Annotated in this window: 37 protein-coding genes (1 of these 37 running past the window's edge); 25 read left to right on the top strand and 12 right to left on the bottom strand. The window is 67.9% G+C overall.

Annotated elements, in window-relative coordinates; genetic code table 11:
- Positions 1–70: 70 nt before the first annotated feature.
- Positions 71–2,449, bottom strand: a complete 2,379-nt coding sequence (locus KY501_RS49480; protein ID WP_224372472.1) for a metallophosphoesterase — start codon at positions 2,447–2,449, stop codon at positions 71–73.
- 777 nt (positions 2,450–3,226) lie between these two features.
- Between KY501_RS49480 and KY501_RS49485 the strand changes: the two genes are divergently transcribed.
- Both KY501_RS49485 and KY501_RS49490 read left to right on the top strand, forming a co-directional pair.
- The gene (locus tag KY501_RS49485; protein ID WP_224372474.1) at positions 3,227–4,756 is read left to right on the top strand and encodes an AAA family ATPase; all 1,530 of its coding nucleotides are present in this window, start codon (positions 3,227–3,229) and stop codon (positions 4,754–4,756) included.
- Between the two features lie 69 nt (positions 4,757–4,825).
- Complete coding sequence (locus KY501_RS49490; protein WP_224372476.1) at positions 4,826–5,620, top strand: HNH endonuclease; 795 nt, start codon at positions 4,826–4,828, stop codon at positions 5,618–5,620.
- 7 nt (positions 5,621–5,627) lie between these two features.
- Here KY501_RS49490 and KY501_RS49495 read toward each other — a convergent pair whose 3' ends face one another.
- Positions 5,628–6,545 (bottom strand): IS66 family transposase, encoded by a 918-nt coding sequence (locus KY501_RS49495; protein WP_224372478.1) that lies wholly within the window; start codon positions 6,543–6,545, stop codon positions 5,628–5,630.
- 290 nt (positions 6,546–6,835) lie between these two features.
- On the opposite strand from KY501_RS49495, the gene KY501_RS49500 reads away from it, so the two are divergent.
- Entirely contained in the window at positions 6,836–7,444 is a 609-nt protein-coding gene (locus KY501_RS49500) for a GNAT family N-acetyltransferase (protein WP_224372479.1), read from the top strand.
- Positions 7,445–7,505: 61 nt separating this feature from the next.
- Here KY501_RS49500 and tkt read toward each other — a convergent pair whose 3' ends face one another.
- Positions 7,506–9,560, bottom strand: coding sequence for a transketolase (gene tkt, locus KY501_RS49505; protein WP_224372481.1), 2,055 nt, complete (start codon positions 9,558–9,560; stop codon positions 7,506–7,508).
- A gap of 216 nt (positions 9,561–9,776) precedes the next feature.
- On the opposite strand from tkt, the gene KY501_RS49510 reads away from it, so the two are divergent.
- From KY501_RS49510 to KY501_RS49520, 3 genes are all read left to right on the top strand, one after another.
- Complete coding sequence (locus KY501_RS49510; RefSeq protein ID WP_224372483.1) at positions 9,777–9,977, top strand: hypothetical protein; 201 nt, start codon at positions 9,777–9,779, stop codon at positions 9,975–9,977.
- 359 nt (positions 9,978–10,336) lie between these two features.
- The gene (locus KY501_RS49515; RefSeq protein WP_224372484.1) at positions 10,337–10,963 is read left to right on the top strand and encodes a cell wall protein; all 627 of its coding nucleotides are present in this window, start codon (positions 10,337–10,339) and stop codon (positions 10,961–10,963) included.
- Between the two features lie 183 nt (positions 10,964–11,146).
- Positions 11,147–11,638 carry a hypothetical protein gene (locus KY501_RS49520; RefSeq protein WP_224372486.1) on the top strand — a complete coding sequence of 164 codons (492 nt, stop codon included), beginning with the start codon at positions 11,147–11,149 and terminating at the stop codon, positions 11,636–11,638.
- On the opposite strand, the gene KY501_RS49525 is transcribed toward KY501_RS49520, so the two are convergent.
- On the bottom strand, positions 11,635–13,392 hold the full coding sequence (locus KY501_RS49525) for an MASE1 domain-containing protein (protein ID WP_224372488.1): 1,758 nt from the start codon (positions 13,390–13,392) through the stop codon (positions 11,635–11,637). The genes KY501_RS49520 and KY501_RS49525 overlap by 4 nt on opposite strands.
- Before the next feature lie 155 nt (positions 13,393–13,547).
- Here KY501_RS49525 and KY501_RS49530 point away from each other — a divergent pair, with 155 nt between their 5' ends.
- Positions 13,548–15,122, top strand: coding sequence for a serine hydrolase domain-containing protein (locus tag KY501_RS49530; RefSeq protein WP_373691735.1), 1,575 nt, complete (start codon positions 13,548–13,550; stop codon positions 15,120–15,122).
- Positions 15,119–15,439, top strand: a complete 321-nt coding sequence (locus KY501_RS49535) for a hypothetical protein (RefSeq protein ID WP_224372492.1) — start codon at positions 15,119–15,121, stop codon at positions 15,437–15,439. The genes KY501_RS49530 and KY501_RS49535 overlap by 4 nt, the downstream gene beginning before the upstream one ends.
- Positions 15,440–15,454: 15 nt before the next feature.
- Here the strand turns inward: KY501_RS49535 and KY501_RS49540 are convergent, their stop codons facing one another.
- On the bottom strand, positions 15,455–17,257 hold the full coding sequence (locus tag KY501_RS49540; protein WP_224372494.1) for a sigma 54-interacting transcriptional regulator: 1,803 nt from the start codon (positions 17,255–17,257) through the stop codon (positions 15,455–15,457).
- A gap of 301 nt (positions 17,258–17,558) precedes the next feature.
- Between KY501_RS49540 and KY501_RS49545 the strand changes: the two genes are divergently transcribed.
- On the top strand, positions 17,559–18,107 hold the full coding sequence (locus KY501_RS49545) for a DUF2378 family protein (RefSeq protein WP_224372496.1): 549 nt from the start codon (positions 17,559–17,561) through the stop codon (positions 18,105–18,107).
- 301 nt (positions 18,108–18,408) lie between these two features.
- Entirely contained in the window at positions 18,409–18,537 is a 129-nt protein-coding gene (locus KY501_RS53550; RefSeq protein ID WP_255637482.1) for a hypothetical protein, read from the top strand.
- Between the two features lie 107 nt (positions 18,538–18,644).
- On the opposite strand, the gene KY501_RS49550 is transcribed toward KY501_RS53550, so the two are convergent.
- Complete coding sequence (locus KY501_RS49550; RefSeq protein WP_224372497.1) at positions 18,645–19,556, bottom strand: LysR substrate-binding domain-containing protein; 912 nt, start codon at positions 19,554–19,556, stop codon at positions 18,645–18,647.
- Positions 19,557–19,875: 319 nt separating this feature from the next.
- On the opposite strand from KY501_RS49550, the gene KY501_RS49555 reads away from it, so the two are divergent.
- The 5 genes from KY501_RS49555 to KY501_RS49575 all read left to right on the top strand — a co-directional run bounded on the left by KY501_RS49555 (position 19,876) and on the right by KY501_RS49575 (position 33,349).
- On the top strand, positions 19,876–26,928 hold the full coding sequence (locus KY501_RS49555) for an Ig-like domain-containing protein (protein ID WP_224372498.1): 7,053 nt from the start codon (positions 19,876–19,878) through the stop codon (positions 26,926–26,928).
- Between the two features lie 125 nt (positions 26,929–27,053).
- Positions 27,054–27,986: a hypothetical protein gene (locus tag KY501_RS49560; protein ID WP_224372499.1), complete on the top strand. Its 933-nt coding sequence runs from the start codon at positions 27,054–27,056 to the stop codon at positions 27,984–27,986.
- A 342-nt stretch (positions 27,987–28,328) separates the two neighbouring features.
- Positions 28,329–28,784: a response regulator gene (locus KY501_RS49565; RefSeq protein WP_224372500.1), complete on the top strand. Its 456-nt coding sequence runs from the start codon at positions 28,329–28,331 to the stop codon at positions 28,782–28,784.
- Entirely contained in the window at positions 28,781–30,733 is a 1,953-nt protein-coding gene (locus KY501_RS49570) for a hybrid sensor histidine kinase/response regulator (protein WP_224372501.1), read from the top strand. The genes KY501_RS49565 and KY501_RS49570 overlap by 4 nt, the downstream gene beginning before the upstream one ends.
- A 150-nt stretch (positions 30,734–30,883) precedes the next feature.
- Positions 30,884–33,349 carry a hypothetical protein gene (locus KY501_RS49575; RefSeq protein WP_224372502.1) on the top strand — a complete coding sequence of 822 codons (2,466 nt, stop codon included), beginning with the start codon at positions 30,884–30,886 and terminating at the stop codon, positions 33,347–33,349.
- A 13-nt stretch (positions 33,350–33,362) separates the two neighbouring features.
- Here the strand turns inward: KY501_RS49575 and KY501_RS49580 are convergent, their stop codons facing one another.
- A complete protein-coding gene (locus KY501_RS49580) occupies positions 33,363–33,809 on the bottom strand; it encodes an EscF/YscF/HrpA family type III secretion system needle major subunit (RefSeq protein WP_224372504.1) in 447 nt (148 codons plus the stop codon).
- Here KY501_RS49580 and KY501_RS49585 point away from each other — a divergent pair.
- Complete coding sequence (locus KY501_RS49585; RefSeq protein WP_224372505.1) at positions 33,808–34,917, top strand: lipid A deacylase LpxR family protein; 1,110 nt, start codon at positions 33,808–33,810, stop codon at positions 34,915–34,917. The two genes, KY501_RS49580 and KY501_RS49585, sit on opposite strands and share 2 nt — an antisense overlap.
- A gap of 12 nt (positions 34,918–34,929) precedes the next feature.
- On the opposite strand, the gene KY501_RS49590 is transcribed toward KY501_RS49585, so the two are convergent.
- On the bottom strand, positions 34,930–38,151 hold the full coding sequence (locus KY501_RS49590) for a poly(A) polymerase (RefSeq protein WP_224372507.1): 3,222 nt from the start codon (positions 38,149–38,151) through the stop codon (positions 34,930–34,932).
- A gap of 350 nt (positions 38,152–38,501) precedes the next feature.
- On the opposite strand from KY501_RS49590, the gene KY501_RS49595 reads away from it, so the two are divergent.
- The 5 genes from KY501_RS49595 to KY501_RS49615 all read left to right on the top strand — a co-directional run bounded on the left by KY501_RS49595 (position 38,502) and on the right by KY501_RS49615 (position 49,618).
- The gene (locus KY501_RS49595; RefSeq protein WP_224372509.1) at positions 38,502–41,033 is read left to right on the top strand and encodes an FG-GAP repeat domain-containing protein; all 2,532 of its coding nucleotides are present in this window, start codon (positions 38,502–38,504) and stop codon (positions 41,031–41,033) included.
- Positions 41,034–41,271: 238 nt separating this feature from the next.
- The gene (locus KY501_RS49600; RefSeq protein WP_224372511.1) at positions 41,272–42,822 is read left to right on the top strand and encodes an ATP-binding protein; all 1,551 of its coding nucleotides are present in this window, start codon (positions 41,272–41,274) and stop codon (positions 42,820–42,822) included.
- Positions 42,823–42,835: 13 nt separating this feature from the next.
- Positions 42,836–44,749, top strand: a complete 1,914-nt coding sequence (locus KY501_RS49605) for a WD40 repeat domain-containing protein (protein WP_224372512.1) — start codon at positions 42,836–42,838, stop codon at positions 44,747–44,749.
- Between the two features lie 57 nt (positions 44,750–44,806).
- Positions 44,807–45,145: a hypothetical protein gene (locus KY501_RS49610; RefSeq protein WP_224372514.1), complete on the top strand. Its 339-nt coding sequence runs from the start codon at positions 44,807–44,809 to the stop codon at positions 45,143–45,145.
- 153 nt (positions 45,146–45,298) lie between these two features.
- Positions 45,299–49,618 carry an IPT/TIG domain-containing protein gene (locus KY501_RS49615; RefSeq protein WP_224372515.1) on the top strand — a complete coding sequence of 1,440 codons (4,320 nt, stop codon included), beginning with the start codon at positions 45,299–45,301 and terminating at the stop codon, positions 49,616–49,618.
- A gap of 95 nt (positions 49,619–49,713) precedes the next feature.
- Here the strand turns inward: KY501_RS49615 and KY501_RS49620 are convergent, their stop codons facing one another.
- From KY501_RS49620 to KY501_RS49635, 4 genes are all read right to left on the bottom strand, one after another.
- The gene (locus KY501_RS49620; protein WP_224372517.1) at positions 49,714–50,526 is read right to left on the bottom strand and encodes a hypothetical protein; all 813 of its coding nucleotides are present in this window, start codon (positions 50,524–50,526) and stop codon (positions 49,714–49,716) included.
- A 14-nt stretch (positions 50,527–50,540) separates the two neighbouring features.
- Positions 50,541–51,359, bottom strand: coding sequence for a hypothetical protein (locus KY501_RS49625; RefSeq protein WP_224372519.1), 819 nt, complete (start codon positions 51,357–51,359; stop codon positions 50,541–50,543).
- A gap of 59 nt (positions 51,360–51,418) precedes the next feature.
- Positions 51,419–53,221 carry a serine/threonine-protein kinase gene (locus KY501_RS49630; RefSeq protein ID WP_224372521.1) on the bottom strand — a complete coding sequence of 601 codons (1,803 nt, stop codon included), beginning with the start codon at positions 53,219–53,221 and terminating at the stop codon, positions 51,419–51,421.
- A gap of 125 nt (positions 53,222–53,346) precedes the next feature.
- Positions 53,347–54,351: an Rpn family recombination-promoting nuclease/putative transposase gene (locus tag KY501_RS49635; RefSeq protein ID WP_224372523.1), complete on the bottom strand. Its 1,005-nt coding sequence runs from the start codon at positions 54,349–54,351 to the stop codon at positions 53,347–53,349.
- A gap of 259 nt (positions 54,352–54,610) precedes the next feature.
- On the opposite strand from KY501_RS49635, the gene KY501_RS49640 reads away from it, so the two are divergent.
- The 4 genes from KY501_RS49640 to KY501_RS49655 form a co-directional block, all read left to right on the top strand.
- On the top strand, positions 54,611–55,108 hold the full coding sequence (locus KY501_RS49640) for a hypothetical protein (RefSeq protein ID WP_224372525.1): 498 nt from the start codon (positions 54,611–54,613) through the stop codon (positions 55,106–55,108).
- A gap of 85 nt (positions 55,109–55,193) precedes the next feature.
- Positions 55,194–55,976 (top strand): arginyltransferase, encoded by a 783-nt coding sequence (locus KY501_RS49645; RefSeq protein WP_224372527.1) that lies wholly within the window; start codon positions 55,194–55,196, stop codon positions 55,974–55,976.
- A 92-nt stretch (positions 55,977–56,068) separates the two neighbouring features.
- On the top strand, positions 56,069–56,590 hold the full coding sequence (locus KY501_RS49650; protein ID WP_224372528.1) for a gamma-glutamylcyclotransferase: 522 nt from the start codon (positions 56,069–56,071) through the stop codon (positions 56,588–56,590).
- 109 nt (positions 56,591–56,699) lie between these two features.
- Positions 56,700–57,671, top strand: the 5' portion of a protein-coding gene (locus KY501_RS49655) for a DNA/RNA non-specific endonuclease (RefSeq protein WP_224372530.1). It continues 408 nt past the right edge of the window; the window shows 972 of its 1,380 coding nt (coding positions 1–972); its start codon is at positions 56,700–56,702; the stop codon falls past the right edge of the window.

The following is a 57,671-nucleotide window of genomic DNA, read 5'->3' on the forward strand; positions in this document are numbered from 1 at the left end:
TCTCCAAGTACGCTGCTTCTTCGGGGACCAGATGGATCAGGTGCGGCGGTCGTCTCCTCATCCACCAGAGCTATTCATTCCCCACGACTATGTCGAATGACTTGTCGGACACTCCACTAGCATCGTCCGAAAGGGGGGCCTGCAAGGCTTCTTCGTAGAAGGAGAGCCAGGCCGTGTAGGGGCCGTTGAGGCATGCATACCGGGCGCCCGCTCGCTCAACTTCGACCATGTCCTCCTGAGGAATCCGTGCCAGCCAGTCCACGAGAGCGTCAGTCTCCTGGTGCAGCTCGTTCCAATGTTGGCCCTGCTCCTGCTCCTTCCCAGGCCCGAGCGTCGGCAATCTGGTCAAGAACCACGCTCTCAGCCGACCGATGCCTGCGTTTGCTCCAGGCTGATGCCGGAGAAACTCAGCCACGAGGGGGTGGATACGCCAGGCCCCATCCGGTCGCTCCGTGTGAGGTATCTTGGAAATCAGAGAGAGCAGCAGCGCATTGTGCAGGAGCTTGCGAAACTCCCTCTCATTTAGGTCCGCCACGGTGGTGCCTAGTTTGGCCCCAAAACCACGAGCCGATGCATGGCCCAGGGCTTCCAGCCCCGCAATCATCCGCTCTGCATCAGCACCCAGTTGGCTGTGCAGTAGCTGGAGTGACAGCTCGAAGGTGCTGCCCAGAATTGCTCGCGCCGGATCATGAGTACCATCCAGCAAGCGGTCGGATTTATCGTTGGGGGCGAGCCTCAGTCTCTGAGCGCGCAGCTCATCGAGGAAGTGGGGGACATCGAGTCCGCCAATGCTCAAGTAGCCCGCCGCTAGGTGCAGGGCCAGGGGCAAGTAGCCGAGCTCCCGTGCCAGTTCCTTCCGCTGCGGCAGTTCATGGGGTTGGGCAGGCCGCCACTCATCATCGAGTTGCTCCAGCGCCTGGGCCTCTCCGAAGAGCGGCACTTCGATGATTTCCCAGCCAGCGGCAGCCCCGAGCCCCAGGAGACGCCCGGAGAGCAGCAGAGGACAGCCGCGAAACTGACGCACCAGCGCCACGCTCTCCTGGGCGGCCAGCTCCGAGTCCACGTTCTCCACCAGCAATAGCATTCTGGAGCTGTGAAGATGCGTGCGGACCCGGTCGGCCAATCCCTCCATGCCGACAGACAGGTCGAGCCGCTCCGCGAGTTGCTGAAGGAGCTGGTCTGCCCGTTGCGGCGCCTGGGGATCGAGTACCAGCCGCAGCAGTCCTCCTGGGAAGCGCTCTTGGTGGAGCGCGAAGAAGCGCTCGGCGAGGGTGGTCTTCCCGATTCCCGGCATCCCTTGGATCGACACGGGGACAGGTGGCCGGTCATTCTCCGGGAGCACGCAACAGGCAATCCGGCTCAGCTCCGTGTCGCGGCCGATGAAGACCAGCGGTGGGGGGCGCGTATCCTGAGCATGAACAGGAGCAGAAGCAGGTGACCACGACAGCCGCCCGCTATGTGCCTCACGATAGACACCACCGTCATCGAACCAGTGCCCGTGGGGCGACCAGGTCCTGAAGCGCAGTGCATACCGCCGGGGGCGGCCGTGTTCATCGAAGGAGACAGTGATGGCGTGGCAGGCATTGGGCCAGCGATCGCTAGCATAGAGGCTCCCTGCGGCGAACTGGCGCGAGGTACATCCCGGTTCCACCAGCGTCTCGACAGCCGTCTCATGGAGGTGTCCGCGCAGGAGTAGGTCCACGTTGTTGGCGAGGAGCTGGGAGGCATCCTTCCCATCGAAGAGGTCGGTGAGCGGGTGGTGGATGAGGGCCAGCCGGAACCCCGGGAGTGCCATGCCATCTGAGCCCGTCGTCAAGGCGCCCACCTGCTCGTCGGTCAGCAGCAGCTTGCCCGAGTCGTTGTCGTCGCCTGCGGCCCAGGCGGAGTCGAGGCCGATGACGTGGATGTCTGGGAGGTTGGGCAACCGGAGCGAGCTGCGGAAACCCAGAGTGCCGTGGGGAGAGTTCTCAGGCAGCAGATCGGGTCGTCCGAGGGTCTTGCCCACCCAGTGGCGGTACGCGGCCTGCCTGGAGAGAAGCTCGTCGCGCTGTCCTTTCTCATAGCCCAGGGGTGGCTTGTCTTCGGCCATCCATCGAGCCAGAGCGACCGGTTCGGTGCGACCATGGTTCTTGCGAAGCGTCTCCCAGGCAGCCTTCCCTACATCGCGATCGATGTCATGGTTGCCGGGGACTACGAAGAGCCGGCCCATCGAGAGCCGGAGCGGTTCGAGGATCTGAACGAGGAGGGATTGGGCCAGAGAGTACTCATCCGCCCTGCCGCCGTAGGCTACATCTCCGGTGAAGCACACGAGGTCGAACGGGCCATCCTCGAGCAGTTCGTCGAGATTGCGCCTCCATGAATCCCCGAGCACCCGCTGCCGCCGCCACGCGTGCCGGCCGTGGGCGGCATGCAGGTCCGAGATGTGGAGGATGCGCAGCGTTGCGGACATCAAGGCTTCCTTTGAACACGAGACCACATGTGTCGGAGCCTGCCAGAGGCTATCACGAGGGCACAGCGGCCGTGCGGCAGGGGCAGTATCTGGCGTAGAGCCCTCTACCGCGAATGACGAGCCCCAGCATGAAGCAGGAACCCCTGGGGCGGCGAGCGTCAGCCGAACTGGTACGACAGGCATACCAGTTGGCCCAGACCGCGCCCGGAGGGGGGCCGCCTCTGCTGTTGGCACAGAACTGAACAGCCCGCACCACGTAGGTAGGCCTGCCCTGGTTTCAGAAGCTCTCGAAGCACTCGCGCATGGCCCAGTGTGGTAACGCCAACTGGGCGGCTCAGCTTGATCGCCGCGACCCGCACTTGAGTGAAAACTCCTCGCCCTGTTGAACGGCTGCGTGTCATGGGCGAGCGGGACGCCGGGGCGGGAGGACCCGTCAGCGACGGGGGGACCCGCCCCGCAGCGAGGGACCCGCGACCTGTATCCTTGTGCCCGTGCACCTCACGGTCCCACTGCAACTGTCGCATCTGGGCACATCCGTGCCACTGCGCCTGTATCAAACGCGTGCACGAGCATACCCCCTGCAGGGGGCTGTCCAGTGCGTGCGCTGAGACGAGCCCATTGGCATGAGCGCGGAGGCCAACCGAGTGAGTTACTTTGGCGAACGTCACTTGGTGGGTTCTCTGCCACTCTTGGCAATTGAGGTACTCCGCTCGGCAGCCCCCCAGTGGACTCGAGGCGCGCGGAATGCTTTTCAGCGTCGTTCCTGCCAAAACTCACATGGCCTCGGAGGGCGAGAAGGCCTTCCTGCTCGAAGACGAGTGGGTTGACCTGGGCCAATTCGAGACCACGTACCTGCTGGTGGTCTTCGACGGGAGCGGGACGCGTCATGATGCCGGGGCGGTGAAGATTGGTCGGCGCGGCATGACCGGCAATCGGCCCATGCCCCTCGGTGAGTTCGACGCCCTGGATGAGCGGTTCTTCTCACTGGGGCAGGACGAGAACTACTACGAGACGCTGCACCAGCTGGCCGGCTCGTTGGGCGAGCGCATCCTCAAGGGCCTGAGGGACATCGCGGACGATCTCTCCGTGTTGGAGAGCGCTCGTCAGGAGCCGGTGCTGCACGGCTCGCTGCTGCGCTTCATTCCCGAGGCGATGGTGCAAGGCCGCTTTCACCGGCTCATCCAAGGTGATGCGCAGCACCAGGGCTTCGAATTCACCTACGCGTTCCCACGGAAGGATCCGCCCGAGGAGTCGCCGCTCGCCTTGAGCTTCGAAGTCACTCCGAGTTCATTGCCTCCGACGAACATCCACGTCCTCATCGGAAGGAACGGCGCGGGAAAGACGCGATGCCTGAACCGCATGACGCGGGCGCTGGTGGAGCAGCACCCGAATGTCGCGGAGGTAGGAGCCTTCGAGTCGCAGGGCGAAGCGCGCGGCACGGGGCTCTTCGCCAACCTGGTCTCCGTCACGTTCAGCGCTTTTGATCCTTTCGGCCCGTTGCCCGAGCCCCACGCGCTCCGCTACGCCTACGTGGGGTTGAGGCAAGCACCCGCGCAAGCAGAGAATGGCCGGAGACTTCCTCCGAAGACGGTGGAGGAGCTGACGGAGGACTTCGTTGGCAGTGTGGGCCGGTGCCGTTCGGGTGCTCGCGCCGAGCGGTGGCGAAGGGCGCTCGAGACCCTCGAGGCGGATCCGCTCTTCCAGGAAGAGGATGTGGCCGCGCTGTCGAGGAGCGACGCTGGCTCCGGCGCGTCGACGCTCTGGGAAGGGGACGAGGAAACCAGCTGGGAGGGGCGGGCACGGCAGCTCTACGATCGGCTGAGCTCGGGTCACAAGATTGTCCTGTTGACCCTCACGCGCCTGGTGGAGGCGGTGGACGAGCGGACCCTGGTGCTGCTGGACGAGCCCGAGGCGCACCTGCACCCGCCGCTGCTCGCGGCCTTCGTGCGGAGCCTGTCGGACCTGCTTGTGCAGCGCAACGGGGTGGCCATCATCGCCACGCACTCGCCGGTGGTGCTGCAGGAGGCGCCGAGCGCCTGCGTGTGGATCCTCCGCCGTTCCGGTACGGAGGTGCGTGCCGACAGGCCTGCGCTCGAGACATTCGGCGAGAACGTGGGAGTGCTCACGCGGGAAGTCTTCGGGTTGGAGGCGACGCGGTCCGGCTTCCACAAGCTGGTGGAAGAGGCGGTGGAGGAGACGGGGCGCTACGAGGCGGTGCTGGAGCGTTTTGGAGGGAAGCTGGGCACGGAGGCGCGCATCATCGCCCGAGGGCTGGTCGATGAACGCGGATCCGAGGACCCGAGCTGAACTCCCATGCGCCATCTCGGCAAGCCACAGCAAGACCCAACGACTGTCTTCCTCCGGTGCGTGGAGGGAGTGAGGGATTCAGAGCTGAAGGAGCGTTTCCTGCGGGTGGCGCCGGACATCGGGGCGGCGGCCCAGGTGTTCGATGCCACCGCGAAGGCGGGGAGGCTCTACACGCTCGAGGAGCACAAGGACGTCGCGGGACAGGTGACGGCCCGGGAGATGTCTGACCTCTACAAGAGGAGAATGGCCCGGAGCGGCTCGGCAGGGCGCCGCGTCTACGACGCGCTGATGCTCAGGGCGAAGGGAATATGTCCGCTGTGCGGCCACCTCCCGGTGTCGACGCTGGATCACCAACTGCCGCAGGCGATGTTCCCGGCGCTCGCCGTGACACCGACCAACCTGGTTCCGGCCTGCGGCGACTGCAACAAGTGGAAGCAGGACGCGATCCCGAGGAAGGCAGAGGAGCAGACCTTCCATCCGTATTTCGATGACTTCGGGAAGGAGCCGTGGCTCCACGCGGAGGTGGTCGAGAACACGCCACCCACGCTGCGCTACTCGGTTCGGCCCCCTGCGAGCTGGCCAGCGATCTGGGGAGCGCGGGCACGGCACCACTTCCGAACCTACAAGCTGGGAAGGCTCTACAAGACCCAGGCCGCGAACGAGCTGATGAACATGCAGCACCTCTTGCTGGGGCTCCAGGAGAAGGCCGGAGTGGACGGCGTCCGAAGCCACCTGCGCTCCCACGAGGAGAGCTGCGCGAAGGCCAACCCGAACTCGTGGCAGACGGCGATGTACAGGGCGCTCGGAGAGAGCGAGTGGTTCTGCACCGAGGGGCTCGTCCAGCTTCGAAGCCTGGCGGTGTGATGCCCTGTCAGTGCAGGGCCCGCCTACGAGAGGGCAGCAGCTCGGCGATGGAGCCTGGGGGCACGCCGTGGGCCAGGCGCTCGAGCACATCGTGCAGATACGTGATGGGCTCGACGCCAGCGAGCAGGCAGGAGCTCCACAGGGTGCAGACGATGGCGGCGCGCTGTGCCTCCGCGTCACTGCTGGCGACCAGGGGCTTGCGAACCAGCGCCGATCGCACGGGGAGCTGCTCGATGACCGTGTTGTCGATGGGGATGACGCCATCATCGAGGAAGCGTCGCAGCGCCGCCTCATGATCGAGCACGTGATGGACGGCCCGCCCCAGGGGTGAGGAGGGGGGCTCATCTGGACGCAGCTTCGTGCACCAGCGCACCAGATCGTCATAGCCGGGCCGGCTCTGGGTCTGGCGCCGGGAGAGCCGCGCCTCGGGGGAGAGGCCGCGGGTTTCATCTTCCAAGGCATAGAGCTGTTGGAAGAGGTTCAGGGCATTGGTGGCTCGCGGGTCACCGCTGCGGAGCAAGAGGCGTTGTACCTCTCGGTTGCAGCCGCAGGGGACGAGGGAGGGTTGCTGGAAGACGAAGTCGAAGCGGCTGGAACAACTGGTGACTACGTAGCCCTGGCGCCTGGCGAGGAGCTTCTCGGGCCCGAGCCCATCCTGTTCCTTGCCAGCGGGCGAGTAGACGAAGAGGGCCGTGGAGCCGCCGACATAGACCCAGAACGAGCCCAGCTTGGACTCCAGGGGCTTGGAGTCATCCAGGACGACGGGCAGGCCGCGGGAATCCAGGTGCATGACGGGAGCGCTCAGCACGGCGTCGAGGGCCGCGCGCCACAGGGGCTCGAGCGGATCCATGAAGAGCGTCAGCCACTGGAGCTGCTGCGTCAGCGTCTCGCCCTGGCGTGCTGTGAGCAGCGGATCTCGAGGCATCGCGAACACTGGGGCACAGGACTCGACAGGGGAGGCTCCTCCCTCACTACCTGCAACATGCCGTCGATGGCAAGGCCCTTCCAACCTGAAATCAGAGGTAGGTGGCACCCCACCTTGCAGGTCAGCCTCTTCGAGGGGACGGAGGGGTGTGGAGGGGAAAACTGCCTCGGTTGTCCCTGACGCGCCGGGTAGAGACCCGAGCGGGTATCCGGAAAGACCTGTCAGGTCAGACTCAACAGGAGGAGGAATTCCGCCATGACCTGGAATTGAGGAGGTTTAAGCTCCGCGCGATGAAAAAGAGCGCCACGCAGATCGAGACGCGCGAGCTGACGCCGGAGTTGTGGCCCGCCTTCGAGAAGCTGTTCGGAGCGAACGGAGCGTGCGCGGGCTGCTGGTGCATGTTCTGGCGGCTGGAGAAGGGTGAGCGCTACGCCGACGTGAAGGGCGCCGAAGCCAAGCAGCGGATGAAGGCGCTGGTGCGCGGCGGCGAGGCGCAAGGGCTCCTGGCCTTCGTGGGCGAAGAGCCTGTGGGTTGGCTGGCGCTGGGCCCGAGGCGCGAGTTCAAGAAGCTGGATCGCGCCCCCAGCCTGAAGTGCGAGGACGCGGATGAAGTCTGGTCACTGCCCTGCTTCTTCGTGCACAAGGACTGGCGAGGGCAGGGCGTGGCCAGGACCCTGCTGAAGGCAGCGCTCCCTGTGCTGAAGAAGCGAGGAGCCAAGGTCGTGGAGGGCTATCCGGTGAAGCTGCCCGAGGGCACGGTGAAGCTGGGTGCCTCGTTCGCATACACGGGCACGCTGCCGCTGTTCCTCGAGGAAGGCTTCGAACTGGCCGCCGAGCGTCCCAAGGGCAAGCAGCGGGTGCGCAAGCACCTCCAGGGTTCACGCAAGGCCCAGCGGTAAGAAGGCAGCTGACAACGAACAGGCTCGGGCCCCGAAAGAGCCCGAGCCACCACGGCACGCGCTACTTGCGCGCCTGGGCGAGCACCTGCTTCGCCTCCTTCACCACGTTGTCCACGGTGAAGCCGAACTTCTGCAGCAGGGCCTTGATGGGCGCGGAGGCGCCGAAGGTGCGCATGCCAACCACGGAGCCGCGCAGCCCCACCCAGCGCTCCCACCCGAACGCGGCGGCCTGCTCCACGGCCACTCGGGCCGTCACGGACGGAGGCAGCACGGAGTCCCGGTAGCTCTGCTCCTGCTGATCGAACAGCTCCCACGAGGGCATGCTCACCACGCGGACCTTCACGCCCTCGGCCTTGAGCTTCTCGGAGGCCTCCAGGCACAGCGACACCTCGCTGCCAGTGCCGATGAGGATGAGGTCCGGCGTGCCGTCGGAGTCGGCGAGCACGTAGGCGCCCTTGGCCAGGCCCGAGGCGGGGGCGTACTTCGTGCGATCCAGCGTGGGCACGGCTTGGCGGGTGAGCACGAGCGCCACCGGGTGGTGCGTCTGGTGGGCGATGACGCGCCAGGCCTCGGCTACCTCGTTGGCGTCCCCGGGGCGCAGGACGATGAGGCCCGGGATGGAGCGCAGGCTGGACAGCTGCTCGACGGGCTGATGCGTGGGCCCGTCCTCGCCCAGACCGATGGAGTCATGGGTGAAGATGTGGATGGCGGGCACCTCCATGATGGCGGACAGGCGGATGGCCGGGCGCTGGTAGTCGCTGAAGATGAGGAAGGTGGCGCCGTAGGGGCGCACCTTGCTCAGCGCCAGGCCGTTCACGATGGAGCCCATGGCGTGCTCGCGCACACCGAAGTGGATGTTGCGCCCGCCCAGGTCACCCGGCTTCATGGGGCCCGACGAGGTGATGTACGTCTTGGTCGACGGGTTGAGGTCCGCCGAGCCGCCCAGCAGCCACGGGTAGTTCTTCGCCAGCGCGTTGAGCACCTTGCCGCTGGACTCGCGAGTGGCTACGCCCTTGGCGTCCGCGGGGAAGGAGGGCAGCTCCTTGTCCCAGCCCTCGGGGAGGGCGAAGCGCTGCATGCGCTCGAGCTGATCGGCCAGCTCCGGGTGCTGCTTCCGGTACTCGCCGAGCGACTTCTCCCACGCCTCGCGCAGCTGCTTGCCGCGGGCGCCGAGCCGCTCCTGGAAGCGCTCGCGCACGCCGTCGGGCACCAGGAACTGAGCATCCTCGGGCCAGCCATAGGCCTTCTTGGCGCCCTTGATCTCCTCGGCGCCCAGCGGCTCGCCGTGAGCGGACGCGGTGTCCTGCTTCTTCGGCGCGCCGAAGCCGATGTGGCTGCGCACGATGATGAGCGTGGGCTTGCCGCGCTGCTCCTTGAAGGTGCGGTACGCCTGGGACAGGGCGCCCAGGTCGTTCGCATCGTCAACGTGCAGCACGCGCCAGCCATAGGCCTCGAAGCGCCGGCCCACGTCCTCGGTGAAGGCCAGGTCCGTGCTGCCGTCGATGGAGATGCGGTTGGCGTCGTAGATCCAGCACAGGTTGGGCAGCTGGAGGTGCCCGGCGACGGAGGCGGCCTCGCTGGCCACGCCCTCCATCATGTCCCCGTCGCCGCACAGGGCCCACACGTCATAGTCAAACAGGGTGAAGCCCGGCCGGTTGAAGTGGTTGGCCAACCACCGCGAGGCGATGGCCATGCCCACGCTGTTGGAGACGCCCTGGCCCAGCGGGCCGGTGGTGGTCTCCACGCCGGAGGTCCACCGGTACTCCGGGTGGCCGGGGGTGACGCTGTCCAACTGGCGGAACTTCTGCAGATCCTCCATGGAGACGGCGGGCACGTCCTCCACGCCCGAGTCCCGGTTCACGCGCTTCACGCCGCTCAGGTGCAAGAGCCCGTACAGCAGCATGGAGGCGTGGCCGTTGGAGAGGATGAACCGGTCGCGGTTGGGCCAACTGGGGCTGGCCGGGTCGTACCGCAGCTCCTGCTGCCAGAGCTGGTAGGCCACGGGGGCCAGCGCCATGGGCGCGCCCGGGTGCCCCGAGTGGGCCTTCTCCACCGCATCCATGGCCAGGGTGCGGAGCGTGTTGATGGACAGTGTGTCGAGCGTATCGGTCGTCATAAGTGGGAGTTCCTCGTCTGCCCCCGGCGTCGTGGGGCGCACCATGCCGCAAGCGAGGCGCGAACGCCGCACCAAACGCGTGGAACGTGCGGGGTGGGACGGAATGTCAGACCGGGGGCCTACACTTCGCGACGAAATAGAGCCGGTCCCGGTTCGTTTCAGGAAACGGGTGGGGCGCTCGTCCAGGCCGCCGCTCCAGTTACAGGGGAAGGTGTCATGGGTCATCTGTTCGTTCCGGCGGCGCTGGTGTTGTGGGTGGGGGTGGCGGTGGTGCGCGCGTGGGCGACACCGGTTCCCCATCCAGCCCCCACCCCGAAAGTGGAAGTGCAGCGAGAGGTTCCGCGCCCGGCCGAGTCCTCCGGCAAGTCCGTGTCGGAGGCCGAGCGGCCGCAGGCGCAGGTGAAGAGCGAGGGCTGAGGGCTCTCGCGGCAGGCAATGTCAGGGTGACGCAGTAGAGCGTGGGCCTCGCGGGCGCATGTCCCAGAGGGCTCCGTGGCTGCGTGCGCCCATTTCAGCAACACCTGGGGGGCTCCCGTCCTGTCTGACGGGGGGTTTCAGCTCGGGGGGATGGTCATGGTTCAACTCTTCATTCCAGCGGTGCTGGTGCTGTGGGTGGCGTGGGTGGTCCCGCGCTCCCGGCGGCGCAACCGGCGGTTCAAGCTGAGCGCTCGCGCTCGGTAAACAGCGGCCCCGAGGGCAACCTCGGGGCTCTTTTTTTGCCTTGGGGTAAAGCAAGACTCACTACGGCGGGGCCACCGGTGTATATGTGGCAGTGCATGTCCTTTGAAAAAGCGCTTCGAGAGATGATTCGGCGCGAGCTGACGGCCCAGCTCAGCCCGCTCCAGAAATCCATCGTTCAGCTGGAGCGGGGGTTGAACTCCCTCCAAGTCTTGCGAGACGTGACAGGGAGGCTGGCGCCCCTGCTCGGCCAGAGAGGCAGGGAGGCGGTTCTTCGCCACGCCCAGGCCAAGGTGGCCGCGCCTCAGCCGCGGGCAGCTCCCGCGCGCGCTCCGCAGGCGGCTCCCGCGCGCGCTCCTGCTGCGGCTCCCGCGCGCGCCCCTGCGGCCGCTCCGGTGAAGGCCAAGAAGGGCAAGGCGGCTCCCGCGGCGGCTCCTTCTTCCTCCACCCGCGCTTGTGCGGTGGTGGGCTGCAAGCGGCCGGCGCGCTCCAAGGGCTATTGCTCTGCGCACTACCAGAAGCTGCGCCTGCTCATCCGCACCAACCGTCGCCCGGCGGACTGGGTGGATGACGCGGCTCCTCACTCCGCGAAGGACGTGACGCTGCCTCGAGGCCGGGCCGCGGCCCGTGACCGCCAGCCTGAGCCCGCCGCTCCCAAGGAGCCGCCCAAGCCCAAGGCCTGGGTGCGCAAGAAGGGCGGCGCGGGGATGGTCTCCCTGCACTGAGCCGGGCGCTCCCTCTGGGAGGGCCTGCGCTGAACTTCGAATCCCTGGAACCGCGGGGCATGGCTCCGCGGTGTCGAGGCTGGCCGGACGCTCGGGAGAGCGGCTCACGGAGGGCCTTGCGTTCCCGACACGACAGGTCACACGGCCGTTGACAGACCTGCCAGGGGATGGGATTCGGGCGGCATGAGCGAGCAAGGCTATCCGGTCTCCGTGGCGGTGCGACGTGCCGATGGGCGCGTGGAGCACGTGCGCGTGGGAACCGCGTTCAAGCACGAGGACGGCTTCACGCTGCGCATGGGCGAGCTCTTCATCGGCGGCACCCCGGAGGCTGCGCCGGTGTCGGCTCCGGCGCCTCGGCGGGCGGCCAGCGCGGGTGGAGGCGGCGGGGGCGATGGGGGGGTGTTCCCCAACTACGGCCGCAGCAAGGGTGGGCCCATCCGAGGGGCCACGATGCAGGACCTGGAGTACTACGCCAACGGCGCCCGGCGCTCTTTGAACGACCCGAGCAAGTCTCGGTGGCATGACAAGGAGCGCGCGCTGCTGGCGGCCATCGAGGCGGAGATTGCCCGGCAGGGCGGCGGTGGAGGCGGGGACGAGGATCGCGGTGGCCCGCCGTCGTCGGCCCGGGATGACAGCGAGCCGCCTCCGCACACGGACGACGACATCCCGTTCTAGGCCGGCAGCTCCGCGCACGGCAGTCGCAGGGTGAAGGTGGTGCCGAGCCCCTCGGCGCTGCGCACCTCGAGCTGGCCCAGGTGGCCCTCGACGATGCGCAGGACGATGGACAGTCCCAGCCCGACGCCGTTGGAGCGCGTGGTGAAGAACGGCTCGAAGATGCGCCGCTGCACCTCGGGAGGCATGCCGCGCCCGGTGTCGGAGATGGAGAGCATGAGCCGCGGGGCGGCCCGCTCCTCGCGAGCGATGCGCACGTGGAGCGAGCCCCCGTCGGGCATGGCCTGCAGGGCGTTGGTGAAGAGGTTGGCCAGGGCCAGGTGGAGCAGCGGCGGGTCCACCAGCACGGGCGGCAGGTTCGGAGAGATTTCCCGCTGCACCGTGACACGGGAGTTCATGGCCTGGGAGCGCAGCGCGGAGGAGAGCGCCCCCTCCACCAGGCCTTCGAGTGGCTCGGGGCGCGGCTGAGGCTGCACCGGCCGCGCGAAGTCGAGCAGCTCGCGCACGAGCTGATCCAGCCGCTGAACCTCCTCGACGATGATGTTGAGCAGCTCCTCCTCCTGGGCCGGGTGCTGGCGTCCGGGAAGGTGGCGCAGCGCCGAGACACAGTTGGCGATGGCGCCCAGAGGGTTGCGCACCTCATGGGCGAGGGTGGCGGACAGCTCGCCGAGCACCGCCATGCGCTCGCGTGCCACGAGCTCGGATTGTGTCCGGGCGAGGCTCGCCACGGACTGACGGAGCTCCAGGTTGAGCGCGGACACCTCGAGCTGGGCGCGGCGACGCTCGCCGAGCGCGGCGGCCAGCAGCAGGCCGGAGAGGTTGATGGCGCCGAGGAACAACTGGAGCATCGCCAGGTTCTGGTTGTGCTGCGGCTCCGAGGCCTTGAAGGTGGGCTCGAGGCCGTCGCGCTTCCCGTCGGGCAAGGCGGCGACGCTCCGGTGGTGCTGGAGCGTGGGCAGGGCGAAGGGGCCGTGGCCGTGAGCGGTGTGCCAGAGGGCCACGGTGGAGACGATGGCGGTGGCGGTGGTGGCGCCCACGGCCTCGAAGCGAAGGGCGGCCCAGAGGATGAAGGGCAGGAACAGGTACACCAGGGGTTGGAGGATCCACGGATCCAGTGGCTCTCCGCGGAAGATGAGGTGGGTGACGAGCCCCAGGGCGAGCAGGGACACGCCCAGCTCCCAGCGGCGGAGGCGCTCCCAGTGTTCGAGTCCGCTCCGCCAGGCGAGCACCAGCGGTACCACCACGAGCACGCCCATGGCGTCGCCAACCCAGAACACCCACCACGTGGGCCAGTAATGCTCCCAGGGGATGGCTCCCAGGAGCGCCATGGAGGCGACGGCCAGGGCCGCGGCGAGCAGGCTGCTGAGTCCGGCGGACAGCGTCACCAGCCCGAGCACATCCCGCACCCGGTGGAGTTCCAGGCGGGGGCCGATCAGCCAGCGCAGGAGCCCGGCCCCCAGGAGCCCCTCGAGAGCACAGCAGCCGCCGACGAGGAGGGTCAGGACTCGGGATGGATCAGAGTGTTGGATGAAGAATGCCAGGGTGACCGTGGTGAGTGACACCGCGGGCCAGTGGCGTGCCGGACTCTGGAGCAGCGTCAGGAGCAACAGGCCACTGGGGAGCCACACGGCGGAGACGTGCTCGGTGACAGCGGAGACCTCCACGCCGAGCCTGGCCAGGCCCAGATAGAGCCCGGCGAAGAGCGCAAGACGCGCCATCGGATGCCAGCGCGGCAGGATGAGTTTGTCCTGGACCACATTCCCCCCCAACACCCCGAGGCCATGACGCCTCGGTTGGGAATCGCAGCGCGGAACAGAGTGACACAGGTGGCGAGCGGCGCAGGATGCGACTGCTCCAAAGGGCCATGCGGATGTTAAGACGCCGAACCATGCCTTCGCCGGAAGTCGCTGGAGTGTTGAGTTCTTCAACAGAAGGTGCCCCCTCGGGCAGCGCGGAGGCACGGCCTCCCAGGAGTTCGAGCCGATGGGCTGCGAGCGCGGCCGCGGCGCTGATCTTCGTACCGCTGTCGATGTGGGTGGGGGCATGGGTGGGCACGCTCGGCTCCAACACGGTGCTGGTGGCGCCGCCCGCGCTGTTGCTCTTCCTGGTGCTGCCTCCCCTGGCCGTGGTGGCAGCCAGCACCTGGAACCGCGGCTCGGGATCAGGAAGATCCCGTTGGGGCTCCGCGCTGGGGCTGGGGATCGGGCTCCAGGTGTTGGTGTTGGTGGGCGCGATCGGGATGGGGGCCTCGGCGCGCAGGTTGGGAGATGTGGCGCTGCTGACCGGGATGGAGGTGGTGCTGTTGCCAGCGGTGGTGGTGGCGCGGATGCGCCGTTCGGGCGCTGTCCCAAGAGCTGTTCCTCTGGTGCTCGTGGCCCTGCTCACCGACCCGAGGCTCGCGGATGCGGCGTGCCCCGAGCGAGAGGTGTGGCCGACGCAGGACTGGCCCACGGGCGCATTGCCGGCGGGGCGCGAGAAGGCGCTCAAGGCCTTCGAGGACTACGCCTTCACGCTGGAGGGCAAGGACGAGGAGCGCAACGGTGTGCGCACGGACGGGGTGGTCATCATCCACCGAGGGCGTCTGGTCTACGAGCGCTATGGGCGAGGATTCAAGGCAGACCAGCGGCACCTGGGCTGGTCCATGTCGAAGAGTGTGACGAACGCGCTCACGGCGCTCGCGGTGGCGCACGGCGTGCTGACGCTGGATGACTCCATCTGCAAGCACGTGAAGGTGACGAACGAGGCCACGTGCGCCATCACCCCGCGCCACCTGCTCGAGTTCGGCTCGGGGCTGGACTGGAAGGAGGGCTACGAGGACAACTCGCTCCAGACGTCCTCGGTGCTGGCGATGCTCTATGGAGTGGGGCGCCGGGACATGGTGGGGTTCATCACCTCGCACGCGCTGCGGGACAAGCCAGGGACGAGCTGGGAGTACTCCTCGGGCGACACCACGCTGCTGGCGGGAGTGGTGGGGGCGGCCATGGCGCCGCGCTTCGGGGAGCGATGGGAATGGAAGCTGCTGTTCGACCCGGTCGGAGTGCGCAGCGCCACGTTCGAGCGGGATGGCAAGGGCGTGCTCGTGGGCTCCTCGCTGCTGCACGCCACGCCGCGCGACTGGGCGAAGCTGGGCTACTTCTTCCTCAATGATGGTTGCTGGGAGGGCCAGCGCCTGCTGCCCGAGGGATGGATGGCAGCCTCCGTGGAGCCCTCCGAGCCTCTGAAGCAGAAGCGCGTGGACTGGGACGCGGGAGACGTGACGGGCCGATCGTTCTGGCTCAATCGCCCGGTGCCGGGCTTCCAGGACCAGAGGCCCTGGCCGGACGTGCCCGAGGATGCCTTCGCGATGCGCGGGCACTGGGGCCAGTCCGTTACCATCATCCCCTCGCTGGACCTGGTGGTGGTGCGCATGTCCGACGATCGGAAGAAGGCCTTCGATCTCAACACCTTCCTCGCGCACGTCATCCCGTTGGTGGAGGGCGCGCCATGAAGCGCACGCTGCTCGCGGTGTTGTTAGGGGCCCTGGCACCCGCGCTGGTCTCCTTTGGGGGCGGCAACAGCCGGCACAGGTACGGCAACAACGATCTGGTGCTGGTGACGTCGTACACGGCCAAGGACGCGTGCTCGTGCCTCTTCGTGATGGAGCGGGACGAGGCGTTCTGCCGAGCCTTCGTGAAGGCCGATCCGGCCGTGGCGAGCCTCACCATCGACTTCGAGCACAAGGCGGTGGAGACCTCGGCGCTGCTGTTGTGGGGTGCACGAGCCCACTACGTGGACGCTCGCGATGGCTGCGTGTTGGACGAGTGAGCCCGAGCGGACGGCTCAGTTGCCCTTCCACAGCCCATGACGGCGGGCCCGGCGCCCCAGGGTGACTGGATCCATGCCCAGTGCCACCGCCGCGCGCCGCAGCACGCCGCCGTGCTGCTCCAGTGCCTCGCGGATGATGTCCCGCTCCACCAGCTCCATCCGCGCCTTCAGCGAGCCTCCCATCACCGGGCTCCCCGGCCGCGCGCCCACCAGCGTCGGAGGCAGCAACCGGCGCGTCACCAGTTCTCCCGGCTGGGACAGCAGCACCGCGCGCTCCATCACGTTGCGCAGCTCGCGCGCATTGCCCGGCCACGCGTACGACAGCAGCGTCTCCTCCGCGTCCGCCGCGAGCCCGCTCGCCGAGCGCTTCAACGCCCGGTTGAACAGCTCCAGGAAGTGCCGTGCCAGCGAGAGCACGTCCTCGGGACGCTCGCGCATCGGGGGCAAGTCAATCGTGAAGCTGTTGAGCCGGTAGAACAGGTCCGCTCGGAAGCGGCCCGCGCGCACCTCCTGGGCCAAATCCCTGTTGCTCGCCGCCACCACGCGCACGTCCACGTGCCGCACCTGCGTGCCGCCCACCGGCCTCACATCTCCGCCCTCCAGCACGCGCAGCAGCTTGATCTGGAGGTTGGGCGTCGTGTTCTCGATTTCGTCCAGGAAGATGGTGCCGCCGTCGGCCAGCACGAACAGGCCCGGGTGGTCCGCCACCGCGCCGGTGAAGGCGCCCTTCACGTGGCCGAACAGCTCGCTCTCCAGCAGCGTCTCCGTCAGCGCGCCGCAGTCCTGCACCACCAGCGGCACGTCTCCGCGCCCGCTCATCCGGTGGATGATGCGCGCCAGCACTTCCTTGCCCGTTCCCGTCTCGCCCTGTAGCAGCACCGCGACCCGGTGGGGCGCCGCCACGCGCACCAGCTCCATCACCCGCTGCATCGCCGGACTCAAGAAGCCAGGCCCATCTCCGTCCGCCTGTGTCGGAGCGCCCGCGGGCCCGCTCATCAACGCGCGTTCGCGCAGCAGGTTGCGCTCCAGCTCCAAGCCCATGCGCCGCTGCTCGGTGCGCACGCCATGTTCGCGCCCCGCGTCCAGCACCGCCTGCCGTATCTCCGCCACCTCGGGCACGGGTCCCAGTGCTCGGAAGATGCTGCCCGAGTTGAACAGTCCAACGAGCCGCTCCGGCGTCGCGGGCGCGCAGCAGACGATGCGCGCCGCCATGTCACTGGGCGGCGCCGCCCCCGTGGCATCCACCTCCTCCATGCGCCGCGCCGTCAACTGCTCCACCAACGACAGCGCCTCCACCTCGTCCCCCCCCGCGACGATGAGCACCGCCACGTCTCCGCGCGCCAGCAGCGTGTGGATCTCCGCCGCCGACTGCGCGAAGCCCAGCCGCGCGTGCCCATCCAACGCCGTGCGGATGGTGCGCGCCTGCGGCTCCGTCGCATACGCCACCGCCACATGCAGCGCGCTCTCCAGCAGGTAGCGCGCCAGTGTCACCCGGTCCGAGCCCTCGAAGGCCTGGAACACCACGCCCAGCGCCGTCACCGTGCCGCCCTCGGCGCCCTCCGTGTCGTGCCGCCACCGCACCTCGCCCCGCACCCGGATGCGCGCGTGCGAGTCCGGCAGCGAGAACGCCATCTCGATTTCCTGCCCCTCGCGAGGCCCCTCCTCCGCCCCTTCCCGCGGCGTGGCCACCAGACCGATGCCCGTCTCGCTGATGTTGACCGACCAGCACCCATGTAATGCCGGCTGCGTCACCACCTGGACGTACAGGGGCTTGCGTGGGCTGCGATCGATAAAGGCGAGGTCGCGGGTTCGCTTCATACGTGAATCTTCATGCTTCAAGAATGAAGTATGGGCTCAGCCCATTGAAATTTCACGCCTCGACTGCGGCATTTATGGCAAGGAGGCTTCAGCCCTGAAATGAGGCCTCGGCCGTAAGTCCTTGGTTTCTGGGCACCTGGTGTCTGGCCTGGATCCTGCTCATGTGTTTTCCCGGCAGCGGTCTGCGGCCCTGCTCCACCAGGTCTTCACCAGGACGTCTCCTTCCATGCACGTACAACCCGAGTCAATACAACCCGTACTTGACCTGGACGTGGAGCGACAGCTCCGACACCGAATGGCCATGGCCGGCCCCACGGATACGGCACGCGGGATTTTCTTCAACGGGGCGCTCGAGGTCGCTCGAGCATTCGGTGGGGGCGAGACCGCAGACCGCTGCCAGCAAATCATTGGAGAGAAGCGCTTCATCGACTTCTTCAACTATCCCGTGGCGGACCTGCTGCGGATGACGCTCGAGGTGGTGCGGACGGTCGGGCCGCACGCGGGTGGGGGCGCCGGGGTGCTCCGGCGCATGGGGGCTCAAGCCGCGCGAGACTTTCTCGCCTCGGCCCCTGGCAAGACGATGATGCTGCTGGCCAGTGGCAGCCCCCGCAGGTTGCTCAACCAGTTCCCCACCAGCTACCGCACCGCGGTCAGCTTCGGCGAGCGTCGGGTGGTGTGGTCAGCCGGAGAGCGCTCGGGTCTCTTCATCGCACAGCGAGACTTCACCCCGCCCGCCTACACCAAGGGCCTTCTGCAAGGCGTCCTGGAGGTAGCGGGGGCTCGCAATGTGAATGTCAGTGGGCGTCCCACAGGGATGCTCGATAGTGAATACGAGATTTCCTGGGATTGATATGTCGGGCCCGCTCGTTCGATCCGAACAGCGCAGCCCCGACCAACAGAGGAAGAGCCCGGGGCAGCAGAGCGTGTTCCACCGAGCAGACGGGCAATCGTCACAAGTGGTGGGGCGTCAGCAGGATTGAGCCGGCCTCGTTGATTCGGGGGGAGAGGACGGCTCCAGAGAAATCCCCCGGGGGATGAGAGAGGAAACGAAGATGCGGCTCGACAACGCGACAGTGCAGAGCGGGAGCGACGCTTCCCTGGTGATGCCGCGTACGTGTGTATGTGAGCCCCGCTCGAATGAGGCGCCGCGTGTGACACAGCCGGGGGTTGAGCCCCTCTGTTCGCAGTGCGGTGGGACGCGCGTGCAGCCTCCCGCGTCCCCGCGTCCCGAGCGCCCCGAGCGGCGCAAGCTGCAGGACTTCCTGGGCGGCTTCGTCTGAGGCGCCCGCCTTCCTCTTCTTGAGAATTTGTGAGTCTGGATGACGGGTCCGCTCCCCTTGGCGGAGGATTGGGGTGGGGGGCGAGCCCGTCATCTTCTTTTTGGGGCCTAGGCCTTCGGGTACGCGGAGCGAACCGTCGCGGCCACCTGCCGCAGCGCCGTCTGGAGCGAGGAGCGCTTGCGCCATATCAGCGCCAGAGTTCGCTTGGGCACCGGGGCCGCCAGAGGCCGTACCTGAAGCTTGCTGCGGCTCACCTCCGTGGGGACGGCCAGGCGCGGCAGCAGGGTGACGCCCGCTCCGGCGGCGATCATCTGCGTCAGCGTGGACAGGCTGGTGGCGCGGAACTCCAGCTCGTGCGCGCGAGCCTTGGAGCAGAAGGCCAGCGCCTGTTCGCGGAAGCAGTGGCCCTCGTCCAGCAGGAGCACGTCCGCGCCCTGGAGTTCCGAGTGAGGTGCCTCGGACTTGCGCGCGCCCAGCGGGTGCCCGGGAGCCATGGCCAGGACGAAGGGATCCTCGGCGATGACTTCGTGCTCCACGTCCCCGAGCTCCGCCTCCAGCGCCACCAGCGCGGCATCCAGGGACCCGGTGCCGAGCGCGTGCACGAGCGTCTCCGTCTTGTCCTCCACCCACAGCAGCGTCAGGCGCGGGAAGGCCTTGCGCAGGGCCGGAGCGATCGTCGGCAGCAGGTAGGGCGAGACGGTGGGGATGACGCCCAGGCGCAGGGTGCCGCTGAGCGGATCACTCGCACGCCGGGCCGCCTCGGTGAGATCATCGGCCTCCACCAGGAGCTGACGCGCACGCTCCACCAGCTCCTTGCCCGCCTGGGTCAGCAGCACACGCCGGCGATCTCGCTCGAAGATGCGCACCCCGAGCGCTTCCTCCAACTGCGCCAGCTGCGCGCTGAGGGACGGCTGGGAGACGTGACACAGCGCGGCGGCTTTCCGGAAGCTCAGCGCATCCGCCACGGCCACCACGTACTGCAGCTGCCGGAGCGTGAAGGGGTGTGGAGCCCACATCATTGGCGCACGCTATCACCGTGTTGCGCAACCCTTCCAACTTCCAGGGGTTTTGGCCTCGCTGACACGTCACTCCGAGTTCGATGACGTGTCAGCCGCCGCCTGGCACCGCTCTGTTGATCCATCTCCCCGAGCAAACCAGGCCTCGAGCCCCCTGGTACAGGCGCTGCAATGGTGGCCTGCGGGCACGGCGTTTCGCGGCCTTTGAGTGACCGATTTTGAAACTCCCTCAAGTTTGATTAAAATATTTCACCATCACTGATACAGGGGAATTCCGCGTGCCCTGGGGCCCTCCGGCTCCGGGCACCGGTGCAAATCGACCATGGGTTACTCCAGATTGTTGGGCGCCTCGAGGTGGGCTCTGCCTGCCTTGGGGGTGCTGATCGCTGCGTGCTCCACGGAGCCGGCTCCGGCGGCGGGGGCCGTTCCTGCCTCCGACGCCTCCGAGCCCGTGGCCGTGGCGAGCTCCGCGCTGGTGGGCGTGGATGGCAACTACACCGTCACCACGGCGGGCGAGGTGCTCAACCGGTACGCGCCACTGCGAGCGGACGTGGCGGCGGGCGCCACCAGCTTCCAGGTGGACAACCTGGCCAACCTGGACATCGCGGCGACGCAGTTCGGCGCGCTCACGGTGGGTGATCTGCTGATGATCATCCAGATGCAGGGCGCCACCATCAACACCACCGACACGGCGAACTACGGCGCGGTGACGGCGCTCAACAGCGCGGGACTCTACGAGCTGGTGACGGTGGCCTCCATCACCGCGGGCGGAGGAGGGCGAGGCACCATCGGCATCAACACCACGAGCTGCAGCGGGTTGCGCAACAGCTACACGGTGGCTGGGCACACGCAGGTGGTGCGCGTGCCGCAGCTGGCCAGCCTCACCGTCAACGCCGGGGCGAGCATCGCGGCCACGCCGTGGGATGGCTCGGTGGGCGGCGTCGTGGCGCTGCAGGTGCAGAACACGCTGACGCTCAACGGCAGCCTGAGCGCGGCCTCAGCGGGCTTCCGGGGTGGCGTGGTGGAGCAGAACACGAGCTTTGCAGCCACCACCTACCGCTCCACGGATTCCACCCTGGGCGCGGAGAAGGGCGAGGGCATCGCCGGCTCGGCGACGGAGTACGCCGTCCTCAATGGCCAGTATGGCCGAGGCGCTCCGGCCAACGGCGGTGGCGGCGGTGACGGGCACAATGCGGGCGGTGGCGGCGGCGCCAACGGGAACAACGGCGGCACGTGGACGGGTCAGGGCATCATGACGGGCACCTTCGGGGGCCAGGATCCGTGGAGGCTGGACCCGGGCTACATCAGCAATGGCAACGCGAGGACGACCTCCTCGGGAGGCGGACGTGGCGGATATACGTACTCGGCCAACGACCAGAACGCGGTGACGGTGGGGCCGGGAGATACGAGCTGGGGCGGTGACAGCCGCTACGCGGTGGGAGGGTTCGGCGGGCGGCCCGTGGCCAATGATCCGGGCACGCGGCTGTTCCTGGGCGGCGGCGGCGGCGCGGGTGACAGCAACAACAACACCGGTGGCGCGGGCGGGCGCGGTGGCGGCCTGGTGTGGGTGGTGGCGGATGCGGTAACGGGCTCGGGCAGCATCACGGCCAACGGGCAGAACGGTACTGATACGACTGGCGCGGGGAATGACGCGCCAGGCGGTGGCGGCGCGGGCGGTACAGTGGTGGTGGCGGCGCGGGCGCTGGGCGGCGTCACCCTCACCGCGAGCGGTGGCCGAGGCGGCAACCAGAACATCACCGGGAACGAGGCAGAGGGGCCCGGCGGTGGTGGCGGTGGTGGCTACATCGCGGTGTCGGGCGGGACGGTGACGCGCACCGTGACAGGCGGCGCGGGAGGGAAGACCACCTCGGCCGCGGTGACCGAGTTCACGCAGAATGGCGCCACGGATGCGGCCCCGGGCCAGCTGGGAGCGGCGGTGGCGGCGCTGCCGCTGTGCCTGCCTTCGGACCTGGGCATCACGGTGACGGATGGCGTGACGAGCATCATTCCGGGCAACACGGTGACGTACACGATTACCGTCACCAACAACGGGCCCAACGCGGTGACGGGCGCGTCGGTGACGGACACGTTCCCGGCGGCGTTGACGGGGGTCGGCTGGACGTGCGCTCCCGCGGCGGCCTGCACGACGACGAGCGGCACGGGCAACATCGCCGGAGCGCTGCTCTCGCTGGCGAATGGGGCCTCGGCGACCTTCACGGTGACGGCCACGGTGAACCAAGCGGCGACGGGGACGTTGGCCAACACGGCCACGGTGACGTCTCCCGCGAGCAACACGGATCCCACCACTGCGAACAATTCGGCCACGGACACGGACACGCTGACGCCGCGCGCGGATCTCTCGGTGGCGCTCTCGGACTCGCCGGACCCGGTGAATGGGAACGGGACGCTCACCTATACGCTCGACGTCAACAACTTGGGGCCGAGCACAGCAACCTCCGTTACGGCGACCCTGAACCTGCCGGCGGGGACGACGTTCGTCAGTGCCTCGGGAACGGGCTGGACGTGCAGCCAGGCGGCGGGCGTGGTGACGTGCACTCGCGCCTCGGCGGCTTCAGGAGCCGCGCCCGCCATCACCGTGCAGGTGACGGTGCCGAACAGCAATACGACGCTGACGGCGACGGCTTCGGTGAGCACGTCGACGACGGATCCCGTGACGGGTAACAACACGGCCTCGCAGAGCACCACCGTCAACCGGGTCAACAACCCGCCGACGGCAGTGAATGACACGGCAACGGTGGCTGAGGACAGCAGCGCGACGGTGATCAACGTGCTGGCCAACGACTCGACTGCACCGGACACCGGCGAGACGCTGAGCATCACCGGGGTGACCCAGCCGGCCAACGGCACGGTGACCTTTACGGCGACCAGCGTCAGCTTCACGCCAGCCGCCGACTTCAACGGCACCACGACGTTCACGTACACCATCTCCGATGGCTTCGGTGGGACGGCCACTGCCACGGTGACGGTGACGGTGACGCCGGTGAATGATCCACCGACAGCGGTGAATGACACGGCGACGGTGGCTGAGGACAGCAGTGCGACGGTGATCAACGTGTTGGCCAACGACTCCACGGCGCCGGACACGGGCGAGACACTGACCATTACGGGAGTGACTCAGCCGGCCAACGGCACGGTGACCTTCACGGCCTCCAACGTCAGCTTCACGCCAGCGGCCAACTTCAATGGCACCACGACGTTCACGTACACCATCTCGGATGGCAAGGGCGGCACTGCCACCGCGACGGTGACGGTGACAGTCACTCCGGTGAACGATCCCCCCACGGGCGTGACCGACACCTACTCCGTGAACGAGAACAGTGGCGCCACCACGTTCAACGTGCTGGCCAACGACTCGAGCGCCCCTGACACGGGCGAGACGCTCACCGTGGCCTCGGTGACGCAGCCGGCCAGCGGCGGCTCGGTGTCGGTGGCTCCAGGGGGCACGGGGGTGGTGTTCACGCCAGCGCCCGGCTTCTCGGGCGCGGTGACGTTCACGTACACGGTGTCCGACGGCAACGGAGGCACCACCGTCGTCACGGTGACGGTGAATGTGCTCGCCGTGAACAAGCCGCCCACAGCCAACAACGACACGCTGACGGTGGCCGAGGACAGCGGCCCCACGGTGGTGGACGTGCTGGCCAACGACTCCACGGCGCCAGATACCGGCGAGACGCTCACGGTGACGGCCGTCACGCAGCCGGCCAACGGCACGGTGACGCTGAGCGGCGACGTGGTGAGCTACCAGCCCAACGCCAACTTCCACGGTACCGACACCTTCACGTACACCATCTCGGACGGCAACGGCGGTACGGCCACGGGCACCGTCACGGTGACGGTGACCTCTGTCAACGATACGCCCGACGCGGTGGATGACGCGGTGACGGTGAACGAGGATAGCGGGCCCACGGTGATCACCGTGCTGGCCAACGACACCACGGCCCCGGACACCGGCGAGACACTCACGGTGACAGGAGTGACGCAGCCGACCAGCGGCGGCACGGTGACGCAGAGCGGGAACACGGTCACCTTCACTCCGGCTCCGGACTTCAATGGCACGGTGACGTTCACGTACACGGTCTCCGACGGCAACGGAGGCACGGATACGGCCACGGTGACCGTGACGGTGACGCCCGTGAACGATCCGCCCACGGGAGTGGCCGACACCTTCACCGTGATCTCGAACAGCGGGCCCACGACGCTGGATGTGCTGGCCAACGACTCCACGGCGCCGGATATCAACGAGACGCTCACGGTGACGGCAGTGAGCCAGCCGGCCAACGGCACGGTGACGCTGAGTGGCGGAGTAGTGAGCTACCAGCCCAACGCGGGCTTCAGCGGCACCGACACCTTCACGTACACGGTGTCCGACGGCAACGGAGGGACCACCACCGTCACGGTGACAATGAATGTGGTGGCGGTGAACAGCCCGCCCAATGCCAACGACGATGTTCTCTCGGTGACCGAGGACAGCGGGCCCACGGTGGTCGACGTGCTGGCCAACGACTCCACGGCGCCGGACACGGGCGAGACGCTCACAGTGACTGCCGTCACGCAGCCGACCAGCGGCGGCACGGTGACGCAGAGCGGGAACACGGTCACCTTCACTCCAGCACCGGACTTCAATGGCACGGTGACGTTCACGTACACGGTCTCCGACGGCAACGGAGGCACGGATACGGCCACGGTGACCGTAACGGTGACGGCGGTGAATGATCCGCCCAAGGCCGTGGCTGACACGTTCTCGGTCCCTGTCGACAGCGGCCCCACGACGCTGCCTGTGCTGGCCAACGACTCCAGCGCTCCCGAGTCGGGTGAGACGCTCACCGTGACGGAAGTCACCCAGCCGGCCAGTGGCGGCACGGTCACGGTGGCGGCCGACGGCTCGGGTGTGGTGTTCACGCCGGAGCCTGGCTTCATGGGCACAGAGACGTTCACGTACACGGTGTCCGACGGCAACGGAGGCACCGCCACCGCGACCGTCACCGTGAACGTGGGCACCGTCGACTCGGATAACGACGGCCTCACCGACTCCGAAGAGCAGGTTCTGGGCACCGACCCGAACAACCCCGACACGGACGGTGACGGCCTGAATGACGGGCTCGAAGTCTCGACCGGCACGGATCCGCTCGACGACGACACGGATGACGACGGCCTGCTCGATGGAACAGAGGACCTCAACCACAACGGCACCGTCGATGACGGCGAGACGGATCCCCGCTCCTTCGACACGGACGGTGACGGCCTGAGCGATGGTCTCGAGCTGGGCCTGTCCGAGCCCGAGGGCCAGAACACGGACATGTCCATCTTCACGCCGGACCAGGACCCGTCCACCACCACCGATCCGCGCAACAAGGACACAGACGGTGACACCCTCACGGATGGCCAGGAGGACGCCGACCACAACGGCCAGCTGGGCGACTCGGAGACGGATCCAGCCGATCCCGACACCGACCATGGCGGCCTGAATGACGGTGAGGAGGTCGCCGCTGGCAGCGATCCTCGCACCTACGGGGATGACCTGGTCGTCGCGGGCCGCGGTTGCGCCTCCACTGGCGCGGGAACGTTGCTGCCCCTGGTGCTCCTGCTCGCCGTGCCGATGCTCCGCCGCCGCCACGCCCTCCGCGTCTCGGGGAAGGCGTGGGGACTGATGGCCCTGCTGGCCGCCGTTTTCCTCTCGGCACCCGCCCAGGCCCAGTCCGCCGCCGCGCCCTCCCAGGGCATCGACGTGCAGCAGTACAAGCCGGGCCCAGGCTGGAAGGACGTGCTCGACGTACACAGCGCCCAGGTGGGACGGCACCTGGGTTGGAACCTCGGCCTGTCCTTCAACTACGCCAAGGATCCGCTCAACTTCCTCCGGCCCCGCTCCGACGACTTCGTCTACGAGATCGTCAAGAACCAGTTCACCTTCGACTTGATGGGCGCCATCTCCCTCTTCGATCGACTCGAGATCGGCGTGGCGTTGCCCATCACCTCGCAGGGCTCGGCCTCCACCGCCTCCGTGTCGCCCCTCCTCTCCGAGGGCGTGGATGCCACCGGCGTGGGAGACCTACGCGTAGTGCCCAAGCTGCGCCTGTTCTCCACGGACGGTGGGTTGCACCTGGGCCTCGCGGTCCCGGTGCTCCTGCCCACCTCGGGCGGCAAGGAGTTCCTCGGACGCAGCAGCCTCGCCGCCTTCCCTCGACTGCTCGGTGAGTGGACCAGTGACGGCGGCGTGCGCGTGCTCGCCAACGTGGGCGTCAACCTCCAGCCCCAGGAGCAGTTCTACAACCTGAACGTGGCCAACGAGTTCGCCTACGGGCTCGGTGCGGAGCTGCCCTTCCACGTCGGCCAGCACCAGCTCTCGGCCCAGGCCACGCTGGTGGGCGCCCTGGGCATGAAGGAGTCCAACACCGAGGAGCGCCCGCTGGAGCTGCTCGCCGCCATGCGGTACCGCTTCACGGACTCGCTGGCGGCTCACGTGGGCGGTGGCCCCGGCATCACCCGAGGCTACGGCACGCCGGGCTTCCGCCTGTTCGCCGGCGTCATCTGGACCGACCAGGAGCCCACCCAGCCCGCGCGCGTCGAGCCGCCTCCTCCGGCCAAGGTCTGCCCGGAAGGCCCCGAGGACGTGGACGGCTTCCAGGATGACGATGGCTGCGCGGATCCGGACAACGACGGGGACGGCATCCTCGACGTGAAGGATCGTTGCCCGAATCAGCCCGAGACGAAGAACGGCTTCGAGGACGCGGACGGTTGCCCGGACACGTTGCCCCCGCCGCCACCGGTGGACTCGGATGGCGATGGCATCACGGATGACAAGGATCGCTGCCCGAAGGCTCCCGAGGACAAGGACGGCTTCGAGGATGCCGATGGCTGCCCGGATCCGGACAACGACAAGGACGGCGTGCTGGACGCGGCCGACAAGTGCCCCACCGAGCCGGAGACAATCAATGGCGTGAAGGACGACGACGGCTGCCCGGACAAGGGCGAGGTGAAGGTCAAGGTCGAGGGCAAGAAGATCGTCATCCTCGACAAGGTCTACTTCGCCACCAACAAGGACGTGATCCTCGCCCGCTCCTACCCGCTGCTGAAGCAGGTGGGCCAGGTGCTGCGCGCCAACCCGGAGATCACCAAGGTGCGCGTGGAGGGCCACACCGACAGCCAGGGCAATGACGCCTCCAACCTGGACCTGTCCCAGCGCCGCGCCAACAAGGTGCGCCAGCGCCTCATCCAGGAGGAGGGCATCGCCCCCGAGCGGCTCGAGGCGGTGGGCTACGGTGAGTCCCAGCCGGTGGACACCAACAAGACGGCCAAGGGCCGCGAGAACAACCGCCGCGTGGTCTTCACCATCCTCGAGACGAAGGCCGCGGAGTAGGCAAGCGCGCTGAACCCGAGGCCCGCCCTGGAGAAGCTTCCGGGGCGGGCCTTTTTCATGCCCCCATAGACCCGTTCCGCGGGCTGTCCGTTGAAGCCAGGACCTTCGGACAGGAGAGACCCAGAATGGTGCGGAGCCGGATTCAGCTCGCCGCGATGCTCGCGGTGTGCCTTGTGAGCGGTGTGGCCATGGCGCAGTACACGCGCTCGGCGGGGCAGAACGCGCCCAAGGCCGTGAAGAGTGAGACGTACGTCGACAGCGAAGGCCGGAACCAGCGGCGCGAGGTGGAGGTCAAGGCCGACGCGGATCGCTTCGGCAACGCCGCGGGCAACCAGCACGATCTGGCGGTGGACGGGGCCTTCGACGGGCAGACGGTCGCGGTGCTCCACTTCTATACGGGCTTCGACTTCTCGCTGCCCAAGCAGGCCCTGGCCCAGAAGGGCTTCTCCGTCTACCGCTGGGTGGGCAGGCCCCCCAGCCCGGAGGAGCTCGAGGAGAAGCTGAAGAAGGCCTGCCAGCTCTGGATCATCTCGAGCGACCAACCCTTGCTGACCGAGAAGCACCTGGCCGTCATCAAGCGCTTCTTCGACAGCGGCAAGGGCGTCTACATCTGGGGCGACAACGAGCCGTATTACGCGGACGCCAACGCCGTGGCCCAGAGGCTCTTGGACGCCCGGATGCTCGGCGATATCCCGGGAGACAAGGTGGTGGGGCTCCAGAAGGCGGCGGGCAAGCCGGGGCTGCTGCCCAAGCACCTGCTCACCACGGGGCTCGAGTACATCTACGAGGGCATCACCATCGCCACCATCCAGCCGAACCAGGCACTCACGCCGCTCGTCTACGGCTCGGCGGGCAACCTGGTGACGGCCTTCTATGACCGCGACGGCAAGCGGGCCATCCTCGATGGCGGCTTCACCCGGCTCTACAACAAGTGGGACACGGCTGGTACAGGCCGCTACGTGAAGAACGCGGCGTCGTGGCTGGTCAACTTCGAGCGCTTCGGGAACTCGGTCGTCGCCGAGCAGTTCCGCAAGGAGGGCACGAATCACCCACAGTGATTGACGCGTTTTGTCAATACCTCTTCGGGAAGCGCCAGGACCGGAGACTGGCGCGCACCCGGCCCACGGCCCGTCGCCACGAGAGTGGCCTCGGGCCGTCTGGCTTGCGGGCACCGAGAGTGAATGGGTCCGCACATTCGCGTACAACCCGGTGAGGCGGGTGCCACCCTTCCAGCCGCCCGCCCGGGCAAGGTACAAATGAGGCCATGAAGCTCGGGCTGGGTCGGCGCCGCGATAATCCAGCGGCCAGGCAGCACGAGCAGCGCATGCAGGGTGCTGGCGCGGTTGGCGCTGTCACTGGTTCTTCACCGCGCGAACGCTCAGAAGCAGTACGGGGGTCTCATGGCACGCTCTACGGCAGTCACGATCTTGATGGCCGACGATGACGTCGACGATCGCGATCTCACCCAGGACGCCATGCGGAAGAACGCGCTCCAAAGCGAGCTGCGGTGGGTCGAGGATGGCGAGGAGCTGCTCGACTACCTGAACCACCGGGGCCGCTACAGCGATCCGGTGGACTCGCCGCGTCCGGGCATCATCCTGCTGGACCTGAACATGCCGCGGATGGATGGCCGCGAGGTGCTCAAGGAGATCAAGGCGAATCCGGAGCTACGCCGCATCCCCATCATCGTCCTGAGCACTTCCAGCGCGGACGAGGACGTGCTGAGCAGCTACGAGCTGGGAGCCAACTGCTTCATCACCAAGCCCAACACGTTCGACAAGCTGGTCGATGTCGTCCGCGTCCTCGGCGAGCACTGGCTGGAGACGGCCCGGCTACCCCACGCGAGCGTTCAATGAAGGGCGAGCTCGCCGCATCCTCGCTGCGCATCCTCCTCGTGGAGGATGATCAGGACGACTTCATCCTGGTGCGCGATGCATTGCGGGAGCTGCGCGACGATCGGCTGGTGCTCGAGTGGTTGGAGGATGCCGAGGAGGCGCTGACGGCCATGGCCTCCGGGCAGTACGACGTCTGCCTGTTGGACTACCGGATGGGGGCCTATACGGGGCTGGAGTTGATGGCGTTGGCCCGGCAGCGCGGAGCCCGGCTGCCCATCATTCTTCTCACGGGACAGGCGGACCACGCGATCGACCGGCAGGCGCTGCAGGCGGGAGCGTCGGACTTCCTGGTGAAGTCGCAGATGACGCCGGTGCTGCTGGAGCGGTCCATCCGATACACGGTGCAGCACTCCCGTACCTTGGAGGCGCTGCGGCGCTCGCGGGCGAGCTTCCGCGAACTCATCGAGCAGCTGCCCGACGGCGTGTGCGTGTTCGATGACGGGCGGATCAGCTACGTGAACCCGGCGCTCGTCACGCTGCTGGGATGCTCTTCGCCCGCGGAGCTCCTGGGGCAGGAGGTCCGCGAGCTGGCGGCACGCTTCTTCCACCCGGAGGAGCGCAAGGAGGCGCTGCGTCAGTTGGACGCCTCGACGGATGCGGATGCGCGCGAACCCTTCCGGGAGCTGCGGCTGGTGCGGGCCACGGGAGAGCTCATCCCCGCGGAGCTGGCCCGGTTCCCGGTGGTGTTCGAGGGACAGCCGTGCACCATGTGCATCGCGAGGGACCTGACCGAGCGCAAGCAGATGCAGGCCCAGCTGGTGCTCAGCGATCGCATGGCCTCGCTGGGCATGGTGGCGGGGATGATCGCGCACGACATCAACAACCCGCTGGCCTACGTGCTGGCCAACCTCCACATCCTGGAGTCGGACGTGCTGCCGCGCATTTCGATGACGGTCAGCGAGCGCGACGAGGTGCGCTCCATGCTGTCGGACGCGCAGCTTGGGGCGGCGCGGGCGCGGGAGATCGTCCAGCAGTTCCGCCTCTTCTCGCGAGGGGAGAAGGAGCTGCGGCGCGAGACGCTGGAGGTGCACCAGGCCATCGAATCCGCGCTGCGCCTGGCCAGCAACGAGATCCGCCACCGCGCGCGGCTGGTGAGGGACTACGGCGAGCCCATGCGGGTCATGGCCAACGAGGTGCAGCTCGGCCAGGTGCTGTTGAATCTGCTGGTGAACGCGGCCCAGGCCATCCCGGAGGGCCGGGTGGAGCGCAACGAGATCCGCGTCCTCACGCGGCTGCGGGGCGCGGAGGCGGTGGTCGAGATCCACGACACGGGCGTGGGGATTCCCTCGGACAGGCAGGAGCGGGTGTTCGAGCCGTTCTTCACCACCAAGCCCGCGGGGGTGGGCACGGGGCTGGGGCTGTCGATCTGCCGGAGCATCGTCACTTCGCTCGGAGGCCGGCTGGAGCTGGAGAGTGAGGTAGGGCGGGGCAGTATCTTCCGCATCATCCTGCCGACGGTGGCTCCCGCGAGCATCGCGGTGCTGCCCCCTCCCGTGCAGAGTCTGGCCCACGCCGCGTCACGGCGCGGACGGATCCTCATCGTGGATGACGAGCCCCTCGTCAGCCAGGCGATCCGCCGAGCGCTCCAACGAGAGCACGAGGTGATGGCGCTCACCAGCGCCCGAGAGGCCCACGCGCGGCTCGAGAGCGGTGAGCAGTTCGACCTGATCCTCTGCGACATCATGATGCCGGAGATGAGCGGCATCGATCTGCACGAGGCGCTGGCGCGGGTGTCGCCCGCGCTGGCGGAGCGGATGGTGTTCCTGACGGGGGGAGCCTTCACGCCTCGGGCGCGCGAGTTCCTGAGCAACACCAAGAACCCCTGCGTGGAGAAGCCCTTCCTGCCGAGGGATCTCCAGGAACTGGTGCGATCCCTGCTGTCTGCGGAAGGCTCTGCGCCACCAGCCTGAGAAGAGTGTCGGATCGCTTGAAGTCGAGCCCGATGCCTTGCCAGCGAGTCAACGCTGGCGAGACGGCGTGGAGCATTGCCACTGGGCGCTCGGCGCGGGGCGTGCCAGTTCCACGGATCAGGACATTCACTTCCTGAAGGCAGGCCTCTTATGCGGATGCGAAGATGGCTGGCTCACGCGCTCGCGGGCACGCTGGCGGGCTGCTACGTGGAACCCTCTCCGGACGAGCCTCCGGACTTCCCAGAGGATCCCTCGGAGCCACCGGAACCTCCGGAGCCACCGGATCCGGATGACCCCACAGGGGGGCCGGACTTCCTCGTGGAAGAGGTGACAGCTCCGTTCGTGCTGAGCCCCGCGCAAGGGAGGGTCCAGGCGCGGCTGTGCAATCGGGGACACGTCTCGGGCAGCGCGGAGGTCTCGTTCTTCCTCTCGAAGGACGAGACCCTGGATCCGCTCGATGTCCGGGTCGCCACCAGCTCGCGGATCCGTGTGCTGGAAGACAGCTGCGAGACTGTCACTGGAGAGGTGAGCGCATCCGAAGTCCCCGAGGGGGACTACTTCCTCCTGGCCTTCGCGGATCCGGATGACTCCGCGAGCGAAGCGAACGAGGACAACAATCGCCGCGTGGGCAGCAGCGTTCGTGTGGACTTCACTCCACCCCTGGTGCCGTCGCTCTCGTGGGTGCTGGATGCGAGCTCCCAGCAGTTGCCGAGGCTCCTGATCCAGTCCGAGGTGGGTGCATCCGTTCGCATCTATGGCGGAGGACTCTGCTCTGGCGCCGCGATCGCGGAGTCGAGCGTGGGGGAGAGCTCCTCCTTTGAGCTGCCTATCGATATCTCCCAATGCCCCGAGAGCAGCTATTCGGTTCGGGTGCATGACGCGGCGGGGAATGCCTCGGGGTGCAAGAGCATCCCTGCGCCTGAAGAGGAAGACGAGCCGGGGGACACCACGCCGCCCGGACCGCCTGTGATCTCCGAGGCCGCCTGGCAGAACGGGTTGACCGAGCAGGAACTGCACGTGAAGGGCACGACGGAGCCCGGGGCCGAGGTGAGCGTGTTCGTCGACGCGGAGTGCACGGGCCAGGCGTCCGCCACCGTGTTCGCGAGCACTACCGGAGCCTTCGAAGTGGACCTCACCGTGGCGACCGCGAGCGAGGGTACGGTTCGCAAGGTGTTCGTCGCGGCGCGGGATGCGGCGCACAACGCGTCCGAGTGCGTGGAGGGCCCTTCGTACGAGACGCCATGCTCGTTGGGCTATGGCAATTGCGATGGGAACGCGGCCAATGGATGCGAGGTGAACCTCACGGAGGACGCGAACCACTGTGGTGCCTGCTCCACGAGCTGTCAGGCGCAGGTGAACACCCTGGGAGTCTGTGTGGCGGGCACGTGCGGCACTGCCTGCCCGGTGGGGCAGTACGACTGCGATGGGGACGCGGCCAACGGTTGCGAGTCCTTCACGGCGTGCACTCCGGGCACCTGCACCATCAGTCGCTCGGAGGAGCTGGCCATCACCGCGCTGTCGGTGGTGGAGGATCCGGTGCGCACGGCACCGGGTGGAGCCTGGAGCTTCGGTACGCTGATGCGGGCGTTGGCGGGGGATCAGGATCCCTCCGCGCTGGTGCGCCATTGGCTGGAGACGTGGAGCGCGCCGCAGACGGTCAACGGCCTCACACTGCCTGCGCGCCAGCAGATGCAGTCGAAGGTGCTCGGGCCCTGGGAGGCGAAGAGCGGCGGAGCGAATCAGCCGCTGGACTTCACCCAGGCGCCGTTCCGGCTGCTGGCCATCATCAACCGCGTGGACCTGCGCGACCCCGGAGTCCAGGCCGGGGAGGGGCGGTTCGTCTTCGGCGTGCTGGATGCGGAGGGCAACCCGTTCGCATTCACGGTCATCCTGGAGTACGCGCTGCCGGGCGGGAGCCCGGAGGCCCTCCAGCGCTGGGCGAAGGACTGGCACGAGCTGGGTCAGTTGGGGCAGAGCCACTCGAGCTACAACGTGAAGCTGCAGGCGCTGACGGACCGCTTCACGAAGACAGGAGTGATGACGGGCCGGCCTCTGGGCAGTGCGTTGAACCAGCTCCGGACCAACGAGGCTGACCTGGCCGACCCGTGGGAGATGCGGGAGTTTCACCTGACGAATGCGGGACTGCAGCCCGTGACGGTGAAGCAGACACCGGAGTTCGCGTTCGAGAACTCGGACATTCTGGGCGACTTCATCCAATCGAACGAGGCAGCCATCCTGGCCGAGCAGTATGTGATTCCGGAGCGCATCAACGGCGTGCCGTTCCTGGGGGCTTCGTCCGTGGTGCCGGAGAAGTTCTTCTGGCGAGCACCAGGAGTCAGCACGGAGGCTCGTCACAAGTTCTCGCTGCACACGTGCAGTGGGTGCCACGCGGGGGAGACAGCCACGGACTTCACGCACGTTTCGCCTCGGAGGGCGGGGCGTGTGGCCACGCTGTCAGTGTTCATGCGAGGAGGCACGGTGAAGGATCCGTGGACGCAGGAGCCGAGGACCTTCGATGACCTGGGGCGCCGCGCGGAGGATCTGTCCGCGCTGGTGTGCGGCACCTCGACACAAGGGTTGGTTCCTTCGAACCTGCCTCGGGTGCGCGTGCACTGAGGCTCGGTGACGGTTACACCTGGGTCTTCACGACATCTTTGAGGCCGCTGGTGGCCTTCTCGACGACCTTGCTCGTCAGATCCAACTCCATCGTGTACTTGTACATGGAGGCCTGCAGCGACAGCAGCTCGCTGTTCGAGAGCTGCTGCCCCGACACTCCCGCGCCGATCAGCTGGTCCAACCGCAACTGTCCCTGCTCCAGCTCGCTCACCACGTGGGACACCATGTTCAACACGGGCCTCTCCGTCTTCGCCACGCCCTCCACCGTGTGCACCGGCTCCGGCCCCTGGACGGACTCCGTCTGGCGCGCGGCGTCAGGGCCGCTCGCGGCCTGCGCCTTGTCCGCGAGCACCGCGTCAAACTTCGACTCGCCCGGCTTGCTCCCCTGCGGCACGGTTTGATCCGGCGGCTTCGGCTGCACGAGCTGCGCTGCGGCAATTCCTGTCATCGGACCCGTCATGGCTCTGGCTCCTGTCATGTGTTGGCGGATCCGCAGTATCCCCGCAGCGGCTGACACCCTCGGGCGCTACACTGGCGGCATGCTGCAGGCCCTCGCGCTGCTGACCTCCTCCCTCCTGGCCCAGGCTCCCTCCACTCCCACCCCTCCGGTGGAGGTGAAGCTGCCGTTCGTCACCACCCTCCACGTCGAGAACGACATCCTCGCCAAGAGCGATCGCTTCTATTCGAACGGCATCCGCATCGAGCACTATGGTGAGTACGACCGATGCCGGCAGCTCGCGCAGGCGCTCCGACTCCCCGACAACCTGCAACACCGCTACCTCTGTGGTGGCTTGCTGGCGCAGAACATGTACACGCCCAGCCACATCGTCCCGCGCTCCAATGAGGAGATCTTTCCTGATCCGAATGACCGCCCCTATGGCGGATGGCTCCATGGAGGCATTCTCTTCCAGCACCTCTATGCAGCAGAGACGCCCATTCACTCCTCCCGGCTCACGCTCCAGGCCACCGTGGGTGTCACGGGTCCCCCCTCAGGGGCCGCGCAGACCCAGCGCGGATGGCACTCGGCGCTGAACCACATCTTCGGCCGCACCGTGGCGAGGCTCCCCGTCGGCTGGGAGCATCAGTTGCCCACCGAGCCTGCCTTCCACCTCTCCGCACTCCGTGAGCAGCCCTTGCTGTGGAGCCCCTATGTGGATGCCACCTGGTCCGCGGGCGGGATGCTGGGCACCGTCTTCGTCAACGCAAGCGCCGGTGCCACGGTTCGCGTCGGGTTGCTCGCCCGGCCGTTCGGGCTCGCGCCCATCATGGCCTCCGTCTTCCAGACCCTGGAGGCGCGGGAGCGCGTCTGGGAGGCGTACTTCTTTGCTCGGGGACAGGGACGGCTGGTGGCGCGCAACCTGTTCCTCGATGGCACGCTCTTTCGCCAGAGCGTCAGCGTGCGCAAGACGCCCTTCGTGGGCGACAGTGAATTCGGCGCTGCCTTTCGTACTGGTGGATTTCAGCTCGACCTGAGCATGGTGTTCCGCTCACAGGAGATGGCCGAGCCTCCCAACCCCCGGCTCTCCGGCCACCGCTTCACCCAGCTCCAGCTCTCCTTCCTCCATTGAGCACTCCTGTCATCAGGAGTGCGTGAGCTGGAGCGAGAGTGATGCGTCCGTCGGCCGATGGCTCCAGGTGAGGAAGGACTCGCGGAACTCTTCCACCGTTCGCATCAGTGGACTCCCCGGCTTTGATGAGAGGGCCTCGCTCGCTGCCGAGCCTCTCGTGGAGAGCCCGATGATGAACGGTCCCTCGGGCTGCGTGTTCGGGAGGGGCCTCGCGAAGAGCCGGCGGTCTCCCTCCAGGCGGTAAACCAGGGCCGTGAGGTGACCCAGCACCCAGCCCGCTGCCTTCTCTCGCGCCTCGGGCGAGGAGGCCTCGACGGACACCACCAGCCGCGTCGGCGCCTCTCGCGCGAAGTCCGTGGGTTCGAACACAGCCTCCCAGGCCGCAGTCGTTCCCTCGGCTCGCGCGCGCTGGATGCGCTCGCGTGCTCGGGCGAATTCCTCCCGGATCACCTGGAGCGTCGAGCGCGACACGTTGCGCGCCGTGTTGCGCGGAGGCAGCGCCGGAGCCACCACCGGCATCTGGTCTCGCTTACCGTTGGCGCTATAGCGCGCGGTCTCGGAGGTCACCGTCACCGATTGGGGCCACGGCCATGCCGCGAAGGTCTCGAAGAAGTACGCCAGCAGGCGCTCGTCCGTGCTCGCTGCTTCCCGAGGTGCTCGCATGCTCGCCCATGCCGCCATGATCGACCACGAGAGCCCGCCCAGGTAGCCCAGCGCATGCGAGTACACCCCGCGCGCCTTGGCCCAGGCTCGCACGGCGCGCAGCACGGCTCGGAAACGATCCGCTCCCGCGCCTTCTCGCCCTACGGCTTCGAGCAAGGCATTCGTGTCCGCCCAGCCGTTCAGCGAGCGGAAGCCGGCGAGCTCCAGTTGCTCACCGTGATGCGCCAGCAGCTCCGCGGGCGGGCTCGGGTCCACGCCCTCGGGGCAGCTCGCGTACGACACGTCGAAGTGCACGCCTCTGAGTGACAGCTTCACCAGGGGAATGGCAGCGTCGGCTACGAAGCGCCCACTCGCCGTGCTGTCGTCCTGGCTCAGCGCCTGGAGGAGGGTGCTAGCGAAGTCCTCTCGAGACAGCCTCGAAGGGCCTACCACCACACCGTCCACGTCGCTGCTCGCGCTCCCCGTACCCAGCAGATACGAGCCATACGGGTAGAGCCGCAGCCCCAGTCGCTCGCAAAGCGCTCCGAGCTGTGTCACCGCCGCCGTGCGCTTCTGGTGCGCTTCGTCGGACTCCCACTCACCGCGCGAAACCAGCACCTGCCGCAGCAGGCCCGTCTTCTCCTGGGAGGGACCCGTCCCCTCCGTCGGACCTGTCCGTATTGCCGGTTGCACCGCCCCGGTCCCTGGCGCTGAAGGTGGAGGGCTCGCTCCCGAACCGGGCCGTTTACCTCCGCCGAGCTGCACGCGGCGCCGCACCTCGAAGGGTTCTTCTCCGCGCCGGCTGATGAGACATATCTCGCGCGCCTCGAAGGTGAAGGGCTTCCAGTCCCGCTCCCACGCGGAGAGCGTCCGCCGGATCTCCGCAGGGCTCGAGCGCGGGAGCTGGCCGACGCTCAGGTGCGGTGTGAACCCGTTTTCCGACTTGCGGCCCTGCTCGTCACATTGCGGCAGTGCCGCTTGCAGTGCCGCCTGCAATGACTTCAGCGCTCCATGCGGCCGGTCCTCCGGGCGCAGCCATGCCGTCATGCTGCCTCGGTGCTCGAAGTGGCTGAAGCCCGACAGCGTCACCTGGAAGGGCTCGAGGTTCCGCACGGCCTCCTCGAGGAGCGTCTCGGCCTCGGCGAAGTGCTCCTCCGGCACGAACGGATAGAGCAGCGTCACGTGCGGCATCCAACGCTCATACGTTCGGTCATGCTTCGAGCGCAGGGTCTCGATGGGACCCCACAGCTCCTCCGGAGGAATGAGCACTACCGCGGCCTGATGCACCGGGGGCGCCGAGAGCACTCGCGGCGGGCTCTGCACGAGCTTCAGTGCCGGAGCCTCCCGCACCGCAGCGCCCCTCCGCAGCGTGCAGCTCAGCCCGAAGTGGTCCGATACATAGAGCGGATCGCCCCCGGGTGACGGCCGGCCCGAGAGCGGTTCCTCTCCAAAGAGGCTCACCTTCTCGGGCGCGAGCCGCCCCGAGGCCGACCTCACCAGCACGCGATCGAAGCGCTGGCTCAATCCGTAGGTCGTCGTGAGCGCGGCCATCGCGTTGCTCGCCGGATCGTATGTGTATCCCGCTTCCCCAGGCCGCAGCGTCTTCCAGGCATCGACGAAGCCCGCCTCTTCGAAAGGCTGGGCCTCGGGCGTGTTGTCGCCGAAGTTGAAGTCTCCCGCTACCACGAGGTCCACAGGCTCGGATCCTCGGGCCTCGAGCCCTCGCGCCCAGTCGACTAGAGTCTGGATCTGCGCGGCTCGCGCCGACCCCCCATGGGGATCCCGATTGCTCGTGAGGTGCAGCGTGGCCACCCACACCGAGCCTCCGCGCAGCGCAAGCTCTCCCGCGATGATGCGCTTGTCCCGGCTGAAGACAGACTGGCTCATCGAGGCGAAGGGGAAGCGCGACAGCAGCACCTGCCCGTACGGTGTAACGGTGGTGGCGGCAGGGCCCTCCGAGAGGAAGAAATGCTCGCGTACCCACGGGGTTGAGAGCAGCTCTTGGAGGAAGGGCTCCGTCACCTCCTGCAACGCGACGATGTCCGCGTCCACGAAGCGCAGCAGCGAGATGGCCGCCAGCGTGCGCCTCCGGGTGTCGAGCAGCTCCGGCTCGTACAAGTCGAACAGGACATTGAAGGTGGCGAGCGTCAGCTCCGCCGGAGCAGGGAGCGACTCGGGACTGCCGACGGTCAGTGATGCTTCGACCCAGGACGCCGTCTTCGCGTCGAAGCGATAGGAGGGGATCGGAGTGAAGGGGTGCTTCCCGGCGTGATGCGTCCGGGCTTGTTGCTGCGGGTGTGGCTGCGCGGGAACTGGCGCCTCGGATTCCTCCGTGGCCGGTGCCTTGGGAACCAGGCTGTCCAGCACGTCGAGGCGTTTGCGCCGATCCCACACCACCTCGGTGCCTCGGCGGAAATACCAGACGCGATGCCACGGGATCTCTCCGTCAGGGACGAAGGCCTCGAAGGGCATCTCCTCCATCTCTTCGGAGTGCGCGTCGTAGCCGATGACGAACTCGCGCGCGTCCAGTCGGGGATCCCAGCGGATGCGATGGTAGAGCTCGCGGCTGGTCGTGAAGCGATCCTGAGACATGATGCAGACCCTCTCGAAACGGGGGACTCGGAGGGCCCTCGCTGCGGGGCCGGCACTCGCCGAGCGTACGCGGGGAGCAGCCCCGCGCGCGCACCCGACGGCCCCTTTGTCAGCAGGCTGACCGCCTCCGCCAGGCAGGAGTTTCCCTCTCACCTTCGTCGCCAGCTCCGCTCAAGCGCTACACCTCGGACAGAGATCTCCGAACCCATTGCGCGATTTCGAGGTGCGCGCATGTAGAAATGCGAGCTGTCCTCTTTTTCTTGGAATTCGAAAAAGAATGATGGCTCACAATTGTCTTGGTTTGCGCATTGGGGAGCAGACCGGAAACGCCCAAGACAAGGAGACGCGACATGCCTTCGAGACGCGGCATTCCTGGAGTGACTCGCCTGGCCCGAGGGAAGTGGCTGGCGGCGCTGGTGGCTCTGGCAGTCGGTGGCGGATGCGACAAGCCCGGTGAGGAGGCGGCGGGCGGCGGAGGCGAGGTCCACGGTTCGGGCAGTCTCGCGGACAACTGCGAGGTGGTGCCTCCCTTCACTCCGAACTTCGAGCCGGAGCTGCAGTGGGCGTGGACGGGCAGCGAGGTACTGCCCGAGTTCAACCAGGTGATGATGACGCCGGCTGTTGTGGACGTGAACCAGGACGGCATCCCCGACATCATCTTCAGCTCCTTCCGGGATGCTCCGGGAGACGAGCTGGATTGGAAGGAGGGCGTGCTGCGCGCCATCAGCGGCGATGACGGGCACGACCTGTGGACCGTCACGGATCCGGCCTATCGCATCAAGGGCGCGGCCAGCATCACGGTGGGAGATATCGACAACGACGGGAAGGTGGAGATCTGCGGCATCCCGTACAACGGGCGCGGCATCATCTGCTACGAGAACGACGGCGCCTTCAAGTTCCGGACGGCGGAGGACGCGCTCGACTACAACGAGTGGGGTGGCCCGTCGCTGGCGGATCTGGATGGCGATGGGACGGTGGAGATCCTCGACGGCAACCGCGTGTACAGCAACACGGGGGAGCTGAAGTGGGTGGGCTCGGACGGGATGGGCGGAGCGCAGTACACCGGCCCGGTCTCGTTCGCGGCGGACATCGACGGTGACGGCAAGCAGGAGGTCATCAACGGCCGCTCGGTGTATCGGTTTGACGGCAGCCTCAAGTGCGCCGCGACGACCCTCGACTCGGGCCTGTCGGCGGTGGGCAACTTCGATGCGGATCCCCAGGGCGAGATCGTCGTGTCAGGGTTTGGCAAGGTGAGCCTGCTGGATGACGACTGCACGGTGCTGTGGAGCAAGGACATCCCTGGGGGCTGCATCAACGGTTGCGGCGGTGCGCCCACCATCGCGGATCTCGATCACGACGACCATGCCGAGATCGCCGTGGTGGGGGAGAACTCCATCAGCGTCTTCGAGGCGGATGGCGCCCTGAAGTGGACGAGCACCGTTCAGGACTGGAGCTCTGGCAAGTCCGGCAGCTCGGCGTTCGACTTTGAGGACGATGGGCAGCTGGAGCTCGTCTACACGGATGAGGTGTCGCTGCGCATCTATGACGGAGCCACCGGCGCGGTGCGCTTCGAGACTCGGCACAGCACGGGCACCACCCACGAGAACCCCGTCATCGCGGATGTGGATGGAGACCTCGCCGCGGACATCGTGGTGGCGGCCAATGATCTGGCCTACCCGCCGTACCACGGCATCCGCGTGTACCACGACCGGCTGGAGGGCTGGGCTCGCACCCGGGGCGTGTGGAATCAGCACGCCTACTCCATCACCAACGTCAACAACGACGGCTCCATCCCCGCCCACCCGGTGAGCCACTGGCTGAAGCCGAAGCTCAATACGTTCCACTCCAACGTGGCCAACTACTTTGGCGATGGCCCGAGCCCCTTCGCCGCTCCGGACCTCGCCGTCACTCAGGCGGCGGGCGCGTGCGATGGCGCCGTGCTGTCAATCGGTGCGAACGTGGTCAATCAGGGCGGTACTCCGGTGGCGGCAGGGCTGAAGGTCGCCTTCTATCTGGGCAACCCCGCTTCGGGCGGCTCGCTGCTGGGCGTGACGACGGTTACCGGGCCCATCGCGGCGGGCGAGAGCACGTTCGTCTCGCTGCTCGTGTCGCGGCTGGCGGCGGATGCCGAGATCTTCATCGTCGCGGACGACGATGGCACCGGCGCGGGACGAGACCTCGAGTGCATCGAGAGCAACAACAGCGGCACCGCGGTCACCGTGGGGTGTGGCAGTGCGCCGGACGGTGGCACGGGAGGTGATGGCGGCTCCGGCGATGGTGGCACTGGCAACCCGGATGGAGGCACGGGAGGTGATGGCGGCTCCGGTGATGGTGGCACTGGCAACCCGGATGGAGGCACGGGCGGCGATGGTGGCACAGGCAACCCGGATGGAGGCACGGGCGGCGATGGCGGCACGGATGGAGGTAGCGGCGGTGGCTCCGATGGCGGTTGCGACCATGGTGGCGGCGGTGGCGGCCACGATGGGGATTGCGGTCATGATCACGACCATGATGGGGACTGCGATCACGACCACGACCATGACGGCGATGGAGACTGCGACCACGATCATGACCATGACGATGACTGCGGTCATGACCACGACCATGATGGGCACTGCGACCACAACCACGACCACGATGGTGATGGGGACTGCGACCACGACCATGATCACGACGGAAACTGCGGTCACGACCATGACCACCATGGCGGCTGCGGTCACGACCACAACCACGATGGGCACTGCGACCACGGTGGCCACCATGGCGGCTGCAACCACGGCGGCGGAGGTGGCAATGGCGGTGGAGGGGGCGGCAACGGTGGTGGCGGTAACGGTGGCGGCGGGGGTGGAGGCGGAGGGGGCGGCTGCAACGGCGGCCATTGAGGCGATGGCCATCACGCCTCGCGTTGAAGGCTGACCCGGGGTGAGGAGGTCCTGATGTGCACGAGGGCTCGGGGCCAAGCATCGGCTCCGGGCCCTTCGTTTTGGATGCCGCTGTGCCTATCGGCGGCAGCCCGCTCTGCAACTGAGTCGCAGTGGGGTAGAGGCTCCTCGCCTCGGGAAAGGGGCCGGCAATCTTCTCGTCGGCCCCTTGGCTCTCCCGAGGTGTTAGCTTCCCCTCATGCCTCGCTGGTTCAACACTGCCGGCCCCTGCTCTCCGGACCGTCACTACATGCTGCCGGCCCTGAGGCGGCTGCCCGAAGTCCTCCCGCTCCTGGAGCAGCAGGCCTACTTCGTCCTTCATGCTCCTCGGCAGGTGGGCAAGACGACAGCGTTGCGAGCTCTTGCCGAGCAGCTCACCGCCGGAGGCCGTTATGCCGCGCTCCACTTCTCCTGTGAGGAGGGCGAGGTGGCAGGCGACGACTACGGCGCGGCCCAGCGCGCCATCCTCCGGGAGATGGGCCGGAGGGCCGAGCTGGCTCTTCCCGCGGAGCTGCGGCCACCCCCTCCGACGCTCGAGGGGGATGAGGGCCTGCTGCAAGGCTTCCTCACCGCATGGGCGCGCTCATGCCCGCGTCCGCTGGTGCTCTTCTTCGACGAGATCGACGCCCTGCGCGGTCAGAGCCTCTTGAGCGTGCTGCGCCAGCTGCGCTCGGGGTTTCCTGATCGTCCCTCGGCTTTCCCTTCTTCCGTCATCCTCTGCGGCCTGCGGGACGTGCGCGATTACCGGGTGGCTTCGGGCGGCGGCTCCACGCTGGGGACCTCCAGCCCCTTCAACATCAAGGTCGAGTCCCTGACCTTGCGCAACTTCACCCACGACGAGGTCGCCGAGCTCTACTCCCAGCACACCGCCGACACGGGTCAGGTCTTCCTCCCCGAGGCCGTGGACCGGGCCTTCTATTGGACGCAGGGCCAGCCTTGGCTGGTCAATGCCCTGGCCCGGCAGATGGTCGAGACCCTGGTGCCCGAGAGGAGCCAGCCCCTCACCGCCGCTCACGTGGATGCCGCCAAGGAGCTCCTCGTGCGCCGCCAGGACACGCACTTGGACAGCCTGGGTGAGCGGCTGCGCGAGACACGGGTGCGCCGCATCCTCGAGCCCATGCTCGCAGGCCTCACCCTCGGCGGTGTGCCCGAAGATGATCTGCGCTTCATCCAGGATCTGGGTCTGGTTCGCATGGCCGAGACCGGAGGGCTGGAGATCGCCAATCCGTTGTATCGGGAGATCATCCCCCGGGTGCTCGCGAACACGGCCGTGGCCTCCCTTCCTCGGCTCCCCGCCACCTGGCTGACGGCTGATGGGAGGCTAGACACCGAGCGGCTCATGGAGGCCTTCCTCTCCTTTTGGAGGCAGCACGGCCAGCCGTTGTTGAGCACCGCGCCCTATCACGAGATCGCACCGCACCTGGTGCTGATGGCCTTCCTGCACCGCGTGGCCAATGGTGGCGGAACACTTGAACGCGAATACGCCATTGGCACCGGCCGCATGGATCTCTGTCTGCGCCATGGTCCCGACACCCTGGCTCTGGAACTGAAGGTGTGGCGAGACGGCGAGAAGGATCCCCTGGCGGAAGGCCTCGCGCAGTTGGATGGATACCTCTCGGGGCTGGGGCTGGAGAGTGGTTGGCTGGTCATCTTCGATCGGCGAGCAGGGCAGCCCCCGCTCTTCGAGAGGACTCGTGCAACCCCCGCGACGACGCCCGGAGGACGCCGGGTCTCCGTCCTGCGAGCTTAGGAGGTAGCGGAAGGTGCAGCTCAAGGATGGAGAGGCGCTGCCGGAGGGGGCTCGGGTCCGCCTGGGAACCACTCGCTTCCGGCCCGGTCTGGGCACGCTCGCTCCCGTCTTCTCTCCAGACGGTGAGCGCATCCTCATCGAGGACCGAGAGAGCACCTCGAAGCTCCACATCCTGGAGGCTCGCACCGGCCGGCTCCTGGAGACGCTGCGCCCCCTCACCCGGGAGCTCGGCTCAGTGCTCGCCCTCTGCTGGACGGCCGAGGGCATCCGCGTCGCCTGCTCCCTCTTTGGTGGCCGGCCCGCCATCCTCGAGTACGCCCACGATCGGGTGCTGCAGTTGGAATTCCAGGACGCCCCCTGGGCTGAACCCGGCGCCTTCTCCGCCAACGGCGAACGCGTGGCCATGGTGGATTCCCAGGGCGCCATTCGCGTGTGGAACACCGCCAACGGCCACCTCGTCGCCCGCGCCCGGCCCCTGTCTGGCAAGGCCGCGGGACCTGAGGTCTACAAGGCCGTGGCCATGTCCTCCGATGGTCAGCGCGTCGCCTGGAGCATCGGGGACTCGCGCATCCACCTCTATGATGTCGTCTCCCGCCAGCTCCGCCCGCCGCTGCTCGGTCATACCGAGGCCGTCGCCGAGCTCGCCTTCTCCCCGGATGGCACTCGCCTGGTCTCGGCCGCGCTCGCGGGCGAGACGCGCATCCACATCTGGGATGTGGAGAGCGGCAAACCCATCCTGAAGCTGCCGGCCCTCGCACCCTCCCGGCCCGTGCTCAATGGCTGGCCGTATCCCGCCTTCACCTTCATCGGGCCGGGCGCGCGCCTCGCCTGGCTCGATGGCGATGCGCTGCGCACCCAGGACCTCGTCACCGGTGCCAGCACCTCGCTCCACGTGGGCACGGTGAACTCCTTCTCCGCGCTGCAGGCGCCTCCCGATGGTTCGTACCTCGTCGCCCGGGAGAACCACGCGCTTCGCTCCTGGAGCCTCGACACCGGACAGCCTGATCCGGCGCGCGACAGCCACTCGCTGCCCGTGGCCACCGTGGCCGTGTCTCCCGACGGCACCATCGCCGCCACGTCCGATGACTCCAGCTCCGTGCGCGTCTGGGACCTGGCCTGGGGACAGAGCCTTGGGCTCCTCGAGCTGAACGCTTCCCATGGGTGCATCCGCTTCTCCCCGGATGGCAGTTGGCTCGCGGTGCCCACCTCGAAAGGTCACCTCCACTTGTGGTCCTGCGGCGAAGGCCGCGTGCTCCACGACTTCCCCGTGTACGAGTCCAACTTCGGCGGGCTCACCTTCTCCCCCGACAGCCTGTGGCTGGCCACGTGCCCCGAAGAGGGCGGCGATATCACCCTGTCCGCCCTGCCCACCGGCAAGCGACGCCGCGTCCTCGCCACCGGCTCCGAGCGCCTCACCTCGCTGGAGTTCTCGCCCGATGGCCTGTGGCTGGCCGCCAGCGGCATGGATGGGATCGTCTTCTTCTTCCGAACCTCCGAGGACCGCCTCTCGTACAAGGCCCAGGCGCCGGACTCCTCCGTGCACCGCCTGCGCTTCTTCCCGGACGGGCAGCGCCTGCTCTCCTCGGGCTTCCTGGACTCGGACTATCCGGATGACGGGCCCGGCCAGCCCATGCTGCAGATCTGGAACGTGGAGACAGGCCAGCTCCTCGCCTCGCGCCGCGCTCGCACGCACCTGCTGGAACTTTCTCCGGACGGACGCCTGCTGCTCTTCGTCCCCTGGCGCAACCCGGCCCTCTGCGCGGAGGACGCCATGACGGGCGAGGAGCCTCGCACCTTGTTGCTCGTGCCCGAGCTCCAGTGCCACGACTTCTCCTCCAGCCGTGACATCTGGGTGACGGGACACCGGGACTGCACGGCGCTCGTCTGGAACCTGAGCCGATTCGCGCTCGATCGCCGCCCCGAGTGAGGGCAGGGCTGGCTGGAAGCACTCCGAGCCGTTACGCTGCGGGCCAGGAGGCGCGACATGAGTCATGGCCACAGGTCTCGCGGTCCGGTGGGCCGTATCTCCGGCCTGCCTCGCGTCGAGAGCGCGGACGTCATCGCCCGCGTCCGCTCCACCGAACGCGTCTCCGGTGCTACCGCCGTGGATGCGCGAATGCCGCAGCAGCGCTCATTTGCAGAAGCACTGGAGCGCAACAGCCGGGGCCTGGTCCGCTCCGAGCCACTGCCCCTGCCCGAACCCCAGCGTCGTCCGCTCCCACCTCCTGTACGCCTCCGAGAGGACGCGTCGCTCGAAGCGCCCGAGCGACTCCCTGAGTCCTTCCTGGGCCTGCTGTGGTGGAAGGTGAAGGGGCGTCTTTAGATCGGACAGGAGCTGATCATTGCGGGGTGACTGCGACCCACGGTGAAGGCCTAAAGGTTCGGTGGGCCTTTCTGCCACCGAGCCCTGTCGGGTAGAAAACGAGGGCCCGTGCTGGTGACCGCCGCGCGGGTCTTTCTCCCACTCGAGGACTGAATGGCTTCTTCGTCCCTCTTGCCGCGCTCGTGGCTCTCGCTCGTCGTCATCGCACTGGGGGTTTTCGGCTGTAGCTGCGGGGGTGAGCCGACTCCTCCCACGTTCGTCGCGGACAAGAAGCTGGCCTTTGGCTCGGGCAGTCTCCAAGCCACGGCCGGCTCTCCTGTAGGCCCAGTGCTGGAGGTGATCGTCCAGGATACGTCCGGCAACAAGGTTGCTGGCGATACCAGCCCGATCACGCTGGCGCTGGACAAGGCCCCAGCCTCGGCGCAGCTCGAGGGCACGCTGACGGTCAATGCCGTGGATGGTGTGGCGCGCTTCACCAATGTCGTCATCAAGAAGGCCGGTACGGGCTATGTGCTGAGGGCCACCTCCGGCGAGCTCCCGGCGGCCACCAGCTCCGCCTTCGAAGTCGTCCCGGCGGCGGCCTCCAAGCTCACCTTCACCCAGCAGCCTGGCAACCACTCGCTGAGCACGACGCTCGGTCCCGTGAAGGTGGCGATCTCCGATGCCTTCGACAACACCGTTGCCGCGACTTCGCCCTCCACCGCCGTGGAGCTCAGCCCTGACAGCACGGCGCTGCTGGGCACGAAGACGGTGGCTCCCGTGGCCGGTGAGGCCACCTTCTCGGACCTGAAGGTCTCCAAGGAGGGCACGGGCTTCACCCTGATCGCCTCGGCGGCTGGGCTCACCTCCGCCACCAGCGAGGCGTTCGACATCCAGGACGATGTGGCTCCGTCGAAGCCCGTGCTCACCCAGGGCGACACCACGACCACGAGCATCGTCGTGCAGTGGACCGCCGTTGGCGATGACGGGAACTCCGGCACCGCCGCCAGCCAGGAACTGCGCTACTCCACCTCCAACATCACTTCGGACGCGGAGTTCGCCGCCGCCACGCTGGTGACGACGGGTGCGCCCAAGGCCGCGGGCGCCGCGGAGTCGGCGACCCTCACGGGACTCAGCCCGAGCTCCAACTACTATGTGGCCCTGAAGGTGACGGACAACTCGGGCAACTCGGTGCGCTCCGTCACGCTGCCCGTGTCCACCACCAACCCCATCGTCGCCCAGCTTGCCTTCGTCACCCAGCCTCAGGATGCCATCGCGGGCGAGACGCTGGCCCCCGTGAAGGTGGCCCTCCTGGATGCCTCGGGCAACACCGTCACCTCGGCGACTTCGGCCGTCGGCCTCAGCGTGGTCAACGGTTCGCCGCTCACCGCGGTGAATGCGGTGGCGGGCATCGCGACCTTCTCCGCCTTGAGCATCAACACGGCCGGTGTGGACTACAGGCTCGAGGCCTCCTCCGGCTCGCTGCCCACGAAGCAGAGCGATACGTTCGACATCCGCCCGGCCGCCGCGGCCACCATCGCGCTGGAGGGCGTGTCCACCCCGACGACGGCGGGCGTCACCGGCACCGTGCAGGTCACCGTGCGTGACGCCTTCGACAACGTGGCCACCGGCTACACGGGCACGGTGCACTTCACCTCCTCGGATCCGCAGGCGCTGCTGCCCATGGACACGACGTTCTCTCCCGTGGAGGCAGGCACGGCCACCTTCCCCGTGGAACTGCGCACCGCCGGCCAGCAGAACGTCACCGTGTCCGGCTCGGGCATCGCTGAACCCGACACCCTCGCTTGGGGCCCGATCGAGGCCGCTGCCCCGGATCACCTCGTGTTCTCCGTGCAGCCCTCGAATGGCTCGGTTCGTGCTCCGCTCGCCGAGGTGGCCGTGCTCCTCAAGGACGCCTTCGAGAACGACACTCTCGCCTCGGATCCCGCCGTCACGCTCGGGCTCTCGGATGGCAACGTCCTGGCCACGCTCAGTGGCACGCAGAACATGAATCCGTCCAGCGGCGTGGCGGTCTTCTCGGATCTCTCCATCGATGAGGAGGGCACCGGCTTCCACCTGATCGCGATCGCGTCGGGGCTCACGGAGGCCACCAGCGCGCCCTTCACCATCACAGACTCCCTGCCTCCGGCCCAGGCCGTCATCAGCGCGTCCGCGCTCTCGGGCAGCAGCGCCCGGGTCTCCTGGACGGCCGTGGGCGATGACGACGACCTGGGCACGGCGGCCAGCTATGACTTGCGCTACGCCTCCACCCCCATCACCACCGAGACCGAGTTCGCCGCCGCCACGCGCTTCACCATCCCCGCGCCCCAGCCGCCGGGGAACGCCGAGTCGGCCACCGTCACGGGCCTGAACCTGGCCTTCGACGTCTACTTCGCGCTCAAGGTGAGCGACGCGGCGGGCAACTCCAGCCTCTCCAACAGCCCGAAGGTGGCCGGAGACCCCTGTACGGGCGTGACGTGCACGCCGCCCGCTGGCACGTGCTCGGCCAACGGCAGGTCCGCCGTCACCTACACCTCCGCGTGCGTCGTCTCGAGTGGAGTGGGCGTGTGCCAGGACACTCCGACGAACACGACGTGCCAGTCGTATGAGACGTGCAGCGCCGGGGCCTGCGTGCCGGTGACGGCCGCCAGCCAGAGGGGCCGCATCATCCTCAGCGAGTTCAGCTCGCTGGGCGCCGAGTTCATCGAGCTGCGCAACACCACGGGCGCGGACTTCGACGTGCACGGCTTCACCCTGCGCAACGCCGCGGGCCAGGAGGTGGACATCCGCGCCATCACCGACCCGAACGGCACGGCCGGCACGCCCGTGACGGTGCCCGCCAACGGCGTGCTCTACGGCATCCCCAACCCGTCCGGAGCCATCCCCGTGGGCACCGGCTTCGTCTACGGCGCGCCCGGCACCTCGTTCGCCCTGGCGGACGCGGGGGATGCGCTGGCGCTCTATGCCCCCTCCGGAGGGGCGCTGGAGGACGCGGTGGACTTCCGCGCCTTCCACACCAACCCGAACACCCCGATGACGGCGAGCGACTTCGTCGGCTTCGCGGGCAGCTCCACCCAGTTGGATGACACCGTCCTCACGGCTGCGGACAACGACACCGCGACCAACTGGTGCGTGAGCTTCTATGGGCACAACGTGAGGGGCTCGCGCATCACCCACACCATGGGTGCGCTCAACGGGAGCTGCAAGGTGGCCGTCATCAACGAGGTGCTCGCCGATCCTCCCGGTGGAGACGATGGCCTGGGCTTCATGGAGATCGCCGGCCCGGGTGGCTCCGTCATCGGCGGCGCGACGATCACCGACATCGAGGGCAAGGGCACCGGCGCGGGCACGGCCAATCCGTTCGGCAGCTTTACCCTGCCTGCGGGAGTGCGCATCCCCGCTGATGGCATCCTGCTCATCGCCGACCTGTACAACAGCGGGCTCACGGGCATTCCCACCTACATTCCGGGAGTGGATGTCGGCAATAAAGCCTTGGACTTCGAGAACCTGGGTGGAGACGCGTACCAGCTCATCTCCGCCACGGGGCAGTTGCTGGATGCGCTGGGCCACGATGTGACTGGGGCCAACCTGGATGTCGCCGTGGCCACGAGCAACGGCCTGGCCATCTATGAGACTGGCACGGCGCTCTATCCGGAGTCGGGTACCGTGGCGCCATCCCTGGCGCGCAGCCCGTCGAGCGCGGACACCAACAACAACCGCAACGACTTCCAGGGCGATCCCTCTCCGACACCGGGCCTGCCGAACGACGCGGTGAACCTCACCGTGGCGAGCATGTTGCCCGATGATGGCCCGGCCACCGCGGGGGCGAATGTCACCCTCACCGGTACGGACTTCGCCACCGGCATGACGGCGAGGTTCGGGAACAACGGGGCGTTGCTCTGCGTCCTGCAAAGCTCCACCCAGGCCACGTGCCCCACCGTCGCCAATGCCGGTGCCGTCGTGAGCAAGGTGGACGTGACGCTCACGAACCCGGCGCCCATCAAGGTGCCCAACGCGGTGGTGGTGGGCGGCTTCACCTACACCGGCACGGAGAACGAGACCAACAACCCCAACGAGGCGGACTACTGCAACCTCCAGTTCCCCTCTACCTTCACCGTGACGAAGAGCACGCAGACGCCGCTCATCTACGGGCAGCTCTACGAGGCGGGAATCACGGAGCCCGCGGGGGCTCCCTTCGGCTGGCTCGCCGAGGTGGGGTACGGCGCGGCCGGCTCGAACCCGACAAGCAGCAACACGTGGCGCTTCTTCCCCGCGAGCTACAACGTCCAGGCGAGCAACAACGACGAGTTCATGGGCTCGTTCATGGCGCCCAGCGTGACGGTGCTCACCAACTACGCGTACACCTACCGCTTCAGCGCCGACAACGGGCTGCGGTGGACGTACTGCGACCTGAACGGCGCGGGCTCCAACTCAAGCCCCACAGACCTGGTCTTCGAGTCGAGCCAGCTCGGAGTAATGACCGTCACGCCGTAGCGGGGAGTGAGGCCCGGGAGCCCGGCCGGTGTGCCTGGGCTCCCGGAGCGCCTCGGGGCAGGGGACAGGAGGCCTCGAGCCTCCGCCGCCTCCGCCTACTGGTCGTCACACGGGGTGCCCAGACGGGCCCCCGAGTACACGCCCAGCTCGTTGTAGATCATCGGCAGGTTCTCGGTGAGCGGCACCACGCGCAGCTCCACCTTCTTCTTGGCGCCCTCAATCCACGTGGGCGCCACGTCCTTGTCCACCACCAGCCGCAGGTCCCCCTTCTTCGTCGAGAAGATCTCTCCCTCCGAGTCGGAGACGATGTCCTTCATCTCCTGGAGCTTGAGGGCGCCCTTGGGGCCCACGTGCACGCGGAAGTGCTTCTCGTCCCCCGGGGCGAAGCCGCGCTCCACCAGGTAGTACTTGCCGGTGGTGTCTCGCAGCAGCGCGTACGGGACGAACTTCTGCGGGTTGGGCTCGTACTTCGCCGCCTTGAGCAGCTTCACCGCCTCGTCCGGCTCCACGGGCTTGAAGGACGCGGTGCGCTCGCCGCACCGCACGTCGCACGTCTGCTTCTCCTTGTCGTATTCCACGGACGAGAACACCCGGTAGTCCGTGCCCCGGAAGTTGGAGTTGGCCGTCTTGTTGAAGAAGCGCGGCTCCAGGAAGGACGTGCCGCTGATGCCGAACGGCGGCGGGGCCACCTGGACGAACGCCTTCCCATCTCCGTAGAACAACTGCGAGCCCGTCTTCTCCTCGGGCGCAATCACCACGTAGTGCCCCTTGCTGTCGGCACACACGGTGGTTTTCTCCAGGGCGATCTGCTCTCCCAAAGTCTCCCCCTTGCCCCAGGGAGGCTCCACCCCCCACGAGGTGCCCGAGAGGAGGGCGACGGACGCGGCAATCAGACGTCGAGCTTGCATGAGCGGGACTCCGGCTAGAGGTTCTTCTCGAAGAACTGCGTGGCGTACTCTTCCTGGTTCGGAGCGTCCTGCTGGGTGATGAAGTTCACCGTGCCGGACTTCACGTCCAGCTTCAGCTCCGAGCCGAACTGGCACGCGTACGTCTTCACCTTGGCCTGGATGATCTTCTTGCCCACCTTGTACTCGCACAGCTTGCGCAGCGACTCGAGCGGGCCGCCGCAGAACGAGGCGATGCTGTAGCGCTTGATGATGTCGTCGGTGACGCTCTTCCAGTCGATGGTGGCCTTCACCTGGGTGCCGCAGGCGTCGTTCATGGACTTCACCACCTCGGTGAAGCCCTGGAGCTGCTGGGACTCGCGCTCCGGACGGTTGTAGGCGGACAGCTTCGTCAGCGTGCCGTCCTTCTTGAGCTTCTCGTACTGCGAGTAGACGTCGTCCGCCTTGAGCGCCAGGGTGCGCTTGTCGTCGTAGGACACGCGGATGCCATCGCGGCGGTTGGGCACCCACAAGTCATAGCTCTTGGTGCCGCGAGACTCGCGCACCTGCACGACGTAGAAGTCCTCGCCCTTGTACTGGGTGATGTAGTTGAGGCGCGGGCCCTGCTCACTGACGATCGCGGGCAGCGGCTTGCCATCGAAGTCGGTGTCGGTGCCCTGCACGTAGATGAGGGCCTGTTTGTCGCCCTTGGGGCTCTTGTCGTTGAGCGGGATGACGGCGACGGACTCGCCCTCCGAGCCCACGTACACCTTGCCGGAGCCTACCGGCGCTCCCGCCGCCGCCAGCGTGCCGCACAGCACGCTCACGGTCATGACCGTTGCCAGGGTGTTTCTCATATGTGTCCCCCTCCCTTTGGGGACTGTGGAAGCTAGCGTGTGGGGGTGACTTCCTGCCTTCAGGGCTTGAAGCCGTACTTGGCGCAGTAGGTCCGCATCTTGCGTTTCGCGCCCGCGGACGAGAGCGAACGCCACGCGCCATTGGCGTTGGAGACATCACCCCGGCGGCAGTAGGCCTCGCCGAGAAGGACTTTGGCCTCCTCGGTGTCCTGGACGCGCTGGGTCCGCAGGGCGATGCGGATCGCCGTGTCCATGTCTCCCGAGCTGAGCGCGCGCTCCGCCTCCTGGAGGTCCTTGCGCACCGCCTCGGGGATGGCCACGGGCTTGTTCTTGGGGGACGTGGCCGGCGGTGGCTTGTTCTCCGGTGTGGCGTTGGCCACGGGCGTGGAGTCCGGCGGCGTGGGCGTGGGCGTCGGTGTCGGCTCGACGGGGGTGGTGTTGGTGGGGGGCGGCGTGGGCGTCGGCGTGGGCGCTTGGGTCGTCTGCGTAGGAGTTGGCGCGGGCGTCGGCGTGGGATCGGCCACCGCCACGGGTGGGGTGTTGTTCGGAGCCGGCGGGGGAGGCGAGGAGATCATCCCTCGGCCCACGAAGAGGCCTCCGGCGATGAGCACCACGGCGGCCACGGCCGCGATCAGCGGAGTCTTCGAGCGAGCCGCGGGCGCCGGAGCTGGGGCCACGGGGGCTGGAGCGACGGGTGCCGGGGCCGCGAGGGGAAGCGCGGTGGTTCGCTGGACTACGGGTTCCGGCTCGGCGGCACGGAACGCCGCCAGCGTCGAACCCTTCTCCACGCTGGGCTCGGGCAGGGCCGCCGGGGACGGAGCCGCCTGAGCCGCGGGTACCGACGCGGGTACTGGAGCAGCCGCTCCGACGCGCGAGGGGACGAATGTGGCATCCGTGCCGCTCTCGTCCGCCGCGTCGATGGAGGGATCATTCTGGCGGAGGGCTCCGCGCAGCGGTACCGGATCCGGCCCCAGCCCGGCGAGCCCCTGCAGAGGCGTGCCGGTCAGCTCGGCGATGAAGGTGGCCACGTCCTGGAAGCGCTCCGCTGGGGCCTTGGCGAGCGCCTTGTCCACGGCGGACACGGCGCGGGCGGGCAGATCAGGCATGCGAGTGGCGAGGGACTCGGGCTGCTCGTGGACGACGCGGTAGATGACCTCGGCGATGGAGCCGCCGGCGAAGGGCGAGTCTCCGCACAGCATCTCGTAGACCATGCAGCCCAGGGCGAAGATGTCCGCGCGGGCGTCGATCTCCTTGTTGCGGCCCATGGCCTGCTCGGGCGCCATGTAGCGGGGAGTGCCCATGAGCACGTCATCCTGGGTCTGCAGCGTCTGCGAGCCCATGAGCTTGGAGATGCCGAAGTCGAGCAGCTTGACGCGCTCGATGGGCATGCCGTCGGACTCGGAGGGGACGAGGAAGACGTTGGCGGGCTTGAGGTCGCGGTGCACCACGCCCGCGCGGTGGGCAGCCTGGAGCGCCGAGCCCATCTGCCGGGCGACGGAGAAGGCCTCGCGCATGGAGAGCCGGCCCTTGCGCAGGCGGTGGGCGAGGCTCTCTCCGCGCAGGTGCTCCATGACGAGGTAGGGGGTGCCATCCTCGAGGGAGTGGAAGTCGATGACTTCGACGATGTTGGGGTGGCCGAGCTGGGAGGCAATTTCCGCCTCGCGGCGGAAGCGGGCGTACTGTTCGGCGCTGAGGTCCTCGCTGCGAAGGAGGACCTTCACGGCGACCTGTTTGCCGGGCAGGCGCAGGTGGCGGGCCAGGAAGACGGAGCCCATGCCTCCCTTCCCGAGCAGCGAGGTGAGTTCGTAGGTCTCTCGGAGGACCGAGCCGATACGGATTTCAGCGGCGGGGGCAGGGCTCATGAGGCAGGGAGGCGGATCAGCGGGGGGCACACTTAAACCGCTTCAGCCGCGATGTTCCAGCATCCCACCTTTCTCGGAGAGTGGGAGTGTGCTCCCTGAGTGGAAAATTCAAGTGTTGCGGGGGGTTATCCGCCGAGGGTGAGGTCAGCGAGGCTCTTGGCGTCGAGGGCCTGATGGAGCCATCGGTCGAGCGTTTTCAGGTCCTTGCAGGACAGGATGCGCTCGCGGGTCTGCTCATCCACGGTGATGTGCCGAGCGGACAGGATTTGCAATACGGACTGGGCACGTCCTTCCGCGATTCCCTCGGCTCGCCCCTTGCGCCGGCCCTTCCGCTCTCCCTGCTCGATGAGATCCTCTGCCATGGTCTTCATCAGTTCCTCCGCTTGTTGCTCCCCTGTCATGGAATCTAACACGCGCCGGAGCGCCGGTCGGGCGTCCTTGGGTCCCACCCTGAGCAGGTAGTGAACGATGGAGCGCAGTTGCTCCAGCCCCTCGGGGGAGGCCAGCACCTCTTCTAGTAGCGGCTTCCATCCCTCCAGCAGGACCGCCAGCTCTCTGGAACGGCTGGAGCGCAGCAGGAGCCAGGTCATCCGCACCAGGGGCGGCCCCGGGCGAGCCCGGAGTGCCTCCTCACGCTCGGCCGTCAGGTCATCGACCAGATACTCGAAGCGTGGCACCACCTTCCGCCATCGCTCCCTGTGCTCATCTGGCAGGAAGAACAGCTCTTCCAATCTGCGCGCGGCTGTCCAGCGCCCCTCCTGCCCGTGGTAGAGCACCATGGGGATGATCGTCGGCAACCACTCGTTGTCCGGGTGCAGGTGGCGCCAGTGGTCCAACTGGCGCACCACGTAGCGCAGCATCCTCAAGGCCATCCACCGGTCTACAGAAGATTGGTGCTCCAGCAGGAAGTAGAACAGCACGGGCCGTCCGCCGTGGAGCCGGGCCGAGAACAGCAAGTCGCTCTGGCGCTCGCGCAGTTCCAGATCCACCACGCTGCCAGGTTCTCGGTGCAGGCTGCTCCAGTCCACCTGCGCCACCAACTCGGGAGGCAGCACGGCGCGCAGCTCCGCCGCCGCCCGCTCGGGGTGGCCGAAGGTGTAGCGCGCGAACAAGTCATGAGGCCCTGACATGGTAGGCCGCGCTAGAGCATGCCGCGTGCCAGCAGCGCGACGCCCGTGCCCCCCGAGGGAACTCCAAGCTTCACTTGCATCGCCAGGGCATCCCAGTGGCTCTCACGGTGGACGGTGAGTCCCACGGCGGAGACGGTGGGCCGCTGGGCGGAGGCCCGGAGGAAGTGCTACGAAGGAAGCAGAGCGCTGCGTTCCCTCGAGAGGCGCGCAGCGGCTGTGGCACCCACCTCGTGCGTGTGGTGCGAGAAGGAGGCTCGACATGAGCGAGCGCACCATCGTCCTGCTCGCGGTCAGCGGCGTGACGTTCCTGCTGGCGGCCAAGGCGCACGGACGTCAGCTCCGGCTCGAGCGCGAGCTCGAGGGCTATCACCGCGTCGTCTTCGGCGGCTCCAATCCGCCCTTCGTCGAAGCCCTCTGGCGCGCCGACCGCGTGCGCTACTGGACCATCGCCGCCGCTCTGTCCATCGCGGTGCTCGGGCTGTTCGCCCTGGCGCGGGCGCTCGGGTGGGCGTGGCCCTTCCTCGGCGGTGGCGGCGGTTCGGTCGCGTGGCTCGTGGTGTGGGGCGCTCCCGTGGCCGCGTTCCTCACCTGCGGCGTCTGGAGCCTCTCCCGCTTCATCCTCGCCATCTCCGCCAGGCTCGACGGAGCCGTGGACTCCGAGTGGATCAGCGAATCGCTCCAGGGCAGCGCCTGGTGGTTCACCGCCGCGCTGCTGGCCACCGTGCTCGTCCTCTTTGCCAGCACTCGCAAGGTGTGAAGGCCGCCGAGCAGGCTCTCGAGAGCAGTCGAGCGGGCCTCGGTGCTTGACACGAAGGGCCCCCTGCCCCGAATCAAGAGGGAGCATGGCTCACATCCTCCACCACTCCACCGAGCCCCCCGGTCCGTGCAGCTACCTGCCCGACCGGTCGGCCTCGCTCGAGCAGAAGGTGATGACGGAGGTGACGCCCGAGGAGTTCGAGGAGCTGCTGGTGCGCGGGTGGCGGCGCTTCGGCCCCTCGTACTTCCGGCCCGCCTGCCAGGACTGCGCCGAGTGCATCCCCCTGCGCATCCCCACCGCCACCTTCCGCCCCAACCGCAGCCAGCGTCGGGCTCGCTCCGCCTGCGCCCGCTTCCGCGTCGAGGTGCGCTCCCCCGCCGTGGATCCGCAGCGGCTGGCGCTCTATCACGCGTGGCACGCCTGGCGGGAGGAGGCTCGGGAGTGGCAGGCCTCGGACTTGAGCCCTCGGGACTACTTCCTCCAGTTCGCCTTCCCCCACCCGTGTGCGCGCGAGGTGGCCTGGTATGACGATGAGGTCGAGGGAGGGCCTCGGCTCGTGGCGGTGGGACTGTGCGACGAGACGCCCCAGGCCTGGAGCGCCGCGTACTTCTTCTTCCACCCGGACTATGCGCACTGTTCGCCGGGCTCCGCCAACGTGGTGAAGCAGGTGGAGCTGGCTCGCGAGCGCGGCATTCCCCACGTGTACCTGGGCTTCCGCGTCCGCGAGTGCGCTTCGCTCCGCTACAAGGGCACGTTCCGTCCGCATGAGCTACTGCAGGGGCGCCCCGCTCCGGACGAAGCTCCGCGCTGGGAGTTGGCCGCCGCGGAGCCCGAGCCCTCGGCTCCCGGAAGCCCTCGCGAGGAGTGAGCAGGCCACGCCGGGAGGCACCGCGTTCGCCGTGGGACAGCCCGTGAGGACGCCCCTGGGAAGGCGGCCCGTGTCCGGGGCAGACTGGGGCCATGACCGGCACTTCGCCCCTGCCCTGGTTCGCCTTCTCGCTCTCGCTGGCTCCGGAGGTGGCGCGCGAGCGGCTCCGGAACATGCCCGTGCTCGACCTGCCCGACGGCGAGCTGGCCGAGGCGCTCGATGTGACGCTCGTCTATGACGCGCAGGCGCCGGACTGGGGCGGCCGCGTGGCGCGGCTGGTGGATGCTCCAGGCCGGCGGGTGATGGGGCTGCTGCGGCGCATGCCTCCCCCGGTGTGGCCGTTGGTGGCGCGGCTCGAGGCCACGCTCTCCCAGGCCGCCGAGGAGCGCGCGGTGCGTGTGCGTACGGCGACGGGGGCCGTCCTCTCGGCGCGGACCTTCACTCCCGCGGATCCGCGGCTTGCGCCTCAGGGGCCGATCAGCGTGGAGTTCCTCGTGGCCCACGCTCGCGCCGCCGAGCGCGCCGCCCTCCCCGCCGCCTACGTGGAGCGGCTCCAGGCCGAAGCCCACCTGGTGCAGAAGGTTCAGCAGGCTCAGGCCCAGCGCGTTCGCTAACCCTTTGGTTTCACGGGGCTGAGTGGCCCGGCCGCAACTTCTCGGAAGTTGGGGAAGATAATTCCATACCTCTGCCCTCCATCCCCCGTGGGGGCCTCGGGAGAACGTCATGCAGATCGGCGCGAAGACGCCCCCCGCGGACCGCATTCCCACCCTGTCGGTGGGGACCACGGTGCCCACTACGTCCGGGAGCTGGAGCCGCTCGACGGCTCGCGAGGTGCCCATCTCCGAGCTCCAGCAGAAGTTCGGCTGGCAGGATGGGAGCTGGCAGGCGGATCTGCTGAAGGCGGCGGACGCGGCCAGCCCGGTGAGCAGCCGCCAGGGCAACGGCAGCGTGTCCGCGGCGGAGGTGGAGCGCTACCTCCAGCAGCCGGACGACGCGCGCTTTCTCACCTCCACGGCGTTGCAGCAGGAGCGCTCGGCGCTGGACCAGCAACTGGCCGGCGGCGCGAAGTCCGTGGACGTGGATGCCTTCGACAGCGGCTGGCAGGACGCGGTGGCGAAGCGCGCGGACCTGATCAGCGGAGACGGGAACGGGAAGCTCTCGCGGGCCGAGCTGGATTCGTACTTCCGCGACTTGAAGGGCGGCAAGGTCCAGGGCTCGCAGTGGGTGCCGGATCAGAAGTCCGCGATGTTCCAGAGCAAGGTGGCCGAGAGCGCCGGAGAGCTGGATCCGCTGCGTCCAGCGGGCTCGGATAGCGGCGTGTCGCTGCTGAAGGAGTACATGCGGCTGTCGGTGGACGCGTCGAAGAACGTGCCGAAGTTCGTGAGCTACATGCTGTCGGCGGCGGACATCCAGGAGACGCCCGTCGAGGTGGACCGGGACAACAGCAGCTTCCAGAAGGATCCGGAGCTGGGGCGCGCGGGGGCTTCGGCGTCGGACTATGACGGGACGGGGTTGGACCGGGGGCACATGAAGCCGGCGGAGGATTCGCCCACGCAGGAGGCCATGGACGAGAGCCACCTGATGAGCAACATCGCTCCGCAGCAGCCGAACCTGAACCGCCAGGCGTGGCGCACGTTGGAGGCGGCGGTGAATGACATGGTGGCCACTACCGGCGGCAAGGCGCACATCATCACG

It is taken from the genome of Hyalangium versicolor (assembly GCF_020103695.1).
Taxonomy (GTDB): domain Bacteria; phylum Myxococcota; class Myxococcia; order Myxococcales; family Myxococcaceae; genus Hyalangium; species Hyalangium versicolor.

Excerpts from the sequence above, each read along its gene's own strand:
- KY501_RS49480 (WP_224372472.1), bottom strand. The coding sequence starts at position 2,449 with ATGTCCGCAACGCTGCGCATCCTCCACATCTCGGACCTGCATGCCGCC.
- KY501_RS49485 (WP_224372474.1), top strand. The coding sequence starts at position 3,227 with ATGGCCTCGGAGGGCGAGAAGGCCTTCCTGCTCGAAGACGAGTGGGTT.
- KY501_RS49495 (WP_224372478.1), bottom strand. The coding sequence starts at position 6,545 with ATGCCTCGAGATCCGCTGCTCACAGCACGCCAGGGCGAGACGCTGACG.
- KY501_RS49500 (WP_224372479.1), top strand. The coding sequence starts at position 6,836 with ATGAAAAAGAGCGCCACGCAGATCGAGACGCGCGAGCTGACGCCGGAG.
- tkt (WP_224372481.1), bottom strand. The coding sequence starts at position 9,560 with ATGACGACCGATACGCTCGACACACTGTCCATCAACACGCTCCGCACC.
- KY501_RS49510 (WP_224372483.1), top strand. The coding sequence starts at position 9,777 with ATGGGTCATCTGTTCGTTCCGGCGGCGCTGGTGTTGTGGGTGGGGGTG.
- KY501_RS49515 (WP_224372484.1), top strand. The coding sequence starts at position 10,337 with ATGTCCTTTGAAAAAGCGCTTCGAGAGATGATTCGGCGCGAGCTGACG.
- KY501_RS49520 (WP_224372486.1), top strand. The coding sequence starts at position 11,147 with ATGAGCGAGCAAGGCTATCCGGTCTCCGTGGCGGTGCGACGTGCCGAT.
- KY501_RS49535 (WP_224372492.1), top strand. The coding sequence starts at position 15,119 with ATGAAGCGCACGCTGCTCGCGGTGTTGTTAGGGGCCCTGGCACCCGCG.
- KY501_RS49540 (WP_224372494.1), bottom strand. The coding sequence starts at position 17,257 with ATGAAGCGAACCCGCGACCTCGCCTTTATCGATCGCAGCCCACGCAAG.
- KY501_RS49545 (WP_224372496.1), top strand. The coding sequence starts at position 17,559 with ATGGCCGGCCCCACGGATACGGCACGCGGGATTTTCTTCAACGGGGCG.
- KY501_RS49550 (WP_224372497.1), bottom strand. The coding sequence starts at position 19,556 with ATGATGTGGGCTCCACACCCCTTCACGCTCCGGCAGCTGCAGTACGTG.
- KY501_RS49555 (WP_224372498.1), top strand. The coding sequence starts at position 19,876 with ATGGGTTACTCCAGATTGTTGGGCGCCTCGAGGTGGGCTCTGCCTGCC.
- KY501_RS49560 (WP_224372499.1), top strand. The coding sequence starts at position 27,054 with ATGGTGCGGAGCCGGATTCAGCTCGCCGCGATGCTCGCGGTGTGCCTT.
- KY501_RS49565 (WP_224372500.1), top strand. The coding sequence starts at position 28,329 with ATGGCACGCTCTACGGCAGTCACGATCTTGATGGCCGACGATGACGTC.
- KY501_RS49570 (WP_224372501.1), top strand. The coding sequence starts at position 28,781 with ATGAAGGGCGAGCTCGCCGCATCCTCGCTGCGCATCCTCCTCGTGGAG.
- KY501_RS49575 (WP_224372502.1), top strand. The coding sequence starts at position 30,884 with ATGCGGATGCGAAGATGGCTGGCTCACGCGCTCGCGGGCACGCTGGCG.
- KY501_RS49585 (WP_224372505.1), top strand. The coding sequence starts at position 33,808 with ATGGCTCTGGCTCCTGTCATGTGTTGGCGGATCCGCAGTATCCCCGCA.
- KY501_RS49580 (WP_224372504.1), bottom strand. The coding sequence starts at position 33,809 with ATGACGGGTCCGATGACAGGAATTGCCGCAGCGCAGCTCGTGCAGCCG.
- KY501_RS49590 (WP_224372507.1), bottom strand. The coding sequence starts at position 38,151 with ATGTCTCAGGATCGCTTCACGACCAGCCGCGAGCTCTACCATCGCATC.
- KY501_RS49595 (WP_224372509.1), top strand. The coding sequence starts at position 38,502 with ATGCCTTCGAGACGCGGCATTCCTGGAGTGACTCGCCTGGCCCGAGGG.
- KY501_RS49600 (WP_224372511.1), top strand. The coding sequence starts at position 41,272 with ATGCCTCGCTGGTTCAACACTGCCGGCCCCTGCTCTCCGGACCGTCAC.
- KY501_RS49610 (WP_224372514.1), top strand. The coding sequence starts at position 44,807 with ATGAGTCATGGCCACAGGTCTCGCGGTCCGGTGGGCCGTATCTCCGGC.
- KY501_RS49615 (WP_224372515.1), top strand. The coding sequence starts at position 45,299 with ATGGCTTCTTCGTCCCTCTTGCCGCGCTCGTGGCTCTCGCTCGTCGTC.
- KY501_RS49620 (WP_224372517.1), bottom strand. The coding sequence starts at position 50,526 with ATGCAAGCTCGACGTCTGATTGCCGCGTCCGTCGCCCTCCTCTCGGGC.
- KY501_RS49625 (WP_224372519.1), bottom strand. The coding sequence starts at position 51,359 with ATGAGAAACACCCTGGCAACGGTCATGACCGTGAGCGTGCTGTGCGGC.
- KY501_RS49630 (WP_224372521.1), bottom strand. The coding sequence starts at position 53,221 with ATGAGCCCTGCCCCCGCCGCTGAAATCCGTATCGGCTCGGTCCTCCGA.
- KY501_RS49635 (WP_224372523.1), bottom strand. The coding sequence starts at position 54,351 with ATGTCAGGGCCTCATGACTTGTTCGCGCGCTACACCTTCGGCCACCCC.
- KY501_RS49640 (WP_224372525.1), top strand. The coding sequence starts at position 54,611 with ATGAGCGAGCGCACCATCGTCCTGCTCGCGGTCAGCGGCGTGACGTTC.
- KY501_RS49645 (WP_224372527.1), top strand. The coding sequence starts at position 55,194 with ATGGCTCACATCCTCCACCACTCCACCGAGCCCCCCGGTCCGTGCAGC.
- KY501_RS49650 (WP_224372528.1), top strand. The coding sequence starts at position 56,069 with ATGACCGGCACTTCGCCCCTGCCCTGGTTCGCCTTCTCGCTCTCGCTG.